The sequence below is a fragment of the Shewanella sp. NKUCC01_JLK genome, from assembly GCF_019345615.1.
Classification (GTDB): Bacteria; Pseudomonadota; Gammaproteobacteria; order Enterobacterales; family Shewanellaceae; genus Shewanella; species Shewanella oncorhynchi.
Window position 1 is genome coordinate 1 of sequence record NZ_JAHKRD010000015.1, and the last position, 57,671, is coordinate 57,671.

The window sequence follows — 57,671 nt, forward strand, 5'->3', positions numbered from 1 at the left end:
CCCTGCGACAGTGGTGCCTGAGGCGAATGCTGCACAAGGATACACTGGCCGTAAATGGGAGGTGAGTAGTTCAACACCTGTGAATCTGAGTCAGGGTGCGCAAACGGGCAGCAATTACACCCAAGGACCTAGACATAATCTTGGGACAATCCCAGATGCAGCGACTGGTCATCCTCGTGGTCCTGTTCCTGCAACGGGTAATGGTTCGCCATCGATGACAGATGATGGCACTCAAACCGATGTTCCGACAGCCGTCGCAGAAACACCGACGAATGCGGGTACACCAGCTCGTCCGCCTGTCGCGGCGAAGACCACAAACACGCCAGTAACGTCACAGACGGATGGCGTGCCTACGGAAGACACCCCTGCGACAGAAGTGCCTGAGGCGAATGCTGCGCAAGGATACACCGGCCGTAAATGGGAGGTGAGTAGTTCTACACCAGTAAATCTGAGTCAGGGTGCGCAAACGGGCAGCAATTATACCCAAGGACCTAGACATAATCTTGGGACAATCCCAGATGCAGCGACTGGTCATCCCGGTGGTCCCGCGGCTGGCAATGGCAGCGGAACAACCCCACCAGTGATGGGCAACGGTTCGCCATCGGTGGCGGATGTAACAGATGATGGGATTCAAACCGATGTTCCGACAGCCGTCGCAGAAACACCGACGAATGCGGGGACATCGGCTCGTCCGCCTGTTGCGACGAAGACCACAAACACGCCTTCAATGTCACAGACGGATGGCGTGCCTACGGAAGACACCCCTGCAACAGAAGTGCCTGAGGCGAATGCTGCACAAGGATACACCGGCCGTAAATGGGAGGTGAGTAGTCCCACCCCGGTGAGTCTGAGTCAGGGTGCACAAACTGGCAGTAATTACACCCAAGGACCTAGACGTAATTTGGGGACAACCCCAGATGCAGTGCCGAGTGCAGCGACAGCTCATCCTCGTGGTCCCGCGGCTGGTAATGGCAGCGGTACAACCTCAGCTGCAACGGGCAACGGTTCGCCATCGATGACGGATGTGACTGATGGTGAAGTTGGTGTTGTTGCAACGTTAGTTAATACATTAACCCCAGTGTCGACTGAGACAGCTGGTCCTGTTATTGCCGCTGAGAGTCAAAAAAGTACTGCTAAACCACAACTTGACCTAGGTAAGATCGAATCGCGCATAGTAGGCCGAGCGGGGGGACATATTCAACATAGGGTACCTAAGTTCTTAGATCGTCCAGAGGCTGGCACGTTAATGGGATCTTGGCGACCTATACCTGAGTCTTTACGAGGTAAAAAAGATTCTGCTGAATTTGAAGAGTGGCGAAAACAAGATTTAGGTCAGTATTTGAAAAGTTTGAATTCGAAGGTCCTGTTGACTCAAGGGGCTACCAGTATGCGGGGACAAAATCATTTTGCCGGTAAATTAAATAATTTAAGGGATCGGGCCGAGATTAAGTCGCAGTTAAATCCCGTTAATCGAATGAATAAATCTGATTACCAGCAAATTTCAGGGTTGGATCTAGTGTCGACCGGACGCTCATATTTACTTGGGACTGCCAGTGGAAAACTGATTGTTACCTCTCCGGTTGTTCGAAGTAATCTGGTTTTAGCGCCTTGAATCAATAGCTAACCTCCAGACTCTCCATCAATTGAAAAGATTAAATCATAAGAGTTCAGGTTTAATCTTTTTTTTTCTTTTGTAGTGAGATTTAAGGATTTAGTAAGCTTAAATTCTAAACCAGAATGAGGTATGTCTTGTATATAGAAATCAATTCATTGCATCGATTAGTTCCACAGATTGCATTTAAGAAGAAAGAGCGTCACTCAAACGTAATAAAGAAGTCTGATCTTCTTATTTATAACGAGGCTAAGTCGTTATTATCTGCTTTAGAAGAGAGAGTCGAGCAATACCAGCAAATGCTTGAAGAGCAAGTGGTGCAACTGATCGAGGAGAAAGAGCAGGCGCTCAATCTTCACGCTAATAATTTATATAATGAGATAGAAGAAGAATTTCAGGTTAATCAAGAGCGTTGGTTTGACGAAGCCAATCAACAGCTTGTCGATATTGTTGAAGAACAGTATCAAAGTCTTAGTTTGTTGAAAGATGAATTGAAAAACCGACTCGCTGAAACCGTAAAATTGCGTTTAACAGAACTGAGTCTTAATGAGTATTTAATCGGACATCTTGTGGACTTACTCCATGCTGAAATAGACGATCAGGCAAGACATTTGTCTGTAGAGCATACCTATGTCAATGGATTCGCCGTGCTGACGATAGAGAATGACGACAAGATTATTAGCATAGAAACTCAGTCGATTGTTGAAGCACTACGGACTAGCTTGGAGACGGTATGATTAAGCGTCTTCGTCGGTTTCCTATCAAGTTTAATCCCAGCAGTGTGATTATCGCATTTGCGTTGCCAACTATTATTTTGTTCACCCTTCCCGGAGTGGTGATCGATCTGTTTATTTTAATTAGTTTTATTAGTTCAGTGTTGCTGCTGGTTATCATGCTTGAGAATGATCAACCTCTAATGGTGACATTTTTACCAACGGTCGTATTGTTATTGACGACCTTTCGCTTGTTATTGTCTATCGCAACGACCCGAAACATTATTGCGAATGAAGATGTAGGTAATGTGATTGAAACTGTGGGGGAGTTTGTGATGGGAGGGAACCTTATTTCAGGGTTACTCATCTTTATCATTATCACCATAGTGCAATTTTTAGTTGTTACCAAAGGTGGCGAAAGGGTCGCGGAAGTGGGGGCCAGATTCTCTCTGGATGCCTTACCTGGTAGACAAATGACGATTGACGGCGATTTAAAAAGCGGTCTTATTACAGGTGAACAAGCACAAAAGTTACGCTCTGATTTAAGCACCGAAAATCGGCTATTTGGTTCGCTCGATGGGGCAATGAAATTCGTCAAAGGTGATGCTATTGCTGGTATTTTGATCAGCTTGGTTAACCTGTTTGGTGGCATTTATGTGGGGGTTAATCAGTTTGATCTCTCGCTATCTGAAAGTGTTAGCCGATTCTCTGTACTGACGATAGGTGATGGTCTTGTCTCGCAGATCCCCAGCTTATTGTTATCAATCGCTTGCGGTGTGTATCTCACGCGTATTAAAGGGGATGAAGAATCTAGTTCATTTATGGGGCAGATGGCAAAGCAGGTTAGCCGTTTTTGGAAAAGCCTGTTAGTTATTGGAGCCTTGATTTTACTACTCGGTCTACTCAGTCCAAGTCTGTTCTATGTGTGTATGACGTTATTTATCTTATGTACGCTGTCAGCGTTCTTACTGTGGCGAGTGCAAGGCAAGCCAAAAACTGTCGTAAATACAGGCATTGCCGGCAGTGGACTATATGAATCTCTTACATTTGTGCTAAGGGAACCTCAGCATTGCACCCTAGTAGAAACTAGTCTTGTACAGATTGAAAAAGCACTTTGGGGCCAAGCCCTCGGCGCCCCTATTATCACAGTAGATGAGCAACTTACTGTTGATATAGAAGTTCATATTTCGGGTATTCGTATTTATAGCTTCTCACATGATGAGTCTGCAGAGCTAATCGAAGTACTTGGGGACGAAATTTTTGTTAGCGATGCTGCCACCCAAAATATCGCTACGATTGTGCAATATTTTTTACGGAAATGCTTAGTTGAAAAGTATAATCTTCAATACACCAGCAATATTATTGAAGGACTTGCAAGCCAAAGTGAAGTGATTAAAAACGAAATCGACTCGGCACTTGGTTTGAACCGTGTCCATGATGTGATTAAAGAAATGATCCGTGCTCGCGAGTTTTATCTCGATAGGGTGACTTTCTTTGAGGCATTAATTTATTGGTCTCGTATCGATAATGAGTCTAAAAATTGGCTCAATCGGATTCGAAATCAAGCAAGATATGAAATCACCTCACGTTTAATGAATTCTGAGGGAAAAATCTATGTTGCGCTGTTGAGTTCTGAACTAACCGAGTGCATTGAAACCTTTGTCATGGGGGAGAGTGAGGATTTAGATAGCCTAATTGAGCTTCAGTCAGCATTACGCCAGGAAGTTCTGCGAATGACCTCACTATATGGAAGTAAGCCGACTTTAGTTGTGAACGATAATGAAATTAATTCGGTTAAATCTTTCTTCCAGCAGGTGGTATCAACTATTTCAGTATGTAGCCATGGTGATATAGCTGATCCAAGTTGTGTTGTGAGTTCCGAACCACTACAAGTTTTGATCTAAATTTATGTCAAACGAATCAACTGAACCCAAAAAATATCCGCCAACGGAGAAGAAGCTTCGGGAGTTAAGAAAAAAAGGTCAGTTTCCAAAAACTGAACTAGCAGAACCGACTATGGAGTTAGTGGTATTTGCAGTGATATTTATTGGTACAGTTTATTTTATTTTTGATTCGTCAAATGATTGGTTTGAGGTAATGTTATATGCAGATATACAGACAGGCTTAGACATTATTTACAGTGTGATTGCGTGGGGTATATTCATACTGCTAATGATTAAGCTCGTCATGGCAGCTATTAGTTGGGTAATGCTAAATAAGAATGTTATTAATACTGAGTCATTAGGTCTTAAAATGGAAAAGATTAGCCCAGTTACGGGGGCTAAAAATATATTTGGCATTGAGGCAATATCCCGTTCATTACGTAAGGTGCTAGAGTTAACGTTTTTGTTGTTTTTGCTTAAATATGTTTTTGATATTGGTGGCGCAGAATTGACTAGGTTGGCACAAATAAACAATGTGTCATACTTTATTTATAATCTAATGCTGTATGTGGGTTTGGTTTCCTTATTGTTTTTTGTTTATGGCGTAAGTTTAGGTTGTGTAGATTTTATGGCTGAGAGTTATCACTTTAATCATAAAAACCGTATGACGTTTACTGAAATGAAAAATGAAATGAAAGAAACTGAAGGCTCGCCAGAAATGAAGTCTGAACGCAAACGGCAAATGCGAGAAGTCATGGATGCGCCAATGACTAAAGGGCGTACACCAACTTTTGCTATTGCAAATCCTACGCATATCTTAGTGCCTATTTGCTATGACTGCATGATAGATAAAGTCCCTGTCGTGCTCAAGATTACAACTGAATCATTTGCATTGGATGAACGCCGTAGATTAGAGGCGCTTAATATTCCGATTTTGGAACATATAGGGCTTGCAAGGGCATTCTATAAAAGTATGCGTACTGGTGAAGACTATATTCCTAAAGAGTTTTACCGCCATATCGCTTTTATTCTCTTAGAATTAAATAAGCAGGAAAGTGCAAAAAATGTTTAGAAATTGGCTTTGGATAGGGGTGATAGTTGGACTCACTTCATGTGCCCAGAATGTGAAAGATGATTCAATAATATGGGATCATGAATGGAAACAAGATATTTATAATTTACTGTTTTCTGAGATTGATGATGTAGATCATCTACGTTATTGGGTAAAGAGAATACCTGAATATGTAGATGGTTCACCACATCAGACGACATGTATTGAAGTTTCTACGCCTTCTCATCCAAGTCGGCTATATCTCGCTAATTTACATACCTATGCGTTAAGCGAGGTAAGCAGTTGTCAAGGTGACTATTGGCTCTATTCAAATCTTATTAATGTAGTGAAGGGTAATAAAGTTTCTGGCAGTGACCGTTCAACTGCCGCTGATACGGGTCGATCTATAGCAGGTGATCGTTGGAGTTCGGACGATGGGAAATATTGGATAGTAGACGATCAATCATCATGCGCATTAGATAATAGATTCGATATTTGTCGTACTCAGTCTAAACACGTACGTTTAGTATTTAATGAGCTATTTATGGTGAATGAATCAGTTCTGACACCAGATGGTAGAAATATGTTGGTTCGCATGATTGAAGATCTGCGTGGAAAGCCAATAGAAAGCATATTGGTTTATGGCATTGCTGATTCATCAGGAGCTTATGAGAGTAATCGACATCTAGCTGATGCGCGCGCTAAAAGCGTGAAATACTTTTTACAAACTGAAGGTATGAGAGATACGCCCATTTTTTTACGCGGTAGTGTTGAAAATGGTTTACCTACTGCTGAACAGCGTATTACTCAGCGCCGCTTTATGATTGAGATGAAGTTTAATTACGATGAAAAATAAAAAATTTACCTTATTTATAATGGAATTTACCCACTTAGTGCAAGCTTCAAGCCTATCGCTAGATGAACACCAAGCATTATTATGTCATTTTGGTGATGTAAGCTGCCGCATTGAAGATGGTGCTCGCGTTGGCCTTGCCAACACTATCTTGATTATGGTTGAACTCGATATTGAGCATTTCCCTGCAGATACTGCGTTAAAGATAAATGCTAATTTTTCATTAACATCGGGTGGATATATTGCTAAGTTTAAGTCGAATGATTATTTCTATGTGCGTAATATGCCTTTACCGGACCATCCTCAAGGTTTATTAAAAGCGTTGAGTGATACTGTGAGTATTGCAAATATATTGAGAAAAGAGTTGAACTTGCATGTGGTTAGTTGAATTCGTTGATGGCCACCTGCATGGCGTAATATTACCAGTCGAACCAAAACTAGTTATTACAGGGTCAAATAAAGATATAGATGCAGAAACGCTTTATGTTCCAGAAATTTTGCCTGTAAGTACTCGTTGGGACTTTTGCAATGATAAAAATATCATCTGTATTAGAGGAACAAGAAAAAACGACCGATTAAAAAAACTGAAGTCAGGCCGTATCTATCGCTTAAGAGGCATAGCCTTTTTTGTTTATCAAGAAGGTAAACGTAAACCACAATGGTTAAGCTATCTAGCTCGAAAATATCAAGCACTCATTATGTTAACTTTGTTGCTTAATGCTGGATTGGGTCTAGGTATGTGGATGGTATATCAAGCTAACCAGTACACGCAAATTGCAGAACACTTAACTCAACTCAATGGTAGTTACGTCAAGAATGGCAAGCTTAAGGTGCCCAATAGCGCCTCCTTTTTGTTGTTGCCTGAGGCTTTGCAAGCAAATGCTGAGATTGTTGAAGCAAATAATTTGCAAATTCTCTCACAACCTGTTGTGGAATTAGTCTCAAGCGATTCGAAGCAGCCTGTTAGTTATAAGGTAATAAATAAAGTCGATCGTGATCAAATCCAGGTTGAGACCTTTGAAACTGATAATCGAGTTATGGCTGTGTTAGGTGAATATGGTTTGTCGTTTAATAAGATAAATGATACTTGGTTTGTCAATGATAACGCCAAAGCTGCAATTGTGCTAAGAGCTAATGGGCTACAGGATATTATCCCATCTGTTTCAGTTCGGAATGATAGCACTCAAGTTATTGATAATGCCAACTTTCCATATTCAATCTTTTACTCATCGACATCAAGAGGGTATATATATGACGACAAGTATCGATATTGGGTTGGTAGTAATGTACCACTTCTAGGTGTGATTCAGTCTATTTCACGTAATAAGGTCATTTTTAAAGACCGCAATCAAACACGCGTATATTTTATTCAATCATAATAGGAAAACTGAAATGCTAGATATTCAAGCTAGATCTATGACCAGTGCTATTCCCACTCCTGAGTCCGAGGCTATGGCGCTCGAATTGGCCTTGAACCAGCTTCCCATAGCGACTAAAGCGGTTAAAGCATCATCTTCAAATTATTTATTTTCAGCGGGCAATCGAGACCCGTTGAGTCTGATTGATACAATTCTTTCAAAATATATTTCAGAACAGACAAAAAGTGCTGAAGCTAAAGCTGACAATATTTCATTAAAGTCAGAGGCCATTGCCGAAATTAACCGCCTATGGGGGTTAATTATGAGTGATAGATTACCGAACACTAAACCTGGTGATGATAAAAGCACTAGGTTAAATAATGGCAGTGCCGACGTTGAAGGATCTGCAGCGAATTTGTTGAGTAAAATAGATAACATCATTAAAACTAAACTTGGTAATTCTAAGGGCGTTGGAGAGATCGCGGGTACTGATTGGAGCACTAAGAACGTAACTTATGATCAACTCCAATCTATGAATGCAACTATGACAGCATATTGTGACACCATCCAAGTCGATTTAGATACTGAGCAACAAAAGTTTAAAAATACGATGACAGAAATTACCTCTGCTCAAGAAGAGATCCGTGATGTCCGTCGCTCAATTATTTCTATTTCTCAGGGAGGCTAAATGATGCGCATCGCGATAGATGTTGTTATTGCAAATTGCACTATGACATTGGATGAACTTAATCATTTACAAACAAGTCAAATTAAGCCAGTAAACGACTTTGTTCAATCTGAAGTATTATTAAAAAGTGGTAATGAACTGATAGCAACAGGCTCATTAATAAAAGTAGATGACCAGTTTTATGTTTCTATTGAACAAGTTAATAACATCGTGAATTAATTTGTATTTTCAAGTTAAAACCTGTAATAGTTAAATTAATATAACGATTTATCTATTGGTTAAATCTATATGTTTGTGGCGCATGTATATCAGAGGATATCTTGTGCCTTTATATTTTATTGTCATCCTAAAACCACCGCCTCTGGCGGTGGTGATTGTTCCTTGAGGCTATAGCCTGAATTACGCCCATGCTAAAAGAGACTTCTTATTCACCACAAGTAAGAGGAAACGAAAAGCATGGGCGATTATAGAAGTTCATCACATGTTTATTGGCGTTGCAAATATCATATTGTTTGGACTCCGAAGTACCGTTTTAAAATTTTAAAATGAAACCTTGGTGAGGAGTTATACAGGTCAATTTATATCCTTTGCAATATGAAGAGTTGTGAGGTTTTAGAATTAAACGTTCAGATAGACCACGTTCACTTGGTAGTCATAATCCCGCCGAAGCTGTCAGTATAAACGTTGATGGGAGTATTAAAAGGAAGAAGTGCGATAAGGCTATTCAATAAATTCCCTCATGTACGTAAAAAGCTATGGGGCAATAGCTTTTGGGCCAGAGGTTATTTTGTAGATACAGTAGGTGTTAATGAAGAAATTATTAGACGATATGTACGCCACCAAGATAAACAAGATCAGGAACATGAGGCTAAATTGTCGTTGCAGATGATGTAGGTTCTTGGAATAGCCCCTTCCAGGGGCAAGTCAAAGCCGCCTTCTAAGAAGGCGGATTCTTTACTTATTAGTAAGATTTTTTCTGCTAACTATATTGATTGGCATTAAGAGTTTCTATATTATGCAAGCAAGTGTTGATTAATAGTTAACTTATTTAGATATAAAGCACTATGAAAAAATCTAATCAGATTTGAGTAGATGCGAGGTTAATTAGATAGACGTGTTTATTGCAAATAATTAGGCTGATAGATTTTTTAGTAAGGTACTACCTCCTATTCTAAAGTGTAAATACTCTATTCTAATTATGTATTTTACTTGCAGATGTCTGTGGAGAACTTATTTCTGTAGAGTTAATGCGTAGCTATTCACTCTTCATCACTATATCTGAGCTAGATTTATTGACTTGTATAATATCATTAGCCAATGCCTTGGCTATATAATGCAAGTGTATTTTGATTTTTATGGAATATATTTACAGCTCATTTTTACATGCTTATAATATATAATGAGATATTCAAACCAAAAACAGCTGTTATAGTTATTAAAATATTTTATTTATGGTAACAATAGCTACAACGGTAAACATCGATGCAAGTAGTGAAGAAATTAAGCATACTAAGAAAAAATATACATGCTTAATAGACAAATTTTCTCGCATCATTTCCGTTTTCTCTATGAAAGATGAAATCATGCCGTGATTGTTTAAAGCTTTATTTCCTTGTTCGATACTTTTGATGTCAATTATATCTTTTTTATCGGGAATTTGAATGTCCGTGGTACTTTCATCTAAAATAAGTACATAACCTTCTTTTGAAATTGTTTTGATTTCGCAAGCTAAGTTGTCGAATTGGGTAAGGGTTTTTCGCAAATTTGAAATAGCTTTTGTCAAGGATGTTTCGCTTACAAATACTTTCCCCCAAACTTTTTCTTGAATATATTCCTTATCCACAACACTATTAAAATTATCACATAGTAACTTTAAGATTACTGCCTCGCGACCACCTATCTTCACTGTATTTTCTTGTGTACTAATCTGTCTTTTAAGTACATCAAATATTAACTGATTTCCCAACACATAGTTTCTTGTCATTTTTTGCCCTCTTAAGTTCACTCGTTTGATATAAGTCTAGTGTTAAGTATGATAAATGGACCCTATTCGTTTTATGAATAAGGTATTTAATGATTTTTTCTTGGTTATTAGACTAGTTTGTTTGACAGCTTTTTGCTGTGTCATTTGCTTGCCGTGCTCATTACTGTCAAAAGCAGTCTTTAGTCTATTTATGCGGTGCAGCAATTTATTCATCGCTAGTGACTCATGTTGCTATATTGTGTTTTATAAATTAAAAATTAGTCATTTTATTAAGTTTAGGAGATAACTTTGTATTGCCCTCAGCACTTGATTTCTGTGTTATTCCTTGTTCGGTCATTTCAAATATTGTTGTTGATCAAGTTTAATTTACTTCAATAGTTAAACTATGCATCAATCGAAAAACACCGCCTTGTAAGTAAGTTAGTAATTTATATTTTTTTGTAATTGTTGTTTTTTGATATTTTCGTGATTTTCTGGAAAAAATTTTCACATTTCCCAGTTGTGTCATGATAGTTTTTGGTAAAACTGCAAGTATATCGAATTGATATTTATGATTTTAATATGTACTAAACAACAAAACTATGCGTCAAGTGCTCAATAACGGAGAGGCATACTAGCGAGACTTGCTTAAAAAAAAAACTATATTTTTTTCATGGCTATGAATTTTTTGTTCTTTTGCCCTTTAACTTGCGAAGTTGATTTTCATAACTCACTGTTTTTTTTGATGGTTTTCTGGTAATTATATTGTTGTATTATTTGTCAAAAATGACCTTGAGGTTGTTAAAAAAGTCATTGCAGTGATTGATCTATGCCAACACACCTTCCTACAGTCAAGAGGTTTTTATCTGATAATATTTTCTGCTATAAGTCGAATGAGGTTGCAGTACACATTAGGTCTCATGGGCTAAAACTAGGAATGTCTGCGATACTAAGTCGTTGTATGCTGAAGCCAAATTTTAATAAGTCACGACGTAGTAGCAAATACCCTTATCTTAAACAAGAATTATTACTATTATTAATTGAGTGTTGTTTTGCCAATGGAGGTATTGCTTTTAAGTTCCAGTTATTACTCAGAGTGATCCTATCTACAGCTATCCTGCGTATGGAAATGTAGTAAAAAAGAAAGTCCATTATATTGAAGGAGATAGAATGAAAGCGTTGCCGAAACTAAATCAACTTAGAAATCTTAGGGCTATTATTCAACATGGAAATATTAGTGCTGCTGCACAAATGCTTCATCAGACACAGTCGACATTGACGAGAAGTATCCAGGAGCTTGAAAAGACGCTGGGTGTTACCTTGTTAGACAGAGGGATGAATAGCACTGTATTAACTAAAGCCGGCATGATGTTTGAGCCTAGAATGAATTTAATCCTGAATGAGTTAGAGAGAGCAGTTGATGAATTACGACAAATTGAGAAATTATCAGATGGAAAAATAGCTTTTGGTTGCTCTCATTTCCCAGCTACTAGTATTGTTCCTGATGTTATTAAAAAGTTCCAAGAACGCCATAATTCCACTCGGATTACTATTATTGAAGGGCAGCTTTCTGAATTACTAAGCTCTTTACGTATGGGGAAGCTAGATTTTTTTATTGGCGTTGTATCTTCCGATTTAATGCTTAATGAGTTTGTTGAAGAGAGGTTGACATCGTGTAGTTTTTCGGTCGTAGCTCGCAAAGGACATCCTCTTGCTAATAGTACTTCACTAGCTGAACTACAGGCTGCAAAATGGTATATTCCAGCTGCAAGTCATGGATATTATAGCGATTTAGAAATAGTTATTTTTCCTAATGGAGTCAAATCTTGTGGTTCGGTAATTTTTGGTGATTCAAGTGCTATCGCTCGGAAACTTGTATTAAATGAGGACTATTTGTTTGTTGGTCCTAGACCTATGTTTTTAGCTCCACATCACAAAGACTTGATATCTATTATTCCAATTAAGGATAAGCTTCCTGAGGGCCATTATAGCTTGATTTTTCCTCGTAACAAAAAATTAACTCCAGCTGCATTGAATCTCGTTAATGAAATTCGCTTTGCATATTTTTATTTCATAAAATCGCATAGCTAATTTATTAGGGTAAATCTAGATTAAGATATTTTATAGCCCTGTGGTGACGGCTCTGCAAGAACTCACCTATTACTGTGAACACTTAAAAAAACGACGGCGGCATTTTACGACAAGCTGTCAGCACTTTTAAAAAACTGACACCAAAACTATTTTAAACCGCCAACCTTTAGGCAATGAGTTGGCGCAACTTAAATACGTTATTTATGAAAGAATTAGCTCAATTTCTACCTCTATTATGTATTTAACTACTTTTAGTATTTCTTATTAAATCGACTTCGGGAACTATCGCTCGAACGCACATAATATTGTTTTTTTTAACATGGGGGCTAGATTTTTTGTTGTTCTATAATAGGATTAAATTATTGCGTCTAATTAATATGGACGCAATAAAATCTTATGTAATTGATAATTTTTAATTATCGGTTAATTTTCCAAATTTATAGATAATATAATCGCTCATTCGAGATGCTAACATTTGGTGTACCTCTTGGCTTGGATGAACTTCATCATGAAATACATGCCGATGTGCAGGATCAAAAGCTTTACTCGTGCCAAAGATATCCACATAACCGACACTATTTGCTGTGTGAGTGTCATAACCTACCTTATCAGCTTTATCTAGTAATTCAGTAAATTGATTATCGAAATCGAAAAACTGGATATTTACTCCTTCGGCCTTATATCGCTCCGCGAGTTCTGCTATTTTTTGGCTTAGGCTAGCATTATGTTCACTGGCGAGAGCACTATTACTGGTGCGATATGCTTCGTCTTGTTTTTGGGCATAGGCTGTCTTCGTGAAGTCTGGAATCCCTGTAACTAAGATGTTTTTTATTTTTTTATTTCCCACTAATTTAGTGATTTGTTTCTCGTAACAGTGTACCACTTTTTGAGTGTCTTTCTTATCGAACGTCATATAATCGTTGCTGCCCAGAGCGAGTATGACTAAGTCATCAGATTTAAAATCATGTTTTTTAATTTGACGTTCCATGTTGGAAATAAACCAGAAGGTGGGATTTAACTTGGAATATTTAGCTGCTACAGCACCACCTTCGGCATAATTTACCAGTTCTTTATTCAAATAGGCAGGTGAAGATATAAAATCTGGCCATACGAAACCATTGGTAAAACGTCCAGCGTGATATTGTTTAGAGGAAAGCATTATTCCCAAGGTTTTTGATTTCATTCGGCCTTCTGAATCCGATAGACTATCTCCTATCACGACCAAACGTTTAATATGATTCAGTGATGCGTGATCATGAGGGGTTAATATATTAGAAAGCCTTTGTTGACGCTCTTGGTGATCATTTACTGCGACTTCAAATAAACGGTGGCTGAAGTCTGTCATCTGAGTGGGTCCATCAATCGTATCCTGTGTCGATACAGGTCCCTTCACCACACTATTATGGTGCTGATACTTTAGTCGTGAGTGTGGAGATTGGGATGATGCTAATAGTGGCCGAACATGTTTTATTGAGATTGTAGGATTGCGGTGTTGGGTGTTCGTATTAAGTGGTACGAATATTGTTCCTTGAACTATGCGAAATGGCATAGGGATATTTCCTATTGGTTATCTGTCGGTTTTATGACTATCAGACTTATTAGACAGATGTACACCATAAAAATAATGAAATACTCTGATGATTATTGAATTAGAGCTTGAGGTCTGTATCTATATGGTTTCTAGACGATCATACTGTATTGGCTTGAAAATATTTTTCTATCCAAGAGGGCTTATTACTTAAATCACTCTCCAGTGACCCCATTCCTACCTTGTTTCCTGTGCTAAGGGCATAGCTAGCCTTATGACTTGTTCATCACTTTTAAACCTGACTGTTGTAATCCCGCAGACTCAATTTCGGGCTGATGGACTGTTTATAACAATTTACCGATATAGCTCACCTTTACATGGTGAGTATTTTAAAGGTGAGGTAGCGGCATTAGCCATTTATAGTCACCACCTATGCATTGTATTTACTAATTTTTATTTTTTTCAAACGTGTTTTCTGTGGCTAAAGTTTAAGTCTATCAATCCTGCTTAGTGAAGGAGGAGTGATAATATTTATTCATGTTTATTCACGTTAGTTCTCTTAAATAGTTTTTGATAATTAAAATTGATGAAATATTATATTTTTTCATTAAGGAAATATACTGATATCGAATATGCTCATTTTTTAACTCAGTGGAAAACTTGACATGCGCATGAATATATTTAGTAAAGCTAACTCTTATGACTTATTGACGCCGAATTTAAAAAATAGCGATAATGCGTCACCGATTCAATTGGTTTCTGTTCGTCCGTTGACTGAACAAGAGAAGAAAAATTTAACAAAAAATAAAACTTATTCTAACTTTATTAAAAATAACAAATCAATCAAGTCTGCAACCGTACTGACTAAAATTAAATCTTTATTTGATAATAGCTCTGGTAAGAACAAAATGTTAAGTAAGCGAGGCTTAACTATTGAAGTTAAAAAAGGTTCAACTGAAGAAGCAAGTGCTCAATGGAAAAATGACCCGCTACGAAATCACTTCAAGTCTGCAGACTTATCGTTACACAGCCTATTATCGGACAAGCAAACTGTTCTTAAAGGTCAATTGTCACCCTTAATCGGTAAGGGGATTATTGGTTGTCATAAAAAATACGAATACTTGCCTTTTCCTATTACTCATATTCAAAATGATAAGGATGGTAAACATGTATCTTCGGATACTCTTGAAAGTAAAGCTGGGTTAGGATATTACACTGGCGAGCATATCGCACCGGAAGAAATAATTCCAGGGAGCCCAATTGGGCAGTATTTTCATCAAGCATTATTTGATAAAAACTTGCACATTCTCGCTATTGATAATGGCAATAAAGGTACTTTTGGTATCTCATTTGATTTAAATCAAGTCAAAGAGGGCCAGCCTATTTTAGTTCATTGTAGGAGTTTGTCGGGTTGCTCAGTTGTGTTTGCCACTAAATCGAATAAGTTATTTGCTTTCCATGCTGGTCAACGCCCAAATGAAAAAGAACATTGGATTACAGCCGAGAAAGGTGCGGAATCGATTGCACAAAGTGCTGATTTTTTAGCTAATGGCACATCAAATACGTTATCATGCACTAATAACCAAGAGTTAGTAAGTTATTTATCAAACCATTTTGACCAATCTGCTTTTATTTATTGTGGTCACGGAGAGTCAGTCATGAGCCAACCCAATGTAAACTGCTTTGATTATAATATGGGACCACAGCGAGATGAACCCCGTGTAGGAAATGCCATGGCTTTAGTTAGTAAAAATAAAGGTAAAATCAGTGTGAATGTATTAGGAGATGATCTTGGTATAGATAGCGGTAGCTTTGAAACACGATCATTGCAACATTCGATGTTCGCATTATTTACTGACAAATAGTTTTCTCGTTAATTGGCTAATTTTGCTCTATTATATTAACTAATTAAGCAGCTAATCAGTTGGAAAAAACTATTAGCTGCTGAAAATGTTATTAAGAAAATTGTTAATTTTTTAAAAAGTCATTTATTAGGTTAAATTATAACTAGCGGTCGTTGGTTTTTTCTTTGAACTATAAAGTTTCTGAAAGCTCACGGCTAAATTGCGTGGCTATACGTATCTACAGTTTACGCTACACTCGGCGCTTCCCATCTGTCCCATGCTTTTTAATTTTCCACTCGCCTTCTCCATCGATTTTCAAGTCCGTCGAGTGGATAGCAAAGTGTTCAATGGTGCTTCTTGTCTTGGTTTTGAAGGCGATATTTACGCTTTTTGCTCGCTTGATGATATAGGTGTAATGAGAGCAAGATAGTTGGATGTCGCCTAGTTTAAGCACTGAATTGATAAGGCCTTGCAGGGCTCGCAACGGCATAGAGAAAACATGTTTAACCATCCGGTGGTAATAGCTAAGGTCACTAAACAAGCGGGGACGCCTTTATTGCAATGCTCAGTTTTCGTTTTCCACATTGCGATAGCCTCTTCATCAATCCAGAAGGTAAGCAAACCACGGTTTATCAAGGCTTGGTTATAGCGTTTCCAGTGAGTGGTTTTGTCGTGAGGTTTTGGCACGATTGATAGTGAAGAAAGTGGATTATGCTGATCAGATCAGCAGGCAGTGTTTTAGTTCAATCGATTTAGGAAACAAAGCTCTTTTATAGCTCAAGCTGACCAGCAATAACCGCCAGCTTAATGATGGGCAATACAGCTATTGTATTTATTGGATTGATATTGATAGAAAACAGTAATGTATCAGTCGATCGAAGCTGAAATGGTTACTAAATTGGTATCAGTAAAAGAGGTGATTTAAAAGCCATTATGCACAGAGATGATTTAGTGAGTTAACTTTAGCGTCCAGTCTGAGTATCATCAGTCTAATATATTATCCCGCATCAATTGTGGTCGTTTAATCCAACGATTGAGTAATGAGTATGAAAGCGCATTTGATCACCCGACAGGGTTGGCAAACTTTAGATAAAGAATTGAAGTATTTGTGGAAGGAATATCGGCCGCAAATCACCCTTAAAGTCCAAGAGGCCGCGGCGCAGGGAGACCGAAGTGAAAACGCGGATTACACCTACAACAAGCGTTTGTTAAGACAAATTGATGGCCGAGTCAGATACTTAGTTAAGCGGCTTGAAGAGTTAAAAATCGTCGATTACTCGCCGCAGCAGGAAGGCAAAATATTCTTTGGCGCTTGGTTTGAGCTTGAAAATGAAGCAGGTGATCGAGTGCGTTATCGGATCGTCGGTAAAGATGAGCTCGATACAAAATTAGGCTATATCACCATCGACTCGCCCATGGCGCGTGCCTTAATCGGCAAGCAAGTGGATGATGAGGTGCTAGTGCAAACGCCATCGGGTCCAAAAGAGTGGTATATCAATCAGATCCGTTATACCCCTTTTGAAACTACTCTCGCCAGCGAGGCGAATTAACCACAGAGTTGCCGCTGTTAAAATAGCGGCGGTAGTCACGGGATTGCGGGAAAGATCAAACTCTCTGATTTGACCTAGGCTTTAGCATGAAACATACGGGGCGCCTGTGGTATCTTTGGCGCAATAACGACTTACTTTACAGTTAGGCACGACACTTTATTTATGCAAACTAATGCACATAACATCGCTCTGATTATCGCTCAAGAACTGAATGTTCGTGAGCAACAAGTTGCCGCAACCATCACTCTGCTCGACGATGGTGCGACAGTTCCCTTCGTTGCCCGCTACCGTAAAGAAGCCACGGGCGGTTTAGACGATACACAACTGCGTACCTTGTACACGCGTTTAGGTTACCTGCGTGAGCTGAACGACAGACGCCAAGTGATCCTGTCTAGCATCCAAGCTCAGGGTAAGTTAACGCCAGAATTACAATGGGCGATTGACGAGGCAGACAGTAAGACACGTCTCGAAGATTTATACCTGCCCTTCAAACCTAAGCGTCGTACTAAGGGCCAAATCGCTATTGAGGCTGGGCTTGAGCCATTAGCCGATGCATTACTGGCTGATCGTAGCGTAGATGTCGAGACTACAGCGGCAGGCTATATCAATAGCGAAGCGGGTTTTGCCGATGTTAAAGCTGTGCTCGAGGGCGCGCGTTATATTCTGATGGAGCGCTACGCCGAAGACGCTGAATTACTGCGTAAAGTGCGTGAGCATTTAAGCCAAAACAGTGTGTTAGAAAGCCGTTTAATTGCAGGAAAAGAGAAAGAAGGCGCGAAGTTCCGCGATTATTTTGAGCATACAGAACAGTTAGCTAAGATCCCATCACACCGTGCACTGGCTATGCTGCGTGGGCGTAATGAAGGTTTCTTAACCTTATCTATGAATGCCGATCCAGCCGCTGAAGCGGGCCAAGGTAGTTACTGCGAAGTGATTATCTGTGATCATTTAGGGCTGAAATTAGGTGATAGCAGCGTTGATCAATGGTTGAAAACTGTGGTGACGGCGACATGGCGTATTAAGATTGCCCTGCAGATGGAAACTGAGTTTATTTCGCAAATGCGCGAACGCGCTGAAGCCGAAGCGATTAAAGTTTTCGCCCGTAATCTAGGTGATTTATTGATGGCCGCTCCTGCGGGCGCGAAAGCCACCATGGGACTCGATCCTGGTTTACGTACCGGTGTTAAAGTCGCTGTGGTCGATAACACAGGTAAGTTGTTGTGCCATGCGACTATTTTCCCACACGCACCGCAAAATCTGTGGGAAAAGTCGATCCGTACTTTGGCTAACTTAGTCAAAATGCATAAGGTTGAGCTGATTGCGATTGGTAACGGCACTGCATCACGGGAAACTGACAAGCTGGCCGCTGAGCTGATTGCCGAAGTGAAAGATACCCATCCACATTTGACCAAAGTGATGGTCAGTGAGGCGGGTGCGTCTGTGTATTCTGCATCGGAATTGGCGGCGTTGGAGTTTCCTGATCTTGATGTGTCGATTCGTGGCGCTGTGTCTATCGCCCGCCGCTTGCAAGATCCATTAGCCGAGTTGGTGAAGATTGAGCCTAAGTCTATCGGTGTCGGTCAATATCAACACGATGTGAGTCAAAGCCAATTATCGGGTTCGCTGGAAGCCGTGGTGGAAGATTGTGTAAACGGCGTGGGTGTAGATCTCAACATGGCCTCAGTGCCGTTATTGTCACAAGTGGCTGGTTTAAATAAGACGTTAGCGAAAAATGTGGTCGATTATCGCGATGCCAATGGTCAGTTTAAGAATCGTAAAGAGCTGCTGAAAGTACCGCGTTTAGGGCCTAAAGCCTACGAGCAAGCGGCGGGCTTTTTGCGTATTCGAGAAGGGGACAATCCACTCGATGCCTCGTCTGTGCATCCAGAGGCTTATTCGCTAGTGGAAACTATCGCTAAGACTAAGCAAGTGGAGTTGGCGAGCCTGATGGGTAACTCTGATTTGCTGCGCAGCATCAAGGCTGAAGAGTTTATTACGGCGGAATTTGGCTTGCCGACGGTGACGGATATTTTAGCAGAACTGGATAAGCCAGGACGCGATCCCCGCGGTGAGTTCAAAACCGCCAAGTTTAAAGATGGTGTTGAAGAACTTAAACATCTGAAACCTGAAATGGTACTCGAAGGCGTAGTGACCAACGTGACTAATTTTGGTGCCTTCGTTGATATTGGCGTACATCAAGATGGACTCGTGCATATCTCTTCTCTAACCGACAAGTTCATCAGCGACCCGCACACTGTGGTGAAAGCGGGAGATGTGGTGAAAGTCAAAGTGATGGAAGTTGACGTTGAGCGCCGCCGCATCGGTTTGAGCATGCGTTTGGATGAAGCTATCGACCAAAGCAAGCCGCAGCAAAGACCGCACAATCCTGCCAGAACTAATCATGGTAAAACACCGCAGTCAGCGAAACCGGCTGCGCGTCCTGCGCAAAAGCAAGCACCTAAAGCGCCAGCAAACGCGGCCATGGGCAATGCCTTTGCTGATGCCTTCGCTAAGCTGAAAAAGTAGACGCTGTAATGTTAATACTCGGACATACGTCATGTCCGAGTCGACTTTTTAACCTGTTACTCACAAAATTGTTGCATAAATGTCGTCTTAGGGAATATAAAGTCGGCATTTAATGCAACGTTAAGCAAAATCGGTTGTCATAGCACAGCTTATTCACCGATTTTTCAAATTGACACTCCAAAGCAGAGTGGCTCTTTTTACACGTTTTGGGGTAACACATGCAATCTGGTTTATCACCTCGCGGGCGAAACAATGCCCATGGGCCTTTTCGCGCCATCTTTATCTTTTCGTTATTAGTGCTTTTCATTGCCACCGCGAGCCGTATCGCTTTAGGGCTGTGGCAAGCCGATCGCGTGGCCGCTGTTGATGGTTGGTCGCATCTCTTAATTCAAGGTTTACGCGTCGATATCGCTACCCTGTGCTGGTTATGGGGTATTGCTGCCTTAGGAACCGCATTATTTTCAGGTGATCATTTTATTGGCCGTCTGTGGCAGCCGATTTTACGGGTGTGGTTAACCGTCGGTCTGTGGATAATGCTGTTTTTAGAAGCATCGACCCCCGCTTTTATTGAAGAATACGGTTTTCGTCCGAATCGTTTGTATGTGGAATATCTGATCTACCCGAAAGAAGTGCTTTCTATGCTGTGGGCGGGTCGTAAGCTTGAGCTTATTTTCTCAATATTATTAACCATAGGTACACTCTGGGGCGGTTGGGTTCTCAGCGGTAAACTGACGAAAAACCTGCGCTTTCCACGCTGGTATTGGCGTCCAGTATTAGCGTTAATCGTTATCGCAATTACGATATTAGGTGCCCGTTCAACCTTGGGTCATCGTCCGCTTAACCCCGCTCTGGTGGCCTTTGCTGACGATCCATTAGTGAACTCTTTAGTTATTAATTCTGCTTATTCCTTGGTGTTTGCCATCAAGCAGATGGATAGTGAAGAAGATGCTTCTAAAGTGTATGGCAAGCTAGATAACGCGGAGGTTATTGCAACGATTAGGCAGGAAAGTGGTCGCCCTGAAAGTGCCTTTACTTCAACGGATATCCCATCACTGAGCTTTAACCAAGCCAGTTATACTGGTAAGCCAAAGAACTTAGTGATCCTATTGCAAGAGAGCTTAGGCGCACGTTTTGTCGGCAGTTTAGGTGGGTTACCCCTGACACCGAATATCGATGCCTTGTCTAAAGAAGGTTGGTATTTCGATAATTTGTACGCTACTGGTACACGATCTGTACGCGGAATCGAAGCCGTGACAACAGGTTTTACGCCAACGCCAGCTCGCGCTGTGGTGAAGCTAGGTAAGAGCCAAGTTGGCTTTTTCAGTATTGCTGAATTACTTAAAAATCATGGTTATACAACGCAGTTTATTTATGGTGGTGAGAGCCATTTCGACAATATGCGTAGCTTCTTCTTGGGCAACGGCTTTAGTGACATCATAGATCAGAAAGATTACAAATCTCCAGCCTTTGTGGGCTCGTGGGGCGCGTCAGACGAAGATTTAATGCGCAAGGCGAACAGTGAGTTTGAGCGTCTGCATAGCGAAGGTAAGCCTTTCTTTAGTTTAGTGTTTAGTTCGAGCAACCATGATCCATTTGAATTCCCAGATGATCGTATCGAACTTTATGAACAACCTAAGCAAACTCGCAACAATGCGGCGAAATATGCTGACTATGCGGTTGGTGAGTTTTTCAAATTGGCGAAAAACGCAGACTATTGGAAAGATACGATTTTTATCGTGGTTGCCGACCATGACAGTCGAGTGGGTGGTGCGGATCTGGTGCCAGTATCGCGTTTCCGTATTCCGGGATTAATTCTTGGGGATAATGTTGCGCCAAAACGCGATCATCGTATCGTGAGTCAAATTGACTTGCCGCCGACTTTGTTATCCTTGATTGGAATATCTGACTCTTACCCTATGCTGGGCCGTGACTTAACTCAGGTCAGCGATGATTGGCCAGGGCGTGCTCTGATGCAATACGATAAAAACTTTGCGCTGATGGAAGGTAAAGATGTGGTCATTCTGCAACCAGAGAAAGAGGCACAGGGTTTCGAATATAATGAAAAAAACGAGCAGTTAACGCCTCATCCCCCCGCTGCTGCCGCGCTAGAGAAGAAAGCCTTAAGTTGGGCATTGTGGGGCAGTTTAGCCTACCAGCAAGAGCTGTATCGTTTGCCTAAATAAGCGTTAAACAGAATGGAAAATGCCGCTATTTTTAGCGGCATTTTTGTTTATCATTCCTGCTAATTTTGTGCGCAAACGGATTCATACGATTGGAATAGGTTAAATCCACGTCGACATAATAGATTCTTGCTCTGGCTGAGTCTGTTGTTGATAGAACTGACTAATGCGTTGCCCAAGTTGTTGATAAAATTGACTCGATTCGCCTTGAAGCGATTGCCTTGCTGTACTGCTGGTATTCGCTTTGGCGTTACTGCTGGCATAATTTGCCGCACCTTGACTGACCTTTAAGCGTATATCCTTACGTTGCAGCGCCGCTTGGCCTCTTGCAGCAATTTTTAGCGTTTTAGGTAAAACACGCTCGGCCACTACAAGGGGCGCTTTTTTCTCTTGCTGTTGTTGGTTCTGTTGCTGTGAGGATTGCTGTTGCTGCTGTTTTTCTTGAACTTGCTGTTGATTATGCTCGAGCGTTTTTGCCTGTTGTTGAGCTTGATCCGCAGTGCGTTCATTCTGTGGATTAAAGGCGCGTTCTTCGTGACCTTTAGTTGCCGCTTGTGGTGGGATGACCACAGGTTTCAGTTGGTTGTCGACCCGAGCCGAGTCCGTCGCGACATTACTGGTCGCTAGCGGGACTTGGGGGTAGTTACTGACAACTAACATGGGAAATTCCTTGGCACATTAATGGTTAAATACTAGTCATTAATCGCTCAAAGATAAAGCGTTAACGTGTCTGTAACGTTAACCAAGGCATAAATACCTGCAAAAACTCCTGCTGATGGGAAATAAAGGGCGCGTGAGAGGCTTTGGCGAGCATCACATCCTCACTTTGAGCTGTGATGGGCATTTTAGGTGGTACGCGTTTGGGCACTAGCCCGTCGAGTCGGCCCCAGATCCTTAGCCAAGGTTGTTGCAACTCTATCAGTTGCTGCCTTAAGTCGACGTCGGTTAGCATATTTAGGCCTTGAGTTAAGGCTCTGGTATTGGGTAAAGGACGTGCGAGGACAAGATCGCGCAGTTGTTTGATATCTTCCTTGGCGGTTTCGCTACCCATGGCTTGAATCGCCAGAAATCTCTCTATAGTTTTAGGTAAATTTTGGCCGAGTTGTTCTCTAAATTGATTAAGGACTTGGGGCGGAATGCCCGGCCATGCTTCGTCTTCCCTTGCCATAAAGCAAGGGGATGAGGCAATAGTAATCAAGCCTTTGATTTTTTGTGGATAACTTAACGCTGCCTGAGTCGCAACGAGCCCACCGAGTGACCAGCCGGCCCAAATAGCGTGTTCAGGCAATGCAGCGACTAAGGTATCTACCCAGGTTGATAGGCCACCTTCAACCATTTGGCTATGGCCGAAGCCCGGCAAGTCTACATAGTGCACCCTATACTGAGACAGTGACTCATGTAATGGCGTAAACACAGCGCTATTCACTCCCCAACCGTGAAGCATCACCAGATCTGGCCCTTGGCCGCTGATTTCAATATGCAAATTTGCTTGGTTTGTGGATGTCACTTTGCTCACTTGAGTGCCTCAAAAATGGATTAGGTGAATGTATGCCGCACTTTGTCAAAAGGATTTGGCCGCAATCTGCTTTGCGGATAATGCGTTTAGGCTATCAACTCGGCACAAGGTGGTTGGCGGGCAGTTTACCTAACCGTTGCCTGCTGTGCCACCAATCCATATCACTTCCCGAGACTGGCATTTGTGCCGTTTGTCTTCAATCTGGCTTATATCATGGGTCTATTTGCTTAGGTTGCGGTAAGTCGATGCAAATAGAAGTCGATTATTGCGGTGAATGCCAAAAGCGCCAGCCACGTAAAGTCATTGCACCTTGTAGTTATCATCAAGGTTTGGGGGCTTGGGTTGGTGCGATTAAATATCAAGGTCAACTTGCCGCTTTGCCAGTGCTGTGTCGCGCCTTAGTGGCACGACTTAAGGTATTAGAACAGCAAGGATTAATCTCGCTGCCTCAAGCGATAGTGCCAGTTCCATTGCATCCAAAACGCTTACACCAACGGGGATTTAATCAGGCGTGGTTAATTGCCCATGAGTTATCACAGCTCTTGCAACTGCCGTTAGTGAGCGAAGGGTTAACGCGCCAGCAAGACACTCGACCGCAGGCGGGGCTTTCGGGGGCACAGCGACGACGCAACTTACATGATGCCTTTATGTTAGCGGATGATTTTGCGTTCCAACGTGTTGCATTGGTGGATGATGTGGTCACCACTGGCACTACAGTCTCTGAAATTGCTCGCTTATTCGAAGCGCGTTATGTGCATGTTCAAGTATGGTGTTTGGCAAGGGCTGAAGCGCCAGGCTTGTTGGATGATATTTAAAAACGGTTAAAAGCATTGCTCCATTATATCTTTGTGTATGTCAAAATTATGTCAAAAATACTGAGTAAAAATGAATAAGTTTTAATTTTGCGACAAGATGTAAGTATCTGTATCAATGGGTTTTGTTTATTTTTTGTATTGAGATACCTTCCTATATTATTTCGTTTGGAGGGTATTTATGGACGCTAAACTGGCGCGATCAAATGCAGATACGGCATCAACGCTGAAGGACGTTATTCAGGCGATAAACTACTCTTTAAAGCTACATGGTTTTTGTGGCTTCTGGTTTCAAGGAGTTCCACATTGTGCGTATGAAAATTATCACTTTCCAAAAGATACCAATCTGTTCTCTCCTACGGCACTAAGAAAACCTATCGCCAGCATAGCTTCTTCCCCTGTTATGGCTGAATTACAGCGTTTTTATTTAAATCAGATAGCCTCCCATGATTTCAATTTTGGTTTTTCATTGGATACTTCAAAATCTTATATGTATAGATTCACGAGTGAAAAAAATGATAAGACCAGCCTATTGTTTAGTAAGCATAATATTCAAAGTGTTTTGAGCTGGCCCATCTCATGCCACTCTAATCGTCATTGGGTAGGCCGGTTTATACTACTTAGCCATCTTAGTGCTTCGGAGGTGGTGTTAGAGGGATTGGCAGACACTTTAAAGGAAGCTCAAAACAAGCTTTTTGAATGTAATAAACAATTGTTCAATCCATTTCTACAAAGCTCTCTGCTTAAAGATAATGCGAGAGATATCCTACTTATGGTCGCAAACGGTCTTCAAAACGACGAAATTTCAACTCAGCTCCCGATAAGTGTCAGAGGAGTTGAATATCATATGGAATCCATGCGTAAGAAATTTGGGGCTACAAATAGAGCAAATTTAATCCATTTAGCCCATCAATATGAGTTGATCTAAATATGTTGATATTACTGGTTGAAGATAATCGACTTCTTTCTAACAACATCATTCAATATCTTGAATTGAGTGGTATAGAGTGTGATTACGCTTTCAACCTAGCACAAGCGGATATGCTCATTAGTCAGCAGCAGTTCGACGCTATTATTCTCGATCTAAATTTGCCGGATGGTGATGGGATTGAAGCGTGTGAGCGCTGGAAAGCACAGTGCATTACCTCACCAGTAATCATGTTAACTGCACGTAGTAGTCTGAATGATCGCTTGAGTGGTTTTGCTGTGGGCGCGGACGATTATTTAGTAAAACCCTTTGCAATGGAGGAACTGGTCGCGCGATTGAAGGTGGTTGCTCAGCGTCGTCCCGCACCCCAAAGGTTGACTATTGGCGACCTAGAAATCGATTTTGCAAACCACATGGTGTATCGGCAAGGGCAACAGCTGGCTTTGTCTAAAACCGGATGGCAGATCTTGGCTTTATTAGCTAGGCGTAGTCCAGAAACGGTGAGTAGAGAAGAGATTGAGCGAATGCTTTGGCCCGACAGCGTACCTGATAGTGACAGCTTGCGCAGCCATATTCATCTTTTACGTCGAGTGATCGATCGCCCCTTTGAACGGCAAATATTACATACGATTCGTGGCGTTGGTTTAAGCCTTAGAGATGATATCAATGCAAGCGCCTAAACTTAGCCTCAAGCGTAGCTATCAAGTGTGGGGAGTTATTTTTCTATTAATAACCTTAGGCGTGAATAGTTTTATCCCGCTTTGCATGATGTGTGCAGGTATGATTTCTATGCATGAGGTCACAATGCACAATGCAGGGCAAGCGGCCGAAGCATTACTGAAGATGGCGGAGCCAACTCAGCAATCATTACTTCATCAACCACTTCTAAAAACCGATAACTTAACTGTCTATCCTCATTGGCTAGATATTCCGCTGCAAATTCGTGAGTTAAGTCACAATGAAGTCTTAACTGATGCGAGCAAAATTCTCTATGAACATGCAGAAGGCCCCATTGTTAACGCGTTAAGTGTGTACTACACCCAAACTGGCCAGCCGCTATACGTTTGGCTGCAGTTTAGTGTTACCCATGATTTGCAATTCGCCCCTAAAAATATGACGGCGATCTTGCTGCTTGTCTTGATAACCTTTTGTGCCAGTGCAAGTTTAGCGTTTTATATGCAAAGTAAAGTGATTACGCCTGTTCATCAAATTAGTCATGCGATTAAACAACATGATTGGGAAGGAGGAGGAAAACTGAGTTTACCAGAACAAGAATATGCTGAATTAAAGGCAATTGTTGATGCTTTAGATAACTCGATTTTACAACTTCAGGAGGCTCAGCAGCGAGAACTCAATTTTTTACGTTTTGCTAGTCATGAGTTACGTACGCCAGTCGCCATATGCCAATCTTCATTCGAAATCCTCGCATTACAACAAGGTGAGCTTAAGGGGGCAACCCTGTATGCTTCCCAGGCGACCAATCAAATGAAGTCACTCATTGAAACCCTACTATGGTTAACTAATAAAGAGTGTTCAAACCTAGAAAAGGAAAACGTAGCATTATCGCCTTTACTTGCCAGTATTATCGAGGAGCAGCAACGGGTACATGGTTATGAGCAAAAAATTCAATTATTGTGTGACGATACTTGCTTGCCAGTTCAGCTTCATCCGCTAAAAATAATATTAAGCAATTTATTAAGGAATAGTATTGAGCATGGTGGGATGGATATTAGCATTACTCAAGATGCTTGTTGTATAGCAATAACCAATTCCTACAATAGTAAGGGCCGCCATGGATTTGGTTTAGGGCTTTTATTGGTGAAACGTCTCGCGAATCAACTGGGTTGGATTTTTACTAGCTCATCTGCAAATAATTTATTTACTGCTAGGCTGGTAATATCTAATAACTAAAGAATGAGAACTATAGATTTACTGCATTAAACCACACACTTTTAAAATGCAAAAGCGCCGTTGGGCTTAGATCACATAGTCATCATGCTATTCGTAGTAACTTTATTATATAAAGTTTACTGGTCGATAAGTATTTTAAAATACTTCCTAGAATACATGGTTGAGAGGGACTCTATGTGTAAAAAAAGTGTGGCATCTATTTTAGTCAGTGCAATTATTTTTAGTGGTTCAGTATATGCTGATGTGAATAAAACGAGCGTGGATTTAGGTTATAAGTTTTATACCAGTGACGCAAAAAAAGATAACCCAGGTGTTTTTAATCAACCTTTTGTAAAGTTGAATCATTTAGGAATTGCTGATTGGGGTACTTACTTTGCTAATCTTAAGCTCGAAAACCCTGCTGAAATCGCGGAAAATCAGAAGAATCTTGATGGTAAAACTACCATTAAGTCATTATTGATACTTGAAAATAAGCTGGGAGAGTCGCAGTTCAACTTCTGGACTCAGAACTTTATCTCTGCGAGTGAAACGTTAGTTGAAGATAATCTTTACTTAGGTATTACTCATAATGCAAAAATTCAAAATTTATCACTAAACTATGGTGTCGGTTTAAATTATACCATTGGTAGCTTTTCCCCCACATCAGAGAAGTTTAATGATCTGTCAGGTTATGCCGTGGTTTTAAATGCAAAGTACCCATTTGAGTTGCTAGGGTTAAAACATAGTTTAAGTTTGAATTATGAAGCGCAAATTAATAGGGATGAAGCGCATCAAATATTATTTTCATATGACAGCTATGGCCATCAGATAATTACAACATTACAAACAAGCCTCACAGATTCAATATTTTCAAAGTTATATATCACCCATTATGATAGCTGGGGTTCGCAATATAATGATGGGATTGAATACGGTATATCTGTTGGTTATCAGTTTTAACGGTTTATCAAATAGGTTGAAATTTTGATAAGTAGAATCTCATTTAATTTGGTGCTGTTCTAAATTTTATCAAAAATAATAAGGGAATTGTAATGCATTATAAAAAATCCATTATTGGTATTGCTGCCACGGCAACAGCAATTATTGTCGGCTGTCAAGTTACCCATCAAATAGTAAAAAGCCAGGGAACCGCTCAAGGCAAGCATGGCGAAGTGCAGGTCGAAACCACATTCAAAGACGGACACATTGTGGCGATTGATGTACTAAAGCAAAAGGAAAATAAGGTCCTTGCTGGTGCCGTATTTAAAGATGTTAAACAGGCGATTATTGATAATAACTCTATCGAGGTTGACGGTATTGCAGGCGCAACCGTAACGTCTAAAGCGCTTAAAGAAGCCGTGGGTAAAAGTATTGAAGCCGCAGGTGTTACGTTAGTTGCTGTCGCTTCAGCTAAAAAAAATGAAGCATTAACGCCAGCAGAATATACCTATGATGTGGTGATTATTGGCTCGGGTGGTGCAGGTTTCAGTGCTGGTTTAGAGGCTATGGCCGCAGGCCGCTCCGCCGTTATTATTGAAAAAATGCCAATTATTGGTGGTAACTCATTGATCTCGGGTGCTGAGATGAATGTTGCTGGTAGTTGGGTACAAAAAAATATGGGTGTTACCGATAGCAAAGACCTGTTTATTAGCGACACGCTAAAAGGCGGCGATTTCAAAGGTGACCCTGAAATGGTTAAAACCATGGTCGATAATGCGGTTGATGCTGCTGAGTGGTTAAGGGATTACGTCAAAGTAGAATTTTACCCAGATCAATTATTTCAGTTTGGTGGACACAGCGTGAAACGTGCGCTTATCCCTAAAGGTCATACCGGAGCAGAGGTGATCAGCAAGTTTTCTATTAAAGCTGAAGAAGTAGGCTTACCAATTCATACCAATACTAAGGCTGAAAAGTTAATTCAAGATCAAACGGGCCGAATTGTGGGTGTAGAAGCGATTCATAATGGCAAAACGGTAACCTACTATGCAAAACGCGGTGTTGTGATTGCCACGGGGGGCTTCTCGTCTAACATGGAAATGCGTAAAAAATATAACCCAGAGTTAGATGAACGTTATGGCAGCACTGGTCATTCAGGTGGTACTGGTGACGGTATTGTGATGGCAGAAAAAATACATGCAGCAGCTAAAAATATGGGATATATCCAGTCATATCCTATTTGTAGCCCAACCTCGGGTGCGATTGCCTTGATTGCAGACTCTCGCTTCTTTGGTGCGGTGTTAATCAACCAGAAGGGTGAGCGCTTTGTTGAGGAATTGGAACGCCGAGATGTGATTTCACAGGCCATTCTAGCCCAACCAGACCGTTATACTTATGTGCTCTGGAACCAAGCTATTGAAGATGTTGCCCATACTGTTGAAATGCATCAAGGTGAACTGAAGGAATTCACAAAAGACGGGCTAATGTATAAGGTCGACACCTTAGAAGAAGCCGCTAAAGTCTTTAATATTCCTGAAGATAAGCTGTTATCAACGATTAAAGACGTGAATAGTTATGCCGCAACAGGAAAGGATGAAGCCTTTAATCATCGCTCAGGATTGGTTGATTTAAGTAAAGGACCTTATTGGATTTTAAAGGCGACACCTTCTGTGCACCATACTATGGGTGGACTAGCGGTTGATATACGTACTCGTGTACTTGATGAACAAGGAAAGGTGATTCCGGGCTTGTTTGCTGCGGGTGAAGTGACTGGTTTAACCCATGGAACCAATCGACTCGGTGGTAATGCTTACACTGATATCATTGTCTTTGGTCGTATCGCGGGACAAGAAGCGGCTAAATAGTTTGTATTTTATGTCTGGCTTAAAGCGACCCAATTGGGTCGCTTTTGTTTGTAAATGATGCAGTTCACTCGCGTACAACACATTCGTTTAAAGCTTGTTTATGATGAATAAATCGTGATCGCTATGGCAAAAATCCATAAACTTGCTATCCAAAGGACTACAAAGCGAAGGTGAGTCGGAGTATCATACGGCTAATTCTTACTAAAACACTCAGGTATCCCCTGACGGAGCAGGTTTTCATGATTACCATTTCCGATGCGGCTCAAGCCCATTTTGTTAAGTTGTTAGCAGATCAACCTGAAGGCACTCATATTCGCGTATTTGTGATCAGTCCTGGTACCTCGCAAGCCGAGTGTGGTGTGTCTTATTGTCCACCGGATGCAGTGGAAAGTGATGATATTGAAATCGAGTTCACTGGCTTCAATGCTATGGTCGATGAGAAGAGTGCACCTTTCCTTGAAGATGCCACTATCGATTTTGTGACTGACCAATTAGGTTCACAACTCACGCTCAAAGCACCTAACGCAAAAATGCGTAAAGTGTCAGGTGATGCACCTTTAGTCGAGCGTATCGAATACGTGATCCAATCTGAAATCAACCCTCAGTTAGCTGGCCATGGTGGTAATATCATGCTGGTTGAAATTACCAAAGAAGGCGTAGCCGTACTGCAGTTCGGCGGTGGATGTAATGGTTGTTCTCAAGTTGATATCACCCTGAAGGATGGTATCGAAAAACAATTGTTAGACATGTTCCCAGGTGAGTTGACTGGCGTACGTGACGTGACAGATCACCAACACGGTGAACATTCTTACGCTTAATCTTGTTTGTTAAGCTGAATGAAAAACGCGACCTTAGAGTCGCGTTTTTTATATTTGGCTTCCGCTTTAAGTGCTGTTGTTAAGTTATAACTTAGGGTTAAGATTGTCAGCTAAGAACTTATCTAAGGCTTTAAACGTCGCGAGTCTGTTGTCGTTATTGCTCAGGTAATGATCACCATTTTCCAACTCAATATACTCCACTGGTTTATTCAGTGATTTGAGCTCGTCATACATTTCTCGGCTATGTTGAACCTTAACGACTCTGTCCTTATCGCCATGTAGCAGTAATACTGGGATGTTAATTTTATCTGCTTTACTGATAGGTGAGCGCTCATAGAGGGCATCGAGATCATCTCCTATTTGCTCTTTAACCACTTCATAGTTGGTATGTCTGCGGCTTGATTTTACTAGGTAGGCCACATCGGTCACACCAGCCACACTGATGGCGCAACGGTAAAGATCGGGAGTCATAGCTGCCCCCATTAAGGCCGCGTAACCACCATAACTCGCACCGGCAATACAAATGCGTTTGGGATCGCTAATCCCTTGAGCAATTAGGTAACGAGTCCCGTCTTCAACATCGTTTTGCATTTCGAGTCCCCAGCTTTTTAGGCCAGCCTTCATAAACTCATAGCCGTAACCTGCCGACCCCCTGAAATTCATTCGAAATACCGCATAACCCCGATTAGCGAAAAACTGTGCCCAGTAGTCAAAGCCGTTACTGTCGTAACTGATCGGGCCGCCATGGGGGAAAATAATCGTCGGTAGCTGTTTAGCTTCGAGTCCCTTTGGTACTGTTAGGTAAGCATCGATTTTGAGCTTATCCCTTGCTTCGTAAGTTAGATGTTGGGTGTTGGCGAGTAGCTCACTATTGAGCTTGCCGTATCTGTTCGCGATGGGATATAACGTTTTTTCGTCCCTATCGCCGAAATAATAAGTGCCAGGCTCGGTCGAGCTGGTGGAATACACTATGTAGCGGCGTTCATCTGCACTGAATTGAGTAATATAGTTGTGAGCATCGGGTAATACAGCCTTAAGACCATTTTGTAGTCCGACATATTCTGTTTCCCAGAAGGTGTATTCCTCGCCGTCGCCTTCACTGATACCAATGACTTTTTTCTTTAATTGCGAGTAGAGTAAATCCCCTTCGACGTCAGTTGCTTCATTGGCGTAAACCAACTCTTTTGTAAGATTAGGGTCGGTCAGGTTCACTTTAAAAATGGCTTCGAAACCTTGGTGATAGGCGCGAACGTAGAGGATATTAGGGTCTGCATCAAAACCTAATGGCCAAACCGTGTCCTCAGAGAAGGCTTTAAAGGTCCAAAGCAAGCGTGAATCACTCTTTTGCTCGGCCTGTTCATAAATACGGTACTCAGTATCATCGTTGTAGATAGAAATTCGGACTTTGTGCTGCCTGTCGGTAATCCAACTTATAATCTTCTTTTTAGCATTTTGGGTGTAACTGGATTTCCCCTGCGCTAAATTGACTTTCAGAACGCTGTCTTCGCCTACGTTTTCGCCCATTCCGTCTAATGACAGTAAAATATTATCGGGATCATCTGGCATAAGATCGATAATTTGCCCCTGATGTTGCGGGATCCAATTAAGACGGTCTAAGACGCTGCGCGGAAGGACACTCGAGGTCTTTTTCGTGGTCAAATCATACTTAACAAGGCGGGTTTCGGTTGTAGGTGTACCGTAACGGTTAGCCGGAAACTTAGCACTGATCAGTAAGATATTATCGTTTGCCCACTGTAGAGACAGGATGACAAATTTTTGATTATCCGTGTGCAGCGGAATGCTTTTTTCGCCTGTTTCTATATCTTGGATACTAACGACAGTACCTTTGAGTTTGGCTTGATCGACCCGTACAACAGAAGCGATTTTTTTGCCATTAGGCGAGAGCTGCACAGAGCTAACATCTGGGATGCTTGCAAAGGCTTCAACGGGTAATTGTGGCGCAGTGTTGGCAACCGTATAGTTACATAGCCACAGCAATAGCAGCGGTAAAATCCTTTTCATTATCGATTCACATCTTCGTTACAATTGTAAAATCAACATAATAATGATTTTGAGATTAGTAAACTACTGTCTTTACAGATTTATTTATGTAAAAAGGCCTGACTGAAATAATAATGCCCTGCGAGCGTTAGGCTTCTGACGATCATAAAGACACTCATCGCGGCCCAGAGGGCATGGTTGCCTTGCTCTGGTAGTAATAGCTGTTGCAGTAAATACCATGTTGGGAAAAACGCGCCAAAGGTGGCGAGTATCATGCTATTGCGCATCACTTTTCCTTTAGCGGCACCTATGTAAACACCATCGAATAAATACGAGCTAAAGGACCATAAAGGCAAGAATATTAACCAGATAAGATAGGTTTGCGCAGTGGCTCTGACCTCATTAATACTGGTCAATAACGCGATAATATTACTGCCAAAAAGACTAAATACAGCGCAGAATCCTAGTGCCGTTATGGCCGACCAGCACCAAGCTAAGATCACAGCTTCCCTTAATTGTTCTGCCTGTTTTTGCCCATAGGCTCGACCGACTTCTGCCTCGGCATAATAGGCTATACCATCTAGAGCGTAGGAGATTAATAGCAGTAAATTCAATAACACGGCATTGGCCGCAACGGTATTATCACCTAGACCTGCACCATGGAATGTCATAAAGGCAAAAGCTGCCTGCAAGCAGAGGCTACGGACAAAAATATCTGTGTTGAGCCTCAGTAATTTGCCATAACCAGTCAGGGTGACATGGGGGAATAGGTGGGATAAGTGAAACTCTGGTGCACGCTTGAGTTGTTGTAACACCATAGTGAGTGCGACTGAGAAAGCGGTGATATCGGCAAATACTGAGGCGAGGGCAGCGCCTTTAACGCTCCAACCCAAACCGAGGACAAACACCACATCGAGGATAATATTGGCAAGGTTGGCTAAAATCAGCTGCCACATGGCGGCTTTAGGTTGTTGTCGCCCTAAGAGCCAACCTAACATCACTAAATTGAGCAGGGCGAAGGGCGTTGACCAAATCCGTACCTGAAAATACTCGCGGCAATAACGTTCGACCTCGCTACTCGCTTCGGATAATCCTAACGCTAAATTCAATATCGGGACTTGCAGTGCGATAACGCCTGCGCCCAATAACATCGCTAGCATAGCGCCTTGGACTAAGAGTTTGTGCTGGGCGTGAAGATCGTCAGCACCAAAGGCTTGCGCGACTAAACCTGTCGTCGCCATACGCAAAAATCCCAATAACCAAATGATTAATGTGATAATCGTTGACCCGACAGCGACTCCCCCTAAATAATAGGCCTCACTCAGATGACCTATAACAGCCGTATCGACTAAGCCCAACAGCGGGATAGTGATATTGGAGAGTATCATCGGCAGGGCGAGCGCTAGTAACTGGCGATTTTTCGCGCCGTTGAGCATGAGGTCGAGCCAAGTTGATTTAGCAGTATTCATTAATTTCAGAGGTGTTCACATTATGGTTAAACGTGTGCTGTTGGCACTCATAGGGCTAATGACGTTTTCTGCCCATGCCGTGGTCATTCTGCAATATCACCATGTGTCAGAAACCACTCCGGCGGCAACCAGCGTTACGCCCGCGCAATTTCGTGAGCAAATGCAGTTTCTCGTCGATGACGGCTTTAAGGTGATCCCGCTTTCTAAAGTGGTTGAAGCGATCAAGCAAAAACAAGATTTACCCGCTAAAACAATCGCAATTACCTTCGATGATGGTTATCGCAGTATAGCGACTACGGCGCATCCTATCCTAAAGGAATTTGGATTCCCCTACACCTTGTTTGTGGCAATTGAGCCGATTAAACAAAAGTTTACCGAGATGATGACTTGGGATGAACTCATCACATTATCCAAGGAAGGCGCCGATATTGCTAATCACAGTTGGGCGCACGAACATTTGATCCGCGCCTTAGAAAACGAATCACAGGCGCAGTGGTTAGCGCGGATAAAAGCCAATATCTTAGATACAGAAAAAGCGATTGCAGATGCCACAGGGCACAATTTTAAAATGTTGGCGTATCCCTACGGTGAGTACAATCAAGCGTTGCAGGATATGTTAACTGAGAACGGCTTTGTCGCTTTTGGGCAACAGTCCGGTGCCGCGGGGCCCTATTCGCCATTAACGGCACTGCCGCGTTTCCCCGTTGCTGGACAATATGCTGACCTAAAAAGCCTTAAGGCAAAGTTATACAGCTTAAATATGCCTGTGATTGCACAAACCCCAAGTGATCCTGAGTTAAAGGGTGGTCATTGGCGTCCAGAGCTTAAAGTGACCCTCGATATGAGTGATATCTCTGCTAAGCAGGTGATGTGTTACATCCAAGGTCAAGGCTCAAAACAGCCGACTTGGCTCAATGAAAACGAGTTTAGTGTTCAAGCGGATTTAGCCTTGCCCGCGGGGCGCTCGCGTTATAACTGCACAGCGCCGAGTAAGGCGCGTAATGGCTACTATTGGTTTTCTCAGCCTTGGGTGAGGCCAAAGGACGATGGCTCTTGGGTTAAAGAGTGATCAGCGGCTAGGTTTGTATTGCGCCACTATTTTTTCAAAATCGCTAATTAATTTATCATTTAATACCTGCGGCGGTTTGCCTAACGCTGCCGTAGGTTTAAATACCGCAACTCGCGTTCCCTGCGGCGACACCAATACATAACCCGCACTATGGTCGACTTGGTAATTCTCTCCTTCACCCACCATGGCATAAGTGAGTCCTAAGCTGCGGGTGAGGGGAAATATCTGCGTTTGTTCACCCGTTACAGCTTTAAACTCTGGATTGAAAAAATTTACATAGGTTAAGAGTTTATCCTGTGTATCTCGTTTGGGGTCGACGGATAGAAACACCACTTGCAATGGCGCTATTTTGTTTAGATCAGGATAAGCCGCCGCAAGTTTATTTAAGGTCGTAGGGCAAATGTCGGGACAAAAGGTAAAACCGATAAAAAATAAGCTCCATTTTCCCTGCAAACTGGCATTGGTAAAAGCTTGCTTGTGTTGATCAACCAATTCAAAGGGCGCTAATTCATAGGCCTGTGGAAACAGAAAACCGCTCTCTAACTCGATAGGTTTTGGGGGATTAAATTTCACCGCAAATAGGCCGCCAAGACCGAACAACAAAATGGCGATGACTAAAATTCTTTTCTGCATTATTCGCTCCATAAATACAGGTTAGCGCGACAAACTCGTTCCATACACTAGTTCCACAAATAGTGGTCTAGCAGTAATGCCATAAATAACAACATTAAATGGTAGATAGAGAAGCGGAACACTTGCATCGCTAAGCCATCATGATCCCGATATTTAAGTTGCCATGCTTTATAGATAAATCCCGTACTGAGTAAGCTCGAGCTGACGAAATACACTGGCCCACACATACCAACCAGCACAGGTAACAGGCAAGCAATCGCCAGCAATACTGTGTAGAGCAAGATGCAGGTTTTCGTAAATTCGACACCGTGGGTGACTGGTAGCATGGGAATATCTACTTTGGCATATTCGGCGCGTCTGTGAATGGCCAGTGCCCAAAAATGTGGCGGCGTCCACGTAAAAATGATGATCACTAGCAATAACGCATGGCCGTGAAATTCGTTCGTCACTGCCGTCCATCCCAGCAAGGGTGGCATAGCTCCCGCAAGGCCACCGATCACAATATTTTGTGATGTTGCGCGCTTCAAATAGGCAGTATAAACCAAGGCATAGCCAATCAGGCTGGCAAAGGTCAGCCAAGCTGTGAGCGGATTGACTAAGGAATATAAGACGATAAAGCCAAAACTACCTAAGCTAGCGGCGAAAATTAACGCGCGTGTGGCCGAAATACGCCCTTTGGGTAGCGGGCGATTGTAGGTGCGCGCCATTAAGCCATCAATACGGCGATCGATCAGATGATTCAACGCCGCCGCTGAACCCGCCATCATAGCAATACCCAGCATACCGGCGATTAAAGGTTGAACGGGGACCGCATGGGGCACAGCAAGACACATGCCGACTAAGACAGTGAGCAGCATGAGTGCGACTACTTTAGGTTTGGTCATTTCAAAATAGGCGCGCCATGTTACGCTGAAAGTGGGCAGGCTACTGGTGATTGAGAGTGGTTTTGCCATCTTGGATCCCTCGCTTATGCTTTGCGCCATAAAAAATAGTTGATTGTGACTAAGGTCAGTAGCAGTAGTGCCGCACCACCGTTGTGAGACACGGCAATACCGAGTGGTAAATGCATCACTACGTTAGAAATACCTAAGCTCACTTGTAGTATGACTAGCCCCACTAATAAAAGGCTTAAAGCCTTAAGTCCCGTAGCGCCCACAAATAATCGGTAGGCGAGCACGAGTAACAAGCTGGCAGTGACGATAGCGCCAATTCTGTGGGCTACGTGGATAGTCATTCGTGCAGGGTAATCGAGTACCCCAAATTCGAAGCTAGGGTGTTGGCCTTGAAACGGTGAAAATGCCTCGGCTATTGCTAAGTTATCTACCCAATTTCCCTCACAGATGGGTAAAGAGGTGCAGGCGAGCGCCGCGTAATTCGATGATGTCCAAGCGCCCAACATAATCTGACCCACAAGGACGAATAGGCTCACCAACGCTAACGGTGCGAGATGTCGAGGATGGGTTTCGCTATTAAATATACGCCGAGGTCGGGTTCGCAGGTAAAGGAGTAACAGCAGCGAGATTAGGCTAAAGCCACCAATAAGATGCGACATCACAATTATTGGCATGAGTTTCATGGTCACAGTCCACATGCCTAGCGCTCCTTGAAAGAGGATCAGCAGCACTATGATGATCGGCAACTTTTTGGGTGCTTCCGGTGTTTTTAAGCACAAAATTAAGATGAACAACACCAGTAAGCCAAGTCCGCCTGCGATATATCTGTGGATCATTTCCAGCCAAGCTTTCTCTGGATTGATATCGTGATCTGGGAATATAGTTTGCGCATGGGCGATTTCATGGTCTTGGGTGGGCACTTTAATATGGCCGTAGCAGCCTGGCCAATCGGGGCAGCCGAGTCCTGCATCCGATAGGCGGGTGTAAGCGCCCATTAAAATCACCAATAGGGTAAAGACTAAGGTTAAGCGTAGGATCCAAGTTAGTTGCATCAATCTACCCTCGACAGTTTTAACAACTTACGCAGATCCGCAATCAGCGCCTTGCCTTGAGCTAAATGTGCTTCTTTGCCCTGCACTTGAGGGTAGCGCAGGACTAAGCTGCCTAAGGGATCGACTATGATTAGCTGCTGTTCATCTAACCATTTGCTTAAGTCTGCATTGGCAGGACGAGTATTGAAGTTAAAGGTGCTTAAGGCGTTAAGATCGCTGTCGGGATGGGTGAGGATGAGCGGTTCTACTCGCGCCTGATCTGGCCCTAGCGCTGTGTGGCTTTGGCGCAAAATATACAGGCGTTCGCGGCAAGTATCGTTGCATTTGGCGGGCAATAAATACAGTAGTTGCCATTCTTTGGGATTAGAATTTTCAACCCCAAGGCTGGCATAACTGGTTTCGGGACTGATCAGCTCGCCATGATTGGTGGCACCGCCATGGTATAAATTCAGGCTCAGCACTAGCTTAGCAATCACTACGGGGGCAATAAACGCCAGCAGTAATAGCCCTAATGCTTTGTGTTTAGATTTGTTCTGGGAGTTCATGCTTGCTCCTCTCATTCAAATTATCCCTAATTTATTGTTTTATATTTATTTAGTTTTATTAGTGTCTTGCTAAGTATGGTACGAATTTCCCTATTTGCTCCTTGAGTTTGCGACTGTTTGGGCGCTATGGCGTTTTACATATTTAATCCCTTGCCACAGCATTAGCCCTGCAAATACGGCTGCCATCGAAAACCACTGCAACGCATAGCCCCAATGTTTTTGTGCCGACAGTGGGAAAGGTTGCCAAGGATGGGGCAATGTGAGGGAAGGTAATTGCTCTGGTTGCAACACGACAGGTAACACTGGGTGCCCTAATACCTTAGCCATTTCGGGCATATTTAAATTTTGAAAGCGAATACTTGTCCCTGTTTCTGCCATTAAAGCTTGGCTTAAGGGATTGATTTGCTTTTGATAAAGCCTGCCTTCGATATTTAATTCCCCGCTTAGGGGAGTGATGTGAGGCAACTCATCACGATGGGAGCCTGCGGCAACAAAGCCTAATTCGACCAGCAACCAAGGTTTTTCAACTTCTACTTGTAGAGGTTGGAAGGCTAAATATCCCACTTGACCTTGATAGATTTGATTATCCAGCAGCCAGATTTGTGAGCTTGCGGGAGTGGCGTGTACTTGCAGTCGATAACCCGTTACGCCTTCTTTGCCGACCTTGAGTTGGAGCTGCTCAAAACTTAATGGCAGCAAAGCTTGCCTTGCTTCCATTTTGGCTGAAAGCGTCGTTTTATCTTCACCACGGGCTAACTGCCATAAACCCAACTTGACCAATATAGTTAATACAGCCACAGTCAATATCAGTAGAAAAACCGTTAATTTATTCAGCAGAACGTGAGGATATTGTATGAATAGCCTGTTCATTTTTAAGTTGGTCTTAGTTCTGCTGTTGCTATTCATCATTTTTAATCTAGGTCGCGCCTTGTTTATTATGGTGAAAGGTGATGAAAAAGTGCCTATGAGCCGTTATCTTGGTCGGCGAGTGATTTTCTCCGTGCTCGTTATCTTGTTATTGCTGGTGGCCTTAGGGACTGGGTTAATTAGCCCCAATCCCACGCCTTACTAAAGCACTAGAGAACGTAAACGAAAATAAACAAACACAGCCAGACCACATCCACAAAGTGCCAATACCAACTCCCCGCTTGGAACGCAAAATGTTTATCTGCGCTAAAGTGCCCCTTCAACACTCTGAAAAACAACACGAATAAAAAGAGCGTCCCCAGTGTGACATGCATGCCGTGAAAGCCAGTTAACAGGAAGAAGGTGTTGCCATAAATCCCAGAGGTCAGGGTGAGTCCCATTTCCCGGTAGGCATGCATATATTCTTCTGCCTGTAAGGCAAGGAAACCCATACCCAAGAGTATGGTGATACCAAGCCAGAGAGTAATGGCAGAACGTTTACCTTTTTCTAGGCTGACATGGGCGAAATGTAAGGTAACTGAGGAGGTTAGCAGTACGATAGTGTTGATTAATGGCAGTCCAGTCCATGGCATAGCTTGGGTTTTAGTGCCATCTGGCGTAGTAATGAGCGGCCAAATAGCTTCAAACTGAGGCCAGAGTACTTCGTGGGTCATGGCATTATTCGATGCGCCACCGAGCCAAGGCACTGCGAACATGCGGGCATAAAATAGTGCCCCGAAAAAAGCGCCGAAAAACATGACTTCCGAAAAAATAAACCAGCTCATACCTTGGCGAAACGATCGATCCATTTGGCTAGAATAGAGCCCTGCCATCGACTCTTGGATCACGGTTCTAAACCAACCTACCAGCATGAATAGGATCACAGCTATCCCAACCAGCAGCACATAACCGCCACCGGATGCACCTGATTTCAACTGTTGCACGAAAAGGCCTGCACCAGAGGCGATTAAGAACAAGCCAATGGCACCTACAATAGGCCAGACACTTTGGGATGGAACGTAGTAAGACTGATGTTTCGTTGTCATTTTGCAGCTCCTTGCTCTATGGCAGACGCTAACTGCTTGTCGGTAATGTCGTAGAGAGTGTAAGAGAGGGTCAGAGTGTGGATAGACTCAGGTAACTGAGGATCCACATAGAAAATGAGCGGCAGTTCAGCGCTAGTGTCCGCCGCTAAGGGTTGTTGATTAAAGCAAAAGCATTCTGTTTTATTGAAATAAGCGGCACCTTGGCCGGGCGAAACTGAAGGTATCGCTTGGCCAATCGTTGCTTTAGTGGACATATTGCGCGCCAAAAATGCCGTATGGATTAGCTCGCCAGGGTGAACTTCGAGCCGTTTGGTTTGTGGCGCAAATGTCCATGGCATGCCTGTTTGTACCTGAGAAATAAATTCCACAGTCACTATTCGGCTTGTATCTACTGTGATTGCTTGATAACTACTCGCGGTATTGGAGGGTTTTCCATTGATACCGAGTTGCTCGCACAACACATCGTAGAGCGGCACCAGCGCGAATCCAAAACCAAACATTCCAATACAGCCGATAACTAACATGCTGATAAGTTTACGATTTGATTTAGGTTTATCTTGCTGGTGTTGGGTTGCCATTTCATTTCACCTCAGGTGGTGTCGTGAAGGAGTGGTAAGGCGCAGGGCTTGGCAATGTCCACTCTAAACCCTCGGAACCTTCCCAAGGTTTAGCGGGGGCTTTTTCGCCGCCACGGATGCACTTAATTACTAATACTAAGAAAATCAATTGCGATAAGCCGAAGGCGAACCCACCAATCGAGACGATTTGATTAACATCGGCAAATTGAATCGAGTAGTCAGGGATACGCCTTGGCATTCCTGCCAGCCCAAGGAAATGCATCGGGAAAAACAGCACGTTGACTGAAATCACCGAGCACCAGAAATGCCATTGTCCCAGTCGTTCGTTGTACATGTGTCCCGTCCACTTAGGTAGCCAGTAATAGGCCGCTGCCATGATGGAGAAAATCGCACCAGTCACGAGCACATAATGGAAATGTGCCACAACAAAATAAGTATCGTGGTACTGGAAGTCGGCGGGTGTAATGGCGAGCATTAATCCCGAAAAACCGCCAATAGTGAAGAGTATGATAAAGGCTACAGCAAACAGCATGGGCGTTTCGAAACTGAGTGAGCCGCGCCACATAGTGGCAACCCAGTTAAACACTTTCACTCCAGTTGGCACTGCAATCAACATAGTGCAATACATGAAGAACAGCTCGGCAAACACAGGCATACCTGTGGTGAACATATGGTGCGCCCACACGAGGAACGACAGAATTGCAATACTAGCCGTAGCATAAACCATGGATGCATAGCCAAATAAGGGTTTACGACTGAAGGCTGGGACTATGGCAGAGATGATGCCAAAGGACGGCAAGATCATGATGTAGACTTCAGGGTGGCCGAAGAACCAGAAAATATGCTGGAACATCACAGGATCGCCGCCGCCAGCCGCATCGAAGAAACTCGTGCCGAAAAACTTATCTGTCAGCACCATAGTCACTGCGCCAGCGAGTACGGGCATAACCGCGATCAGTAGGAATGCCGTGATAAGCCAAGTCCACACAAACAATGGTAACTTCATCCATGTCATGCCTGGCGCGCGTAAATTCACTATGGTCACAATCACGTTGATTGCGCCCATGATCGAACTTATCCCCATGATGTGAATAGAAAATACAAAGAGCGCCGTGCTATCTGGACTATAAGTTGTTGATAGTGGTGCGTAGAAGGTCCAACCAAAGTTAGGTCCGCCACCTTCCATAAATAGCGAACTGAGAAGGATAGTGAAGGCGAAGGGGAGTATCCAAAAACTCCAGTTATTCATCCGTGGCAGCGCCATATCGGGCGCCCCTATCATCATAGGGATCAGCCAGTTAGCGAGCCCTGTAAAGGCTGGCATTACCGCACCGAATACCATGATCAGCCCATGAACAGTTGTCATTTGGTTGAAAAAGTTGGGCTCGACCAATTGTAATCCAGGTTGAAAGAGTTCAGCGCGGATCACCATGGCCATAGCGCCACCGGTTAAGAACATAATGAAGCTGAACCATAAATACAAAGTACCTATGTCTTTATGGTTGGTGGTTAGCAGCCAGCGCATGATGCCCTTTGGCGCACCATGATGATGGTCATCATGGGCTGCGGTTTGATCTTGAGTCGTTGTGCTCATCATTATCCCCTACTGTCCATGACTTGCGATATCAGCAGGTTGCACTGTATCGCCGGTATTGTTGCCCCAAGCATTGCGTTCATAGGTAATGACTGCTGCAAGTTGTTGTGGGCTAAGCTGTTTGCCAAATGCCTGCATAGCCGTGCCTGTTTTACCGTGCATCACAATATCGATGTGATTGGCGACTGGTCCAATGGCGATAGCGCTACCCACTAGCGCGGGGAAGGCGGGTGGTATTCCTGCACCTGTCACTTGATGGCAGGCAGCACAGAAGGTCGAGTAGACAGTTTCACCTTCGGCCATGAGGGCGTCATGGCTGAGTGTGGGGAGGCTTGCGGGATCGACTGCAGCTGAGACGTCTGTTGCAGGCGCGGGTGTCGGGGTTATACTGCTTGGTACCGCGGCGGATGTTTGTGCAGAATTGCCGTTCATGTACTCGTTGACGTCTTTGGCTTGCACTGCATCGCCAGTATTATTGCCCCAAGCATTACGCTCGTAGGTAGTCACTGCCGCGATTTCTTGTGCGGTCAATTGCTTACTAAACGCTTGCATGGCAGTACCCGTTTTACCGTTGAGCACAATTTCAAGGTGACCGCTGAGTGGTCCCGTTGCAATCGGGCTACCTTTAAGGTGCGGAAATACGCCTTGCAACCCTTCGCCATTGGGCTGGTGGCAGGCTGCGCAGTGCCCGAGGTAAACTTGTTCACCTTGAGTCATCAACTCTTCTTTACTTAGGGTTTGTGATAAAGCGGCTTGAGCGGCTTCAGCCGCAGCACCTGCGGCTTGTTTCTGCTCTGTGACCCAAGCCTCAAACTCGGCTTCGGGTAACGCTTGTACTACGATAGGCATAAAACCATGGTCTTTACCGCAGAGCTCGGCGCATTGACCACGGTAAATGCCGGGTTTGTCGATGCGAGTCCAGGCCTCATTGATAAATCCTGGATTGGCATCTTTCTTAATTGCAAAGGCGGGCACCCACCAAGAATGGATGACATCCTCTGAAGTCATCAGAAAGCGGATTTTGCGGTTTATCGGTAGAACGAGCGGTTTATCGACTTCCAATAGATAGTTTTCACCCTTGGTTTCGGTGCCTTCGATTTGTGCTCTGGGTGTTGTCAGTATGCTATAAAAATCAATATCTTGATCGAAATAGCTGTAATGCCATTTCCATTGGGAACCCGTGACTTTTACGGTGAGATCGGCGTTGCTGGGATCTTCCATTGCGATTAAAGTTTTTGTCGCTGGAATCGCCATTAAGATCAAAATTATAAATGGCAGAATCGTCCAAGCGATTTCAACTTTAGTGCTTTCGTGAAAGTGGGACGCGACAGCGCCTTTGGATTTTCTGTGGTTGATCATGGCGTAAATCATGACGCCAAAGACCACTAGGCCTATTGCGCAGCAGATATACAAGATGGTCATGTGCAAGTGATAAACCTTGCCACTGATCTCGGTCACGCCAGGGGTCATGTTGAACCGCATGTCCGCGGCGGTCAACGGTGGTGCGAAAAGCACCACGAGTAAACAATACAACAATTGCTTCACAAGACTTCTCCTCTGCCAATTGCGAATAGCAACTACAAAGAAGAGCAACACAGTAAGTCTCAACTCTATGCAAACTCTTCAGTTCCCAAAAAAGCTTTTTTGACTTCAACGTGCGTTGGCGGCTGTTACTTTTAATCAAGTATTGTTACTGCTGGTAATTAGCCACGCTGGCACATACTGCTGAAATAAATCTGTTCTCTATTTTTAGTGGCGCTTCGAGTTCGATAAATACTCGATTCATTGACCACGGAAGGTGATATATCATCACCGACTTAACCAACCATACTTGCTGTTTAAATATTGATCAAGATCACTTATTTATCTAATTATCTGAAAAATTGCCAAAAAAAAGCCTCACATTCATAGGTGAGGCGGCTTTCAAGGTAAAAAATTAAATGAATATTTAATGTACAGAGCTAAAAAAAGATTGCTGACCGAAGAGATTGCCTTGCTCAATGCGTACGTCGGCATGTAAGTGACTGTTTACGTCTTCAAGCACTATGCCCATAGCTCGGGCACTTTTAGCCACGATTTGTAGGCGTCGATTATCCCGCGCATCTAATGATTGAGTCCAAGTAATGACTGCACTGGACGTACCACTTGTCAGGGCTTTTTCCATCGCCCACAGGGTTTCGACTTCATCTTTAGCATGTACCAGTAAGACTCTATCCATACGCACACCTGCACTGGCGAGCATTTGCTTGTAGCCAATACTTGGTGGGTTGATGAGCACTAACCAACGGCCCTGTTGGCTTAACTGAGCGAGTTGTGCACTCAGATGAATTAATTCTTGGCGACCTTGAGTCTTAGTTGGCATGCAGGCGATGGGCGCATGGTGCCAGTCATAGTCGGCATCACGGACTTCATCGAGCCACAGGCCCGGATGGCGGGGGGCATTGCCAAGTAGTTTATTCATAGCCAATCTCCATTACGGATCACACCGACGGCGAGTCCTTCAATTGTTAAACTTTGGAAGCCTAAATCCACTTTAATCGAGGAGTAATCTTCATTTTCGGCATGTAGATAGACTACATTACCTTTTTTTTCGAAACGTTTAACAGTGACATCGTCATCGACTCTAGCGACAACCACTTGACCATTCCTAGCTTGTTCTACTTTATGAACTGCCAGCAAATCACCTTCGAGAATGCCGATATTTTTCATGCTGTCGCCCTTTACTCGCAGTAAAAAATCGGCGGCGGGATGGAACATGCTTGGGTCGACTTGGTAGTACTGTTCAACATGTTCTTGGGCGAGGATAGGTTCACCCGCGGCCACTTGGCCGATGAGCGGTAAACCTGTTTCAGTCAAATCTTCGATTTCCGCAGGCAGACGAATGCCCCGAGATGTGCCAGGCATGATCTCAATGCAGCCCTTTTTCGCCAACGCTTTAAGGTGTTCTTCAGCCGCATTGGCGCTCTTAAAACCTAAACGGGTTGCGATTTCTGCCCGAGTGGGTGGCATGCCAGTATCGGCAATATTTCGTTTAATTAGCTCTAAAATTTCAGCTTGGCGTGGCGTCAAAGGTCTCATGGTGTTTCCTGTTTTTCTATACAGTTACTGTTAGTATATACAGTATTATTTGCAGCGCAAGTATTAACCACTTTTTAGCTATGTTGGAGAGAATTAGCGAATATTACCCATAGTCTGGTATTCTATCGGGCTAGTAAACGCACTTAATTGCATAAGAATAATGCCTAAACACGACTCTCTTTGGTTGAAATCATTACGTTGGATCCAAAAACACTTAGTGCACACTATTGTGGTGCCTCAGGATCCCTTTGCCGATCTGAATCTGGATGCTTCCAGACCCCTTGTTTATGTGATGAAAACAGAATCCCTCAGTGACATCGCTGCTTTGAGCGAAATAACGGCTAAGTTAGGCTTACCAAGCCCTTATGAGCCTCTAGTGGCTAATGGTGTGACTGCGCCTCGGGTTGTCTGTCTTCAAGGACGTAAGCCACTGTTTGGCGAACGTGCTGGTAATGAGCCTTTCCTCGAATGCTTTATGCGTTTGTTAGCCGTGCATAAGGAACGTCCTGAATTGGATATTCAACTGGTGCCCGTGAGCCTGTATTGGGGCCGAACGCCAGGGAAAGAAGACGACACTATGAAGGCGGCCGTATTTGAGCGGGAAAACCCGACTTGGCTGCGCAAGTGCTTGATGATTCTGTTCTTAGGTCGACATAACTTCGTGCAGTTTTCGAATGCCGTATCCCTGCGTTACATGGCTGACGAACATGGCACCGACATGGGGATTGCCCATAAGTTAGCACGGGTTGCGCGCGTGCATTTCCGTCGTCAACGTAAGGTAATGACAGGGCCTGTGCTGCCAAACCGCCAAGCACTGTTTCATTCGTTGCTCAAATCTGAGTCGCTGCGCAAAGCGATTCAAGAAGAAGCCGCCAGTAAAAAGATTTCTGAGACCCAAGCGCGCGAGACGGCTATTGAGTACCTCGATGAAATCGCTGCCGATTACTCAGATAGTTTAGTGCGTATTGCCGAGCGTTTCTTAACTTGGCTGTGGAACAAGCTTTACAGCGGGATCAACATTAAAGGCGCCGAGCAAGTTCGCCAGCTGCACCATGATGGCCACGAGATTGTTTATGTGCCTTGCCATCGCAGCCACATGGATTACCTGCTGTTATCGTATATTTTGTATTATCAAGGCATGGTTCCGCCGCACATTGCTGCCGGCATTAACCTCAATTTCTGGCCCGCGGGACCTATGTTCCGTCGCGGTGGTGCCTTCTTTATCCGCCGTAGTTTTAATGGCAACAAGCTATACACCGCAGTATTTCGTGAGTATTTAGACCAGCTGTTTGCTAAAGGTTATTCGGTGGAATACTTCTCCGAAGGCGGCCGTTCACGTACTGGCCGTCTGTTGGCGCCGAAAACTGGCATGATCGCCATGACGATGAACAGCGTACTGCGCGGTATTGAACGTCCTGTCACACTTGTGCCTGTGTATTTAGGCTATGACCATGTGATGGAAGTGGCGACTTACCATAAAGAGTTAAGCGGTAAGAAAAAGAAAAAAGAATCTGTGTGGCAGGTGTTCGGTGCCATTCGCAAATTAGGTAATTTTGGCCAAGGTTATGTGAATTTTGGCGAGCCTATTACCCTGCAAAATTTCTTAAATGAGCGTGCGCCAAACTGGCGTGCTGAGTTGGCCGATGATCCCGAGCAGAAACCAAGTTGGTTAACGCCAGCGGTAAACGTGCTGGCTAATCGGGTGATGACGCGTATCAATGATGCCGCAGCCGCGAGTTCGGTGACTTTGACTAGCTTAGTTTTACTGGCGACAGATCAAAACGCCTTAGAACGTAGTCTGCTGGAGCGTCAGCTTGATTTGTATCTGACCCTACTCAAAAAAGTGCCTTACACTTCTTATACATCTGTTGCCGAAGGTGATGGTAAGCATTTAGTGCAGCAAGGTTTAGAGCTGAACAAGTTTGTTGTTAGTGCCGATCCTTTAGGGGAAATAGTGTCTATCGAAGCGAGTCAGGCTGTGTCTATGACTTACTATCGTAACAATATCATTCACTTATTTATTGTTCCTTCATTAATTGCGAGTTGTTTAACCCACAATGAACAGATCCCGCGCCAGCAAGTCGTTTCAATCGTTGCCGATTTTTATCCACTGCTGAAAGCCGAACTCTTCATGGGAATTAAAGACTTACCAGCCTATGTTGAGCAAGTACTGGATTTCCTGATTGGGCTAGGTTTAGTGGTTGAGACAGATACTTTAGCTGTCGTGCCTGAGCACTCAAGCCAATTATTGTTGTTAGCCAGTTCAGTGAGCGAGACTCTGCAACGCTACGCTATTATTTTCAATCTGTTAGCGAACAGACCTAAGATGGAGCGCTCAGAACTTGAGTCTGAGAGCCATTTACTCGCCCAGCGTTTAGGGGCTTTACATGGCATTACCGCGCCTGAGTTCTACGATAAAAAACTCTACGGTACTTTGAGCGTGAAGCTTAAAGAATTGGGATATCTGGCGGATAGTGAAGATAAGTCCAATATTAATCGCATACGAGATCAGGCCAATAGCTTATTACGTCCGTCAGTGAGACAAACGATAGTGGCGAGTGTCACCGCGGAGCACACAGTTTAATGGCAAATCATATGAATGCGGCTAAGCATAAGCCCGCAGGTAAGTCCTTGCTTGGTGGTGCCATGATTATTGCTGGCACGACCGTAGGTGCTGGGATGTTTTCTCTGCCCGTGGTCGGTGCAGGTATGTGGTTTGGCTATTCGATTTTAATGTTATTGGGTATTTGGTTTTGCATGTTGATGTCGGGCTTATTGTTGCTCGAAACTAATTTGCATTTCGAACCTGGTGCTAGCTTCGATACCTTAAGCAAGCAAACTCTTGGGCAGTTTTGGCGGATAGTGAACGGCGTTTCTATCGCTTTCGTGTTGTATATTTTGACTTATGCCTATATCAGCGGCGGTGGTTCGATTGTGAATCACAGCTTGCAGGGCATGGGAATTGAGTTACCGCAAAGCGTGGCAGGACTGGTGTTTGCCATAGTATTGGCGAGCATAGTATTGATCAGTACTAAAGCCGTGGATCGGATTACCACGATTATGCTCGGCGGTATGATCATTACCTTCTTCCTCGCGATCGGCAATTTATTGATCGAAATTGATGTGACTAAGTTGCTCGAACCCGATGGTAATAACAGCTTTTCACCTTATCTGTGGGCGGCGCTGCCCTTTGGTCTCGCCAGCTTCGGTTACCATGGTAACGTTCCCAGCTTAGTGAAGTATTACGGCAAAGATTCCTCCACCATTATCAAGGCGATTTTCGTCGGCACCTTTATCGCGCTGGTGATTTATGCCTGTTGGTTAGTGGCGACTATGGGCAATATTCCCCGCAGCCAGTTTATCGACATTATTGCCCAAGGCGGCAATATGGGTGTGTTGGTGGGCGCTTTGTCTGAGGTGATGGCGAGTAGCTGGTTAAACAGTATGTTGACCCTGTTTGCTAACTTAGCCGTGGCTTCATCTTTCTTAGGGGTGACCTTAGGTCTGTTCGATTATCTTGCCGATTTGTTTGGTTTTGATGATTCACGCTCTGGCCGAATGAAAACCGCGTTAGTGACCTTTGTGCCGCCAACGATTTTAGGATTACTGTTTCCCGATGGCTTCTTAGTAGCGATTGGCTTTGCGGCATTAGCGGCAACTGTGTGGGCGGTAATTGTCCCGGCGCTGATGGCTTATAAATCGCGGCAGTTGTTCCCCGATAGCACAGGTTTTAGAGTGATAGGCGGTACACCGCTGATTATTCTTGTGGTGTTATTTGGCATAGTCACGGGTGCATGTCATCTGCTCGCGATGGCAAATTTACTGCCGCAATATTCCTAATTTGTTGTGATGATTTAAGCCCTCCATGTGAGGGCTTTTTTGTCTTTAGCGGTTGAGTTTTGTCTTACAGATCTTTTTAACCTGAATACTGGACAGAAATACAAACTCAGGCTTAACTCGAATGATTGTTAAAACAAAGGAGCCGATAATGAAAATGACTCAGTACGCACAAGGACATGCATGTTGGGTTGAACTTGCAAGCCATGATTGGCAGGGAGCTACAGCATTTTACCAAGCGTTATTTGGTTGGAACTCGGTCGAAATGCCGATCCCTGAAGGTCACTTTTCGCTATTTAATTTAGCGGGAGATGACTTAGGCGCCATGTATCAAATCCCTGAGTCAGAAGCACATATCCCCAGCCACTGGCGTATCTACTTTGCCGTCGATGATATCGATGCCAGCATTGCAGCGATTCAAGCGGCGGGCGGCCAAGTGCACATGGGGCCGCATATTGTGGGTGATGCGGGCGTGATGGCGCAGGTGAGCGATCCTGAAGGCGCACGCTTTGCCTTATGGCAAGCAAAGAACCACATAGGTGCTCGCCGTCAGGGTGAACTCAATACCCTTTGCTGGATTGAGCTGGCTTGCAAAGAGCCGCGTACTGAAGAAGCCTTTTACTGCAAAATCTTCCCTTGGACCAACATGCCAAGTGACATGCCTGACATTGAATACTCAGAATGGCAGCTTGATGGTCAATCCATCGGCGGTATGATGACGATAATGCCCGAATGGGGTGATATTTCTCCCCATTGGTTGCTTTATTTTGCAGTAGCGGATTGCGATGCGTTTGCTGAGAAGGCCCAAGCCTTAGGTGCGCAAGTGTGCATTCCGCCTAGTGATATCCCTGATGTGGGACGATTTTCTGTCATTGCTGACGCCCAAGGCGCTACCTTTGCGGTGATCAAGCTTAATCAGATGTGACTGGCATATTAAGGACTGTCATTAAGGTTAAAAACGGCGACGCTAAATCGCCGTTTTTATTTGTCTAACTATTTGTTTAATTAGCGTTATCAATCATGATTGTTTCAGGGCAGGAGCCTTTTGAGGCCTTATTGGCTTTGGCGAGTAGGCTAGGTAAGGAGTCAGAAGTTTTAATGACTTCGGGCAAGTTAATGCGGATTTCACTCAGTAATCCCTTGCCACATTCAAGACTCATTTTAGTGTGAGCGCCTTGACCGAAGCTGCTATCAAAACTTTGGTTTAACTCACTTTTACTGACACTCTTGCCTATGTTGTCATGAATAAATTTTTGTACCCATGCCGAGGCATTGACCGCTTGGGTCAGCTGAGTTGCCAATAAAAAGTACTCGTTAGGGTCTTGGCTACGGCAAGTGCCGTGTTTCCACCATTCGTGGCGTTCTAAACAGGTGCCATATTGGGCGCTAGGCATGACTTCTTCTAAATTTTTGCGCACCGATGGATTCAGTTCAAACTCTGGATAAGTACAGAAATCATTCGGTTGCAGTTTGACTGTGCTGCAATAGCCATATCGCGTGCCGCATTGTTGTTTATTCGGCCACAGTCCGTGCAGGCTGAAGTGTTGCCATTGGCTCGATTCTGGCGTTTGGCTGAGGGCGCGGCATTCGGCTTTACGGCGGCCATAGAGTTCACAAAAGGTGCTTTGCCAGCTTAATGCGAGCACGTTAGCATCGAATTCGCCACCGATTTGACATTGATTCCCTTGGCGTTTCTCTGGGGTGCCATGCTCTTTAAGGCTATCTCGGCTTTTGGCTTTGATGTCCGATGCCGTAGTTGTTTGCGCCGGTTCCGCCGCCGTTGCAGGTGTTGATAAATTACTGCCAGCAACATTAGATAGATATTGACCACAATCGCCGCTGATCCAACGCATGGGAGACTTCACCGCATTGGTGCGCACTCTTAGCCAATCAGGTTTAGCGCTATTGCCGAGGATTTCAAGTACAGGGTAGCGCTCACCAATATTGCTCTGCCATTGATCTGGATTCGTCTGCTTATTTTTCGATTGAAATAGCTCACAGCGTTTGTCGGCAACGAATTCACCGGTTGCGGGTGCGGCAAAGGTGGGTGCTGTAATGATGAGCGCAGAGCATAAACCGAATGCGGCAAGTAATGCGCGTGATGGGGTTTTAAGGGAAAGTGCTTGCGGCCATATCCGGCTGATGGTTAAACAAAATGACTTGGTCATGTGATGGGATCCTTCCTACGGCAGTGAATTGAGTCAATTCTGTGTGGCACTGAGTCAATGGTACACATAAGCGCTATAAACTTAGAGACTTATTTTACTCAGAGTTGTGTATGGCACTGTTGCAAAATTAGATTTTTTAATCTGATTGAATGAAAAAATCCCCTCAAACTTTAATGGTTTGAGGGGATTTTTATCGGTGTTCTAGCGCCGTACACTCAATTACGCCGCGTCTTTCTTTAATTTACGCGAATAAATCAGTAGATAAAGCGCGGGTAGTACAAACAGTGACAGTAATGGGGCCGTAACCATGCCGCCGACCATAGGTGCGGCAATTTTCTGCATCACATCGTTACCCGATCCTGCACCCCACATAATGGGGAGTAGGCCGAAGAAGATGGTCGCTACTGTCATGGCTTTGGGGCGAATACGCATAACAGCACCTTCAATTAAAGCTTCTTTGAGATCGGTAACTGTATGGTAGTTATTCTTCTCTTGCCTGTGCTTAATGGCGTTGTTGAGATAGATCAACATGATCACCCCAAATTCAGCGGCGACACCAGCCAAGGCGATCATACCCACGGCGACCGCGACTGAGATGTTGTAATCCAGTAAATACAGGAGCCAAGTGCTGCCGACTAATGCAAAGGGTAGGCTCAACATGATGATGCTTGCTTGCATTGTGGAGCCGAATGTCATCATCAGCAGAATGAAAATGACTGCTAATGCCATAGGGATCACTTGTTTAAGTTTTGCATCGACTCGCTGCATATACTCGTACTGCCCAGCGAAGCTGTAGCTGTAACGCGGTGGTACCTTGAGTTCGGCATTTAATGCTTGCTTGGCAGTAGTAATGTATTCGCCGATGGAGGTGCCTTCAATATCGATAAACACCCAAGAGATTAAGCGACCGTTTTCACTGGTGAGCATAGGTGCGCCATCGGTGATTTCTATATCCGCTAAATTTCGCAGTGGTAGATAATTTCCCGATTTAGTGATCACAGGGAGCTCGCGCAGCTTTTCGATATTATCGCGTAGCTCACGGGGATAACGCAGGTTAATCGGATAACGCTCAGCACCTTGTACCGACTCGCCAATATCCATACCGCCAATGGCGTAACGCACGACATCTTGAATATCCTGCAATGACATACCGTAACGTGCGGCCACATCGAGTTTGGGGGTGATATCGATATAACGCCCGCCGCCACTGCGCTCGGCATAGGCCGACTTAGTGTGTGGCACTCTACTGAGGATGGCCTCTATTTCTGCCCCTAGACTTTGCAGCTCATTCACATCGGCTCCGGTGATCTTAATGCCAACGGGGGTTTTTATCCCAGTGGAGAGCATATCGATACGGGTTTTGATGGGTTGCACCCAAGCATTGGTGATACCAGGCACTTTCACCGTTTGTTGCAGTTGAGCGATGATGCCATCTAAGGTCATGCCCTCGCGCCATTCTTCATGGGGTTTAAGCATGATGGTGGTTTCGAGCATAGTTAACGGCGCGGGATCGGTCGCAGTCTCGGCGCGGCCCACTTTGCCAAATACGCGGGCGACTTCGGGGACGGTTTTGATCAAACGATCGGATTGCTGTAACACTTCCGCGGCTTTGCCCGCACTGAGTCCCGGTAACGCGGTTGGCATATAGAGTAAATCGCCTTCTTCTAACTCGGGCATAAACTCACTGCCCATGCGCGTCATCGGATACCAAGCGCTGACTAAGGCAATCAACGCTAATGCTAAGGTGATTTTAGGAAACCTAAGTACCAGATTAAGCGATGGCTTATATAAAGCGATCAGCACGCGACTGATGGGATTTTTATGCTCACTCGGAATTTTGCCCCGAATAAAATAGCCCATTAAGACTGGCACTAATGTGATTGCTAATAATGCGGAAGCGGCCATAGCAAAGGATTTGGTATAGGCCAGCGGTGCAAATAAACGGCCTTCCTGCGCTTCGAGTGCAAACACAGGCACAAAGCTTAAGGTGATAATAATCAATGAGAAAAATAACGCAGGGCCGACTTCAATCGACGCTTCGGTGACGATCCGCCAGTGTTCTTTGGTATCGGGTTCTCGGTTGTGTTCTGTGTGAAACTGCTCCAAATGTTTGTGCAGGTTTTCAATCATCACAATTGCGCCGTCCACCACCGCGCCAATGGCAATCGCGATACCCCCAAGACTCATAATGTTGGCATTCACCCCCATCTTATTCATTACGATAAAGGCAATCAGGATTGAAAGCGGCAGGGTAATGATGGCGACTAAGGTTGAGCGTGCATGCAGTAAAAACAGCAGGCAGACCAGCCCTACGACTAACATTTCTTCGACGACCTTGCTGAACAGGTTATCAACGGATTTTAGAATGAGTTGCGATCTGTCGTAGGTGGGGATGATTTCAACCCCATCGGGTAAACCTGCTTTCAGTTCTTCAAGCTTAGCTTTTACGGCATCAATCGTGGATAAAGCATTTTCGCCGTAACGCATCACAATAATGCCGCCTACGACTTCACCTTCGCCGTCAAGTTCGGCTATACCGCGGCGTGAGGCAGGGCCTTTGCGCACGGTAGCAACATCTTTCAGTAATAAACCTGTACCAGAAGGGCTGGTGATACCAAGGGGAATTTCGCGGAAATCCTCAAGGGTTTGACGATAGCCTTTGGCGCGCACCATATACTCGGCTTCAGCCATTTCGATGACCGAGCCACCCGCTTCGCTATTAGATTTTTCTATCGCATCTTTAATGCTGGCTATATCCAGTTTATAGATCGCCATTTTGTCGGGTTCGAGTACGATCTGGTAGGTCTGCTCCATACCACCGACGGTGGCGACTTCAGACACGCCAGCCACGCTTTGTAGCTCTAATTTAAGATACCAGTCCTGCAGGCTTTTGAGTTGTGATAAATCTAAACTGCCGGAGCGATCGACCAGCGCATATTCATATACCCAACCCACACCTGAGGCATCGGGGCCAAGGGACGGTTGTACGCCCTGTGGCAATCGGCTACTGATCTGACTTAAGTATTCTAATACCCGTGAGCGCGCCCAGTAGATATCTGTGCCATCTTCAAAAATCACATAGACATAAGAATCGCCGAACATGGAATAGCCACGTACCGTTTTGGCACCGGGTACAGCTAACATGGCGGTAGATAAAGGATAAGTGACTTGTTCTTCTACCAATTTAGGCGCTTGCCCAGGATAGGACGTTTTAATAATCACTTGCACATCCGACAGATCGGGCAATGCATCGAGTGGCGTTTTACGCAACTCTTGTACGCCCCAAACAGTGATCATGATGGCGATAATCAGCACCATCAATCGCTGCCTGATGGACGCCTCGATAATATATTTCAACATAACGCGCTCCTAGTGCTGATGACCGCTGCTTAAACGCATTAAGCTGCCCTTGAGACTGGCTTCGGAGTCGAGTAAGAATTGCCCCGAAATCACCACCCGTTCACCTTCATTCAGGCCTGAAATAATCTCGGCTTTACCTTGGCTCATCATGCCGACTGTGACGGCCTTGGCGGTAAAGCTGTCATCGGTTTGTTTGACGATCACGCGGTTTTCTTTACCCGTCTGAATTAAAGCTTCCTGCGGGATCACGAGCACATCTTTATTCGGGCCACCGAATAGCGAGACTTTCGCGAGGGTTTTAGGTCTTAAATCTACGTCGGCATTGTTGAGAACCACTCGAACTCGCAGGCTGCGAGTGACTGGGTCAAGCTCAGGGTAGATGTAATCGATCGTGCCTTCGATGCCACTGATATTCATAGCGGGAACGGCAATTTCGGCCTTTTGACCTTTAGCAATCCAGCTTTGCTCATTCTCGAATACATCGGCAATCACCCATACCTTAGAGAGATCCACTAGGGACATGACTTCGGTCGACGGCTGAATGTACATGCCATCACGAACGTCGAGGGCTTTAACTATGCCATCCTCTTTGGCGTAGAAAGGTACGCGATACTGGGTTTGATGTGACTCGGCTAATTGTTTGATTTGTCTGTCGTTAAAACCGAGGAAAGATAAGCGTAAACCCGCATTGCGCACCAAATCTTTGTAGCGGCCTTGGCCGTTTGCTTTGGCGGTGTCCATGGCGAGCAGGTAGTCATCTTGGGCGTTAATTAAATCGGGAGAGTAGATCTCGTAGATCAGTTGGTCTTTCTTGACAGTGTCGCCCACGGATTTGACCATGAGCTTTTCAATCCAACCAGTGACACGGGCATGGATATGGGTGATCTGGCTTTCGTCGTAATCGATTTGACCGACGGTTTCGACAAATTTCCACAGTGTGTCGCGTTCAACCTTGGCGACTTTGAGTGCCAGCGCTTGCTGCATACTGCCGGAAACATTGATATTGATTTCTTGGGTATTGCCGCCCGTTTCGACTTTTTCTAAGTTCATGCCGCAGATAGGGCAAGTGCCGGGCACATCGCTGATGATGTGAGCATGCATAGGGCAAATGTATTTAGTTGTTGTTTCTTCGCTGGTTTTTTTAACAAGATTGTTAGCCTTAGGGGTTGGTGTGTCGAACACTTGGCTTGCCGCTTTCGTGGTCGAGGTGTGCGCATGTTCTGTCGCTAAGTGATCTGTATGTTGATATTCAGCATGTGGATCTGCTGAATTGGTATCGGTACCTTCCTTTTCAACTAAAAACATATTGCACTTAGGGCAGCGACCAGGCTCATGGCTGAGCACTTCGGGATGCATGGGGCAAGTGTAGGTTTTTACTTGATTTAACGGATTACTCTTAGGCGCTGTTGCAGAATTTACTGCAGCTTCGGTTGCCACAGGCTGTTGTGTGCTCGCCAGTTGGGCATGGCTCAACCAAGGTGTACCTAAGAGTAAGCTACTCAAGATCAGTACGGCTTTAGGGGTCTGCTTTTTTACGGTTTTAAATGAATTCATATGCCTCATCTCCAGCCTAGCTTAGTGGTGTTTGTGGGCGTTTTTTGCCGCACCTTCAGCTGGTTTTGCTTCTACTGCCTTTGGCTCTAAGTTCATACCACATTGAGGGCAAGTATCTTCTTTGCTGCCAGTCACTTCAGGGTGCATAGGGCAAACATGGGGATGGGCTTGTTCCTGTGGATTGGCATTGTCGTGTTGATGTGCGTGCGGCGCTGCCGTCGCAAACACGCTTGTGCTGGTCAGCAAGAATGCGATTAAGGCGAGATTAGTTAGTGTTTTCATATTATTCACTCCATCGGATTAACGGCCGAATACGAGCGCATAAACGTCAGTGAGCACAGTGGATCAAAGCGGTTCGCTTCGATAGACGTATTGATGCCACAATTTGGCATTCGGCTCAGTAATCAACGTTCTGCTAGACTCGGGTGCGCGATTTAATGATAAGGCACCACAATAAACGGCTAAATAGGGCGTTAGCTTAGGGCTAACAGCATTGTCGTTTTAGCTTGGTCGTTTGGCTTTTTTAAGGGTTTATTTGCCCAATAAGCACAAAGTAGAGCTAGGCTATCGGTGGTTTAAAGGCCGAAGACAAAGAGATAGAGTGGAAATGAGGCATAGGAGTGGCCATTGCAGTATCGCTCATGCTCACACTTGGCCAGAGGTGTGGGCTGAATAGAGTGCCAGCGACTGAAATCGTCAAACAATGACCACAATCATTTGAACATGATGTGGTGCCATCACAGCAATGCTGTTTCGCGCCGGGAAGCATTTTATCGTTGCAGCAATCCGCGTTGGCCATTGAATGTGAGTCAGAACTGTTCTCCGTGTCCATCTGCATCATTGTAGCGTGGTGCATTTGGGAGGAAACCTCATGATTCATCGCACTCATATCCATAGTGTGTGGCACTATGGCGTGACCATTAGACACGACACTTTGCCCGACGAGTGCGAGTAGAGTGAATATGACTAAAAAATAACGACCGAGTGTGTGATGCATAAGTCTTCCAAATGATGAACGGCTCGATTCTAGCATAGCGATGATTAGCTGTAATGATTTAACTCACACTTCAGTTAACGCCTCAATTTAAATATCTAATTAATCTAAATTAGCAAATAGCATTTCTGACTCGCAGTTTTGTCTTCAACGGGCTAATCATGAATATGACTGCGTATTTTAAGAGACTCAAATTGATCGTAGAAAGTTTCATTTCGAACAGTATTATTCGGCTTACCTGCGTTTTACCATTTATTTCTGCTTCACTCTACGAGGTGCAATAAACATT

At 43.9% G+C, this 57,671-nt stretch carries 47 protein-coding genes and 4 pseudogenes; 28 read left to right on the top strand and 23 right to left on the bottom strand.

Features of this window, described 5'->3' with window-relative positions:
• The 10 genes and pseudogenes from KO537_RS16120 to tnpA form a co-directional block, all read left to right on the top strand.
• A pseudogene (locus tag KO537_RS16120) lies at nt 1–1,612 on the top strand (hypothetical protein); the annotation flags it as partial.
• 137 nt (nt 1,613–1,749) lie between these two features.
• Entirely contained in the window at nt 1,750–2,349 is a 600-nt protein-coding gene (locus KO537_RS16125; protein WP_219234899.1) for a hypothetical protein, read from the top strand.
• Entirely contained in the window at nt 2,346–4,229 is a 1,884-nt protein-coding gene (locus KO537_RS16130) for an FHIPEP family type III secretion protein (RefSeq protein WP_173248262.1), read from the top strand. The genes KO537_RS16125 and KO537_RS16130 overlap by 4 nt, the downstream gene beginning before the upstream one ends.
• A 4-nt stretch (nt 4,230–4,233) precedes the next feature.
• A complete protein-coding gene (locus KO537_RS16135; protein WP_168827156.1) occupies nt 4,234–5,280 on the top strand; it encodes an EscU/YscU/HrcU family type III secretion system export apparatus switch protein in 1,047 nt (348 codons plus the stop codon).
• Nucleotides 5,273–6,115 (top strand): OmpA family protein, encoded by an 843-nt coding sequence (locus KO537_RS16140; RefSeq protein ID WP_219235006.1) that lies wholly within the window; start codon nt 5,273–5,275, stop codon nt 6,113–6,115. The genes KO537_RS16135 and KO537_RS16140 overlap by 8 nt, the downstream gene beginning before the upstream one ends.
• Nucleotides 6,105–6,500 (top strand): hypothetical protein, encoded by a 396-nt coding sequence (locus KO537_RS16145; protein ID WP_251071130.1) that lies wholly within the window; start codon nt 6,105–6,107, stop codon nt 6,498–6,500. Before KO537_RS16140 ends, KO537_RS16145 begins: the two co-directional genes overlap by 11 nt.
• Nucleotides 6,487–7,491, top strand: a complete 1,005-nt coding sequence (locus tag KO537_RS16150) for a hypothetical protein (RefSeq protein ID WP_219234901.1) — start codon at nt 6,487–6,489, stop codon at nt 7,489–7,491. The genes KO537_RS16145 and KO537_RS16150 overlap by 14 nt, the downstream gene beginning before the upstream one ends.
• A gap of 13 nt (nt 7,492–7,504) precedes the next feature.
• The gene (locus KO537_RS16155) at nt 7,505–8,158 is read left to right on the top strand and encodes a hypothetical protein (RefSeq protein ID WP_219234903.1); all 654 of its coding nucleotides are present in this window, start codon (nt 7,505–7,507) and stop codon (nt 8,156–8,158) included.
• Nucleotides 8,159–8,377, top strand: coding sequence for a FliM/FliN family flagellar motor switch protein (locus KO537_RS16160; protein WP_242068362.1), 219 nt, complete (start codon nt 8,159–8,161; stop codon nt 8,375–8,377).
• Between the two features lie 237 nt (nt 8,378–8,614).
• Nucleotides 8,615–9,052 (top strand): annotated as a pseudogene (tnpA, locus tag KO537_RS16165) (IS200/IS605 family transposase).
• Between the two features lie 541 nt (nt 9,053–9,593).
• On the opposite strand, the gene KO537_RS16170 reads toward tnpA, so the two are convergent.
• Nucleotides 9,594–10,142 (bottom strand): winged helix-turn-helix domain-containing protein, encoded by a 549-nt coding sequence (locus KO537_RS16170; protein ID WP_173248254.1) that lies wholly within the window; start codon nt 10,140–10,142, stop codon nt 9,594–9,596.
• A gap of 1,149 nt (nt 10,143–11,291) precedes the next feature.
• Here KO537_RS16170 and KO537_RS16175 point away from each other — a divergent pair.
• Entirely contained in the window at nt 11,292–12,212 is a 921-nt protein-coding gene (locus tag KO537_RS16175) for a LysR substrate-binding domain-containing protein (RefSeq protein WP_219234905.1), read from the top strand.
• A gap of 22 nt (nt 12,213–12,234) precedes the next feature.
• Nucleotides 12,235–12,342, top strand: a pseudogene (locus tag KO537_RS23185) (transposase); the annotation flags it as partial.
• A 282-nt stretch (nt 12,343–12,624) separates the two neighbouring features.
• Here the strand turns inward: KO537_RS23185 and KO537_RS16180 are convergent.
• Entirely contained in the window at nt 12,625–13,557 is a 933-nt protein-coding gene (locus KO537_RS16180) for an SGNH/GDSL hydrolase family protein (RefSeq protein WP_251071131.1), read from the bottom strand.
• Between the two features lie 848 nt (nt 13,558–14,405).
• Here KO537_RS16180 and KO537_RS16185 point away from each other — a divergent pair.
• Nucleotides 14,406–15,605 (top strand): cytotoxic necrotizing factor Rho-activating domain-containing protein, encoded by a 1,200-nt coding sequence (locus KO537_RS16185; RefSeq protein WP_173248247.1) that lies wholly within the window; start codon nt 14,406–14,408, stop codon nt 15,603–15,605.
• A gap of 232 nt (nt 15,606–15,837) precedes the next feature.
• Here the strand turns inward: KO537_RS16185 and KO537_RS16190 are convergent.
• Nucleotides 15,838–16,271: pseudogene (locus tag KO537_RS16190) on the bottom strand (transposase); the annotation flags it as partial.
• A 359-nt stretch (nt 16,272–16,630) separates the two neighbouring features.
• Between KO537_RS16190 and greB the strand changes: the two are divergent.
• From greB to KO537_RS16205, 3 genes are all read left to right on the top strand, one after another.
• Nucleotides 16,631–17,134 carry a transcription elongation factor GreB gene (gene greB, locus KO537_RS16195; protein ID WP_105250662.1) on the top strand — a complete coding sequence of 168 codons (504 nt, stop codon included), beginning with the start codon at nt 16,631–16,633 and terminating at the stop codon, nt 17,132–17,134.
• Nucleotides 17,135–17,296: 162 nt separating this feature from the next.
• Complete coding sequence (locus tag KO537_RS16200; protein ID WP_173248245.1) at nt 17,297–19,660, top strand: Tex family protein; 2,364 nt, start codon at nt 17,297–17,299, stop codon at nt 19,658–19,660.
• A 218-nt stretch (nt 19,661–19,878) separates the two neighbouring features.
• Nucleotides 19,879–21,843 (top strand): LTA synthase family protein, encoded by a 1,965-nt coding sequence (locus KO537_RS16205; protein WP_219234906.1) that lies wholly within the window; start codon nt 19,879–19,881, stop codon nt 21,841–21,843.
• A gap of 99 nt (nt 21,844–21,942) precedes the next feature.
• On the opposite strand, the gene KO537_RS16210 is transcribed toward KO537_RS16205, so the two are convergent.
• Nucleotides 21,943–22,500, bottom strand: a complete 558-nt coding sequence (locus KO537_RS16210; RefSeq protein ID WP_173248241.1) for a hypothetical protein — start codon at nt 22,498–22,500, stop codon at nt 21,943–21,945.
• A 61-nt stretch (nt 22,501–22,561) separates the two neighbouring features.
• On the bottom strand, nt 22,562–23,356 hold the full coding sequence (gene bioH / locus KO537_RS16215; protein ID WP_173248240.1) for a pimeloyl-ACP methyl ester esterase BioH: 795 nt from the start codon (nt 23,354–23,356) through the stop codon (nt 22,562–22,564).
• 32 nt (nt 23,357–23,388) lie between these two features.
• On the opposite strand from bioH, the gene KO537_RS16220 reads away from it, so the two are divergent.
• From KO537_RS16220 to nfuA, 7 genes are all read left to right on the top strand, one after another.
• The gene (locus tag KO537_RS16220; protein WP_173497962.1) at nt 23,389–24,171 is read left to right on the top strand and encodes a ComF family protein; all 783 of its coding nucleotides are present in this window, start codon (nt 23,389–23,391) and stop codon (nt 24,169–24,171) included.
• 178 nt (nt 24,172–24,349) lie between these two features.
• Complete coding sequence (locus tag KO537_RS16225) at nt 24,350–25,096, top strand: helix-turn-helix transcriptional regulator (RefSeq protein WP_219234907.1); 747 nt, start codon at nt 24,350–24,352, stop codon at nt 25,094–25,096.
• A gap of 2 nt (nt 25,097–25,098) precedes the next feature.
• Nucleotides 25,099–25,776, top strand: coding sequence for a response regulator transcription factor (locus tag KO537_RS16230; RefSeq protein WP_113940244.1), 678 nt, complete (start codon nt 25,099–25,101; stop codon nt 25,774–25,776).
• Entirely contained in the window at nt 25,763–27,007 is a 1,245-nt protein-coding gene (locus KO537_RS16235) for a HAMP domain-containing sensor histidine kinase (RefSeq protein ID WP_219234909.1), read from the top strand. The genes KO537_RS16230 and KO537_RS16235 overlap by 14 nt, the downstream gene beginning before the upstream one ends.
• Before the next feature lie 174 nt (nt 27,008–27,181).
• A complete protein-coding gene (locus KO537_RS16240; protein WP_219234911.1) occupies nt 27,182–27,946 on the top strand; it encodes an outer membrane protein OmpK in 765 nt (254 codons plus the stop codon).
• A 92-nt stretch (nt 27,947–28,038) separates the two neighbouring features.
• A complete protein-coding gene (urdA, locus tag KO537_RS16245) occupies nt 28,039–29,787 on the top strand; it encodes a urocanate reductase (RefSeq protein WP_219234913.1) in 1,749 nt (582 codons plus the stop codon).
• 239 nt (nt 29,788–30,026) lie between these two features.
• Entirely contained in the window at nt 30,027–30,605 is a 579-nt protein-coding gene (gene nfuA, locus KO537_RS16250) for a Fe-S biogenesis protein NfuA (protein ID WP_006079591.1), read from the top strand.
• An 84-nt stretch (nt 30,606–30,689) separates the two neighbouring features.
• Here the strand turns inward: nfuA and KO537_RS16255 are convergent, their stop codons facing one another.
• The gene (locus KO537_RS16255) at nt 30,690–32,627 is read right to left on the bottom strand and encodes a S9 family peptidase (RefSeq protein WP_219234915.1); all 1,938 of its coding nucleotides are present in this window, start codon (nt 32,625–32,627) and stop codon (nt 30,690–30,692) included.
• 80 nt (nt 32,628–32,707) lie between these two features.
• A complete protein-coding gene (locus tag KO537_RS16260) occupies nt 32,708–34,075 on the bottom strand; it encodes an MATE family efflux transporter (protein WP_219234917.1) in 1,368 nt (455 codons plus the stop codon).
• A 22-nt stretch (nt 34,076–34,097) separates the two neighbouring features.
• Here KO537_RS16260 and KO537_RS16265 point away from each other — a divergent pair, with 22 nt between their 5' ends.
• Entirely contained in the window at nt 34,098–35,144 is a 1,047-nt protein-coding gene (locus KO537_RS16265; protein WP_168827212.1) for a polysaccharide deacetylase family protein, read from the top strand.
• Here the strand turns inward: KO537_RS16265 and KO537_RS16270 are convergent, their stop codons facing one another.
• The 5 genes from KO537_RS16270 to KO537_RS16290 all read right to left on the bottom strand — a co-directional run bounded on the left by KO537_RS16270 (nt 35,145) and on the right by KO537_RS16290 (nt 39,122).
• A complete protein-coding gene (locus KO537_RS16270) occupies nt 35,145–35,777 on the bottom strand; it encodes an SCO family protein (RefSeq protein WP_173497969.1) in 633 nt (210 codons plus the stop codon).
• 47 nt (nt 35,778–35,824) lie between these two features.
• Nucleotides 35,825–36,730, bottom strand: coding sequence for a heme o synthase (gene cyoE / locus KO537_RS16275; protein WP_173248226.1), 906 nt, complete (start codon nt 36,728–36,730; stop codon nt 35,825–35,827).
• Between the two features lie 14 nt (nt 36,731–36,744).
• Nucleotides 36,745–37,722, bottom strand: coding sequence for a COX15/CtaA family protein (locus KO537_RS16280; RefSeq protein ID WP_219234919.1), 978 nt, complete (start codon nt 37,720–37,722; stop codon nt 36,745–36,747).
• Complete coding sequence (locus tag KO537_RS16285; RefSeq protein ID WP_219234921.1) at nt 37,722–38,267, bottom strand: hypothetical protein; 546 nt, start codon at nt 38,265–38,267, stop codon at nt 37,722–37,724. Before KO537_RS16285 ends, KO537_RS16280 begins: the two co-directional genes overlap by 1 nt.
• 90 nt (nt 38,268–38,357) lie before the next feature.
• The gene (locus KO537_RS16290) at nt 38,358–39,122 is read right to left on the bottom strand and encodes an SURF1 family protein (RefSeq protein WP_219235010.1); all 765 of its coding nucleotides are present in this window, start codon (nt 39,120–39,122) and stop codon (nt 38,358–38,360) included.
• Between KO537_RS16290 and KO537_RS16295 the strand changes: the two genes are divergently transcribed.
• On the top strand, nt 39,121–39,339 hold the full coding sequence (locus KO537_RS16295; RefSeq protein WP_105250645.1) for a DUF2909 family protein: 219 nt from the start codon (nt 39,121–39,123) through the stop codon (nt 39,337–39,339). The genes KO537_RS16290 and KO537_RS16295 overlap by 2 nt on opposite strands.
• Before the next feature lie 4 nt (nt 39,340–39,343).
• Here the strand turns inward: KO537_RS16295 and KO537_RS16300 are convergent, their stop codons facing one another.
• The 6 genes from KO537_RS16300 to lexA form a co-directional block, all read right to left on the bottom strand.
• Nucleotides 39,344–40,219 (bottom strand): cytochrome c oxidase subunit 3, encoded by an 876-nt coding sequence (locus tag KO537_RS16300; protein WP_105250644.1) that lies wholly within the window; start codon nt 40,217–40,219, stop codon nt 39,344–39,346.
• Entirely contained in the window at nt 40,216–40,797 is a 582-nt protein-coding gene (locus KO537_RS16305) for a cytochrome c oxidase assembly protein (RefSeq protein WP_219234923.1), read from the bottom strand. Before KO537_RS16305 ends, KO537_RS16300 begins: the two co-directional genes overlap by 4 nt.
• A 1-nt stretch (nt 40,798) precedes the next feature.
• Complete coding sequence (gene ctaD / locus KO537_RS16310; RefSeq protein ID WP_105250642.1) at nt 40,799–42,391, bottom strand: cytochrome c oxidase subunit I; 1,593 nt, start codon at nt 42,389–42,391, stop codon at nt 40,799–40,801.
• 9 nt (nt 42,392–42,400) lie between these two features.
• The gene (coxB, locus tag KO537_RS16315) at nt 42,401–43,936 is read right to left on the bottom strand and encodes a cytochrome c oxidase subunit II (RefSeq protein ID WP_219234925.1); all 1,536 of its coding nucleotides are present in this window, start codon (nt 43,934–43,936) and stop codon (nt 42,401–42,403) included.
• A gap of 403 nt (nt 43,937–44,339) precedes the next feature.
• On the bottom strand, nt 44,340–44,852 hold the full coding sequence (locus tag KO537_RS16320) for a SulA-like leucine-rich domain-containing protein (protein ID WP_105250640.1): 513 nt from the start codon (nt 44,850–44,852) through the stop codon (nt 44,340–44,342).
• Nucleotides 44,849–45,469 (bottom strand): transcriptional repressor LexA, encoded by a 621-nt coding sequence (lexA, locus tag KO537_RS16325; protein WP_219234926.1) that lies wholly within the window; start codon nt 45,467–45,469, stop codon nt 44,849–44,851. Before lexA ends, KO537_RS16320 begins: the two co-directional genes overlap by 4 nt.
• 160 nt (nt 45,470–45,629) lie before the next feature.
• Here lexA and plsB point away from each other — a divergent pair, with 160 nt between their 5' ends.
• The 3 genes from plsB (at nt 45,630) to KO537_RS16340 (ending at nt 50,231) form a co-directional block, all read left to right on the top strand.
• Entirely contained in the window at nt 45,630–48,053 is a 2,424-nt protein-coding gene (gene plsB, locus KO537_RS16330) for a glycerol-3-phosphate 1-O-acyltransferase PlsB (protein WP_219234929.1), read from the top strand.
• On the top strand, nt 48,053–49,309 hold the full coding sequence (gene mtr / locus KO537_RS16335; RefSeq protein ID WP_173497974.1) for a tryptophan permease: 1,257 nt from the start codon (nt 48,053–48,055) through the stop codon (nt 49,307–49,309). The genes plsB and mtr overlap by 1 nt, the downstream gene beginning before the upstream one ends.
• Nucleotides 49,310–49,457: 148 nt before the next feature.
• Nucleotides 49,458–50,231 carry a VOC family protein gene (locus KO537_RS16340; RefSeq protein ID WP_219234930.1) on the top strand — a complete coding sequence of 258 codons (774 nt, stop codon included), beginning with the start codon at nt 49,458–49,460 and terminating at the stop codon, nt 50,229–50,231.
• 76 nt (nt 50,232–50,307) lie between these two features.
• On the opposite strand, the gene KO537_RS16345 is transcribed toward KO537_RS16340, so the two are convergent.
• The 5 genes from KO537_RS16345 to KO537_RS16365 form a co-directional block, all read right to left on the bottom strand.
• On the bottom strand, nt 50,308–51,474 hold the full coding sequence (locus KO537_RS16345; protein ID WP_105250635.1) for a ribonuclease T2: 1,167 nt from the start codon (nt 51,472–51,474) through the stop codon (nt 50,308–50,310).
• A gap of 219 nt (nt 51,475–51,693) precedes the next feature.
• A complete protein-coding gene (locus KO537_RS16350; protein WP_219234932.1) occupies nt 51,694–54,834 on the bottom strand; it encodes an efflux RND transporter permease subunit in 3,141 nt (1,046 codons plus the stop codon).
• A gap of 9 nt (nt 54,835–54,843) precedes the next feature.
• Complete coding sequence (locus tag KO537_RS16355; RefSeq protein WP_219234934.1) at nt 54,844–56,388, bottom strand: efflux RND transporter periplasmic adaptor subunit; 1,545 nt, start codon at nt 56,386–56,388, stop codon at nt 54,844–54,846.
• 21 nt (nt 56,389–56,409) lie between these two features.
• Nucleotides 56,410–56,670: a heavy metal-binding domain-containing protein gene (locus KO537_RS16360; protein WP_219234936.1), complete on the bottom strand. Its 261-nt coding sequence runs from the start codon at nt 56,668–56,670 to the stop codon at nt 56,410–56,412.
• A 277-nt stretch (nt 56,671–56,947) separates the two neighbouring features.
• On the bottom strand, nt 56,948–57,385 hold the full coding sequence (locus KO537_RS16365; RefSeq protein ID WP_251071133.1) for a hypothetical protein: 438 nt from the start codon (nt 57,383–57,385) through the stop codon (nt 56,948–56,950).
• Nucleotides 57,386–57,671: the final 286 nt, after the last annotated feature.

Excerpts from the sequence above, each read along its gene's own strand:
- cyoE (WP_173248226.1), bottom strand. The coding sequence starts at position 36,730 with ATGGCAAAACCACTCTCAATCACCAGTAGCCTGCCCACTTTCAGCGTA.
- ctaD (WP_105250642.1), bottom strand. The coding sequence starts at position 42,391 with ATGAGCACAACGACTCAAGATCAAACCGCAGCCCATGATGACCATCAT.
- KO537_RS16280 (WP_219234919.1), bottom strand. The coding sequence starts at position 37,722 with ATGCAACTAACTTGGATCCTACGCTTAACCTTAGTCTTTACCCTATTG.
- KO537_RS16355 (WP_219234934.1), bottom strand. The coding sequence starts at position 56,388 with ATGAATTCATTTAAAACCGTAAAAAAGCAGACCCCTAAAGCCGTACTG.
- KO537_RS16340 (WP_219234930.1), top strand. The coding sequence starts at position 49,458 with ATGAAAATGACTCAGTACGCACAAGGACATGCATGTTGGGTTGAACTT.
- KO537_RS16180 (WP_251071131.1), bottom strand. The coding sequence starts at position 13,557 with ATGACAGACTTCAGCCACCGTTTATTTGAAGTCGCAGTAAATGATCAC.
- KO537_RS16320 (WP_105250640.1), bottom strand. The coding sequence starts at position 44,852 with ATGAATAAACTACTTGGCAATGCCCCCCGCCATCCGGGCCTGTGGCTC.
- nfuA (WP_006079591.1), top strand. The coding sequence starts at position 30,027 with ATGATTACCATTTCCGATGCGGCTCAAGCCCATTTTGTTAAGTTGTTA.
- KO537_RS16305 (WP_219234923.1), bottom strand. The coding sequence starts at position 40,797 with ATGGCAACCCAACACCAGCAAGATAAACCTAAATCAAATCGTAAACTT.
- lexA (WP_219234926.1), bottom strand. The coding sequence starts at position 45,469 with ATGAGACCTTTGACGCCACGCCAAGCTGAAATTTTAGAGCTAATTAAA.
- KO537_RS16225 (WP_219234907.1), top strand. The coding sequence starts at position 24,350 with ATGGACGCTAAACTGGCGCGATCAAATGCAGATACGGCATCAACGCTG.
- mtr (WP_173497974.1), top strand. The coding sequence starts at position 48,053 with ATGGCAAATCATATGAATGCGGCTAAGCATAAGCCCGCAGGTAAGTCC.
- KO537_RS16220 (WP_173497962.1), top strand. The coding sequence starts at position 23,389 with ATGCCGCACTTTGTCAAAAGGATTTGGCCGCAATCTGCTTTGCGGATA.
- KO537_RS16345 (WP_105250635.1), bottom strand. The coding sequence starts at position 51,474 with ATGACCAAGTCATTTTGTTTAACCATCAGCCGGATATGGCCGCAAGCA.
- KO537_RS16140 (WP_219235006.1), top strand. The coding sequence starts at position 5,273 with ATGTTTAGAAATTGGCTTTGGATAGGGGTGATAGTTGGACTCACTTCA.
- KO537_RS16175 (WP_219234905.1), top strand. The coding sequence starts at position 11,292 with ATGAAAGCGTTGCCGAAACTAAATCAACTTAGAAATCTTAGGGCTATT.
- KO537_RS16210 (WP_173248241.1), bottom strand. The coding sequence starts at position 22,500 with ATGTTAGTTGTCAGTAACTACCCCCAAGTCCCGCTAGCGACCAGTAAT.
- KO537_RS16150 (WP_219234901.1), top strand. The coding sequence starts at position 6,487 with ATGTGGTTAGTTGAATTCGTTGATGGCCACCTGCATGGCGTAATATTA.
- KO537_RS16260 (WP_219234917.1), bottom strand. The coding sequence starts at position 34,075 with ATGAATACTGCTAAATCAACTTGGCTCGACCTCATGCTCAACGGCGCG.
- KO537_RS16360 (WP_219234936.1), bottom strand. The coding sequence starts at position 56,670 with ATGAAAACACTAACTAATCTCGCCTTAATCGCATTCTTGCTGACCAGC.
- greB (WP_105250662.1), top strand. The coding sequence starts at position 16,631 with ATGAAAGCGCATTTGATCACCCGACAGGGTTGGCAAACTTTAGATAAA.
- plsB (WP_219234929.1), top strand. The coding sequence starts at position 45,630 with ATGCCTAAACACGACTCTCTTTGGTTGAAATCATTACGTTGGATCCAA.
- KO537_RS16205 (WP_219234906.1), top strand. The coding sequence starts at position 19,879 with ATGCAATCTGGTTTATCACCTCGCGGGCGAAACAATGCCCATGGGCCT.
- KO537_RS16265 (WP_168827212.1), top strand. The coding sequence starts at position 34,098 with ATGGTTAAACGTGTGCTGTTGGCACTCATAGGGCTAATGACGTTTTCT.
- KO537_RS16200 (WP_173248245.1), top strand. The coding sequence starts at position 17,297 with ATGCAAACTAATGCACATAACATCGCTCTGATTATCGCTCAAGAACTG.
- KO537_RS16185 (WP_173248247.1), top strand. The coding sequence starts at position 14,406 with ATGCGCATGAATATATTTAGTAAAGCTAACTCTTATGACTTATTGACG.
- KO537_RS16230 (WP_113940244.1), top strand. The coding sequence starts at position 25,099 with ATGTTGATATTACTGGTTGAAGATAATCGACTTCTTTCTAACAACATC.
- KO537_RS16255 (WP_219234915.1), bottom strand. The coding sequence starts at position 32,627 with ATGAAAAGGATTTTACCGCTGCTATTGCTGTGGCTATGTAACTATACG.
- urdA (WP_219234913.1), top strand. The coding sequence starts at position 28,039 with ATGCATTATAAAAAATCCATTATTGGTATTGCTGCCACGGCAACAGCA.
- KO537_RS16285 (WP_219234921.1), bottom strand. The coding sequence starts at position 38,267 with ATGAACTCCCAGAACAAATCTAAACACAAAGCATTAGGGCTATTACTG.
- KO537_RS16135 (WP_168827156.1), top strand. The coding sequence starts at position 4,234 with ATGTCAAACGAATCAACTGAACCCAAAAAATATCCGCCAACGGAGAAG.
- KO537_RS16350 (WP_219234932.1), bottom strand. The coding sequence starts at position 54,834 with ATGTTGAAATATATTATCGAGGCGTCCATCAGGCAGCGATTGATGGTG.
- KO537_RS16155 (WP_219234903.1), top strand. The coding sequence starts at position 7,505 with ATGCTAGATATTCAAGCTAGATCTATGACCAGTGCTATTCCCACTCCT.
- KO537_RS16270 (WP_173497969.1), bottom strand. The coding sequence starts at position 35,777 with ATGCAGAAAAGAATTTTAGTCATCGCCATTTTGTTGTTCGGTCTTGGC.
- KO537_RS16145 (WP_251071130.1), top strand. The coding sequence starts at position 6,105 with ATGAAAAATAAAAAATTTACCTTATTTATAATGGAATTTACCCACTTA.
- KO537_RS16295 (WP_105250645.1), top strand. The coding sequence starts at position 39,121 with ATGAATAGCCTGTTCATTTTTAAGTTGGTCTTAGTTCTGCTGTTGCTA.
- KO537_RS16240 (WP_219234911.1), top strand. The coding sequence starts at position 27,182 with ATGTGTAAAAAAAGTGTGGCATCTATTTTAGTCAGTGCAATTATTTTT.
- KO537_RS16170 (WP_173248254.1), bottom strand. The coding sequence starts at position 10,142 with ATGACAAGAAACTATGTGTTGGGAAATCAGTTAATATTTGATGTACTT.
- KO537_RS16160 (WP_242068362.1), top strand. The coding sequence starts at position 8,159 with ATGATGCGCATCGCGATAGATGTTGTTATTGCAAATTGCACTATGACA.
- KO537_RS16365 (WP_251071133.1), bottom strand. The coding sequence starts at position 57,385 with ATGCATCACACACTCGGTCGTTATTTTTTAGTCATATTCACTCTACTC.
- KO537_RS16235 (WP_219234909.1), top strand. The coding sequence starts at position 25,763 with ATGCAAGCGCCTAAACTTAGCCTCAAGCGTAGCTATCAAGTGTGGGGA.
- KO537_RS16130 (WP_173248262.1), top strand. The coding sequence starts at position 2,346 with ATGATTAAGCGTCTTCGTCGGTTTCCTATCAAGTTTAATCCCAGCAGT.
- KO537_RS16300 (WP_105250644.1), bottom strand. The coding sequence starts at position 40,219 with ATGACAACGAAACATCAGTCTTACTACGTTCCATCCCAAAGTGTCTGG.